General features: G+C 41.7%; 54 protein-coding genes and 1 other annotated feature (2 of these 55 only partly in view). Of the genes, 2 read left to right on the plus strand and 52 right to left on the minus strand.

Annotated features, from left to right (window positions below; translation table 11 throughout):
• The 10 genes from KMHG_RS02130 to KMHG_RS02175 form a co-directional block, all read right to left on the minus strand.
• Nucleotides 1-100, minus strand: partial view of an acyl carrier protein gene (locus KMHG_RS02130; RefSeq protein ID WP_010286472.1) — the 5' portion only. It extends 137 nt beyond the left edge of the window; the window shows 100 of its 237 coding nt (coding positions 1-100); the start codon lies at nt 98-100; the stop codon falls past the left edge of the window.
• 104 nt (nt 101-204) lie between these two features.
• Entirely contained in the window at nt 205-939 is a 735-nt protein-coding gene (gene fabG / locus KMHG_RS02135; RefSeq protein ID WP_010286473.1) for a 3-oxoacyl-[acyl-carrier-protein] reductase, read from the minus strand.
• Entirely contained in the window at nt 932-1,879 is a 948-nt protein-coding gene (gene fabD, locus KMHG_RS02140) for an ACP S-malonyltransferase (RefSeq protein ID WP_010286475.1), read from the minus strand. The genes fabG and fabD overlap by 8 nt, the downstream gene beginning before the upstream one ends.
• Before the next feature lies 1 nt (nt 1,880).
• Nucleotides 1,881-2,867 carry a phosphate acyltransferase PlsX gene (gene plsX, locus KMHG_RS02145; RefSeq protein WP_010286476.1) on the minus strand — a complete coding sequence of 329 codons (987 nt, stop codon included), beginning with the start codon at nt 2,865-2,867 and terminating at the stop codon, nt 1,881-1,883.
• Nucleotides 2,867-3,442: a transcription factor FapR gene (gene fapR / locus KMHG_RS02150; RefSeq protein ID WP_010286477.1), complete on the minus strand. Its 576-nt coding sequence runs from the start codon at nt 3,440-3,442 to the stop codon at nt 2,867-2,869. Before fapR ends, plsX begins: the two co-directional genes overlap by 1 nt.
• A gap of 97 nt (nt 3,443-3,539) precedes the next feature.
• Complete coding sequence (gene recG, locus KMHG_RS02155) at nt 3,540-5,588, minus strand: ATP-dependent DNA helicase RecG (RefSeq protein WP_010286478.1); 2,049 nt, start codon at nt 5,586-5,588, stop codon at nt 3,540-3,542.
• Nucleotides 5,578-6,477: an L-serine ammonia-lyase, iron-sulfur-dependent, subunit alpha gene (gene sdaAA / locus KMHG_RS02160; RefSeq protein ID WP_010286479.1), complete on the minus strand. Its 900-nt coding sequence runs from the start codon at nt 6,475-6,477 to the stop codon at nt 5,578-5,580. The genes recG and sdaAA overlap by 11 nt, the downstream gene beginning before the upstream one ends.
• Nucleotides 6,478-6,488: 11 nt before the next feature.
• Nucleotides 6,489-7,157, minus strand: coding sequence for an L-serine ammonia-lyase, iron-sulfur-dependent subunit beta (sdaAB, locus tag KMHG_RS02165; RefSeq protein ID WP_010286482.1), 669 nt, complete (start codon nt 7,155-7,157; stop codon nt 6,489-6,491).
• A gap of 248 nt (nt 7,158-7,405) precedes the next feature.
• Nucleotides 7,406-9,049, minus strand: a complete 1,644-nt coding sequence (locus tag KMHG_RS02170; RefSeq protein ID WP_010286483.1) for a DAK2 domain-containing protein — start codon at nt 9,047-9,049, stop codon at nt 7,406-7,408.
• Between the two features lie 17 nt (nt 9,050-9,066).
• The gene (locus KMHG_RS02175; protein WP_010286486.1) at nt 9,067-9,441 is read right to left on the minus strand and encodes an Asp23/Gls24 family envelope stress response protein; all 375 of its coding nucleotides are present in this window, start codon (nt 9,439-9,441) and stop codon (nt 9,067-9,069) included.
• Between the two features lie 236 nt (nt 9,442-9,677).
• Between KMHG_RS02175 and rpmB the strand changes: the two genes are divergently transcribed.
• Nucleotides 9,678-9,866, plus strand: a complete 189-nt coding sequence (gene rpmB, locus KMHG_RS02180) for a 50S ribosomal protein L28 (RefSeq protein ID WP_010286489.1) — start codon at nt 9,678-9,680, stop codon at nt 9,864-9,866.
• Nucleotides 9,867-9,965: 99 nt separating this feature from the next.
• Here the strand turns inward: rpmB and KMHG_RS02185 are convergent, their stop codons facing one another.
• The 14 genes from KMHG_RS02185 to KMHG_RS02250 form a co-directional block, all read right to left on the minus strand.
• Complete coding sequence (locus KMHG_RS02185) at nt 9,966-10,616, minus strand: thiamine diphosphokinase (RefSeq protein WP_010286491.1); 651 nt, start codon at nt 10,614-10,616, stop codon at nt 9,966-9,968.
• Nucleotides 10,616-11,278: a ribulose-phosphate 3-epimerase gene (rpe, locus tag KMHG_RS02190; RefSeq protein ID WP_010286493.1), complete on the minus strand. Its 663-nt coding sequence runs from the start codon at nt 11,276-11,278 to the stop codon at nt 10,616-10,618. Before rpe ends, KMHG_RS02185 begins: the two co-directional genes overlap by 1 nt.
• A gap of 4 nt (nt 11,279-11,282) precedes the next feature.
• Entirely contained in the window at nt 11,283-12,164 is an 882-nt protein-coding gene (rsgA, locus tag KMHG_RS02195) for a ribosome small subunit-dependent GTPase A (protein ID WP_010286495.1), read from the minus strand.
• Nucleotides 12,165-12,179: 15 nt separating this feature from the next.
• Complete coding sequence (pknB, locus tag KMHG_RS02200) at nt 12,180-14,180, minus strand: Stk1 family PASTA domain-containing Ser/Thr kinase (protein WP_010286498.1); 2,001 nt, start codon at nt 14,178-14,180, stop codon at nt 12,180-12,182.
• A 3-nt stretch (nt 14,181-14,183) separates the two neighbouring features.
• The gene (locus KMHG_RS02205) at nt 14,184-14,930 is read right to left on the minus strand and encodes a Stp1/IreP family PP2C-type Ser/Thr phosphatase (protein WP_010286500.1); all 747 of its coding nucleotides are present in this window, start codon (nt 14,928-14,930) and stop codon (nt 14,184-14,186) included.
• A 21-nt stretch (nt 14,931-14,951) separates the two neighbouring features.
• The gene (rlmN, locus tag KMHG_RS02210) at nt 14,952-16,064 is read right to left on the minus strand and encodes a dual-specificity RNA methyltransferase RlmN (protein ID WP_010286502.1); all 1,113 of its coding nucleotides are present in this window, start codon (nt 16,062-16,064) and stop codon (nt 14,952-14,954) included.
• Between the two features lie 64 nt (nt 16,065-16,128).
• Nucleotides 16,129-17,487 carry a 16S rRNA (cytosine(967)-C(5))-methyltransferase RsmB gene (gene rsmB / locus KMHG_RS02215; RefSeq protein WP_010286504.1) on the minus strand — a complete coding sequence of 453 codons (1,359 nt, stop codon included), beginning with the start codon at nt 17,485-17,487 and terminating at the stop codon, nt 16,129-16,131.
• Nucleotides 17,484-18,425, minus strand: a complete 942-nt coding sequence (gene fmt / locus KMHG_RS02220) for a methionyl-tRNA formyltransferase (RefSeq protein WP_010286505.1) — start codon at nt 18,423-18,425, stop codon at nt 17,484-17,486. Before fmt ends, rsmB begins: the two co-directional genes overlap by 4 nt.
• Nucleotides 18,426-18,427: 2 nt before the next feature.
• Nucleotides 18,428-18,937 (minus strand): peptide deformylase, encoded by a 510-nt coding sequence (def, locus tag KMHG_RS02225; protein WP_010286506.1) that lies wholly within the window; start codon nt 18,935-18,937, stop codon nt 18,428-18,430.
• A 14-nt stretch (nt 18,938-18,951) separates the two neighbouring features.
• Entirely contained in the window at nt 18,952-21,360 is a 2,409-nt protein-coding gene (priA, locus tag KMHG_RS02230; RefSeq protein ID WP_010286507.1) for a primosomal protein N', read from the minus strand.
• A complete protein-coding gene (gene coaBC, locus KMHG_RS02235; protein WP_010286508.1) occupies nt 21,357-22,559 on the minus strand; it encodes a bifunctional phosphopantothenoylcysteine decarboxylase/phosphopantothenate--cysteine ligase CoaBC in 1,203 nt (400 codons plus the stop codon). Before coaBC ends, priA begins: the two co-directional genes overlap by 4 nt.
• A gap of 91 nt (nt 22,560-22,650) precedes the next feature.
• A complete protein-coding gene (gene rpoZ, locus KMHG_RS02240) occupies nt 22,651-22,875 on the minus strand; it encodes a DNA-directed RNA polymerase subunit omega (protein ID WP_010286509.1) in 225 nt (74 codons plus the stop codon).
• Between the two features lie 3 nt (nt 22,876-22,878).
• Nucleotides 22,879-23,499, minus strand: coding sequence for a guanylate kinase (gmk, locus tag KMHG_RS02245; protein ID WP_010286510.1), 621 nt, complete (start codon nt 23,497-23,499; stop codon nt 22,879-22,881).
• Between the two features lie 50 nt (nt 23,500-23,549).
• Entirely contained in the window at nt 23,550-24,425 is an 876-nt protein-coding gene (locus KMHG_RS02250; RefSeq protein ID WP_010286513.1) for a YicC/YloC family endoribonuclease, read from the minus strand.
• 159 nt (nt 24,426-24,584) lie between these two features.
• On the opposite strand from KMHG_RS02250, the gene KMHG_RS02255 reads away from it, so the two are divergent.
• Nucleotides 24,585-26,270, plus strand: coding sequence for an Rqc2 family fibronectin-binding protein (locus KMHG_RS02255; protein WP_010286518.1), 1,686 nt, complete (start codon nt 24,585-24,587; stop codon nt 26,268-26,270).
• Between the two features lie 217 nt (nt 26,271-26,487).
• Here KMHG_RS02255 and KMHG_RS02260 read toward each other — a convergent pair whose 3' ends face one another.
• The 28 genes from KMHG_RS02260 to rsmH form a co-directional block, all read right to left on the minus strand.
• A complete protein-coding gene (locus tag KMHG_RS02260) occupies nt 26,488-27,390 on the minus strand; it encodes a VOC family protein (protein ID WP_010286520.1) in 903 nt (300 codons plus the stop codon).
• 122 nt (nt 27,391-27,512) lie between these two features.
• Entirely contained in the window at nt 27,513-28,145 is a 633-nt protein-coding gene (pyrE, locus tag KMHG_RS02265) for an orotate phosphoribosyltransferase (protein ID WP_010286521.1), read from the minus strand.
• Between the two features lie 2 nt (nt 28,146-28,147).
• Nucleotides 28,148-28,852: an orotidine-5'-phosphate decarboxylase gene (gene pyrF, locus KMHG_RS02270; RefSeq protein ID WP_010286523.1), complete on the minus strand. Its 705-nt coding sequence runs from the start codon at nt 28,850-28,852 to the stop codon at nt 28,148-28,150.
• A 2-nt stretch (nt 28,853-28,854) separates the two neighbouring features.
• Entirely contained in the window at nt 28,855-29,766 is a 912-nt protein-coding gene (locus KMHG_RS02275; protein ID WP_010286526.1) for a dihydroorotate dehydrogenase, read from the minus strand.
• Entirely contained in the window at nt 29,763-30,530 is a 768-nt protein-coding gene (locus KMHG_RS02280) for a dihydroorotate dehydrogenase electron transfer subunit (RefSeq protein WP_010286527.1), read from the minus strand. The genes KMHG_RS02275 and KMHG_RS02280 overlap by 4 nt, the downstream gene beginning before the upstream one ends.
• Nucleotides 30,530-33,733, minus strand: a complete 3,204-nt coding sequence (gene carB, locus KMHG_RS02285; protein WP_010286528.1) for a carbamoyl-phosphate synthase large subunit — start codon at nt 33,731-33,733, stop codon at nt 30,530-30,532. Before carB ends, KMHG_RS02280 begins: the two co-directional genes overlap by 1 nt.
• On the minus strand, nt 33,726-34,826 hold the full coding sequence (locus tag KMHG_RS02290; protein ID WP_010286529.1) for a carbamoyl phosphate synthase small subunit: 1,101 nt from the start codon (nt 34,824-34,826) through the stop codon (nt 33,726-33,728). The genes carB and KMHG_RS02290 overlap by 8 nt, the downstream gene beginning before the upstream one ends.
• Nucleotides 34,826-36,103, minus strand: a complete 1,278-nt coding sequence (gene pyrC / locus KMHG_RS02295; protein WP_010286530.1) for a dihydroorotase — start codon at nt 36,101-36,103, stop codon at nt 34,826-34,828. The genes KMHG_RS02290 and pyrC overlap by 1 nt, the downstream gene beginning before the upstream one ends.
• The gene (locus tag KMHG_RS02300; RefSeq protein WP_010286534.1) at nt 36,103-36,987 is read right to left on the minus strand and encodes an aspartate carbamoyltransferase catalytic subunit; all 885 of its coding nucleotides are present in this window, start codon (nt 36,985-36,987) and stop codon (nt 36,103-36,105) included. The genes pyrC and KMHG_RS02300 overlap by 1 nt, the downstream gene beginning before the upstream one ends.
• A 169-nt stretch (nt 36,988-37,156) precedes the next feature.
• Nucleotides 37,157-38,521, minus strand: a complete 1,365-nt coding sequence (locus tag KMHG_RS02305; protein WP_010286536.1) for a uracil-xanthine permease family protein — start codon at nt 38,519-38,521, stop codon at nt 37,157-37,159.
• A gap of 32 nt (nt 38,522-38,553) precedes the next feature.
• Nucleotides 38,554-39,093: a bifunctional pyr operon transcriptional regulator/uracil phosphoribosyltransferase PyrR gene (gene pyrR / locus KMHG_RS02310; RefSeq protein ID WP_010286538.1), complete on the minus strand. Its 540-nt coding sequence runs from the start codon at nt 39,091-39,093 to the stop codon at nt 38,554-38,556.
• Between the two features lie 250 nt (nt 39,094-39,343).
• Nucleotides 39,344-40,264: an RluA family pseudouridine synthase gene (locus KMHG_RS02315; protein ID WP_010286540.1), complete on the minus strand. Its 921-nt coding sequence runs from the start codon at nt 40,262-40,264 to the stop codon at nt 39,344-39,346.
• 3 nt (nt 40,265-40,267) lie between these two features.
• The gene (lspA, locus tag KMHG_RS02320) at nt 40,268-40,744 is read right to left on the minus strand and encodes a signal peptidase II (RefSeq protein WP_010286541.1); all 477 of its coding nucleotides are present in this window, start codon (nt 40,742-40,744) and stop codon (nt 40,268-40,270) included.
• An 84-nt stretch (nt 40,745-40,828) separates the two neighbouring features.
• Entirely contained in the window at nt 40,829-41,620 is a 792-nt protein-coding gene (locus KMHG_RS02325) for a methyl-accepting chemotaxis protein (RefSeq protein ID WP_010286545.1), read from the minus strand.
• 277 nt (nt 41,621-41,897) lie between these two features.
• Nucleotides 41,898-44,678, minus strand: a complete 2,781-nt coding sequence (ileS, locus tag KMHG_RS02330) for an isoleucine--tRNA ligase (RefSeq protein ID WP_010286551.1) — start codon at nt 44,676-44,678, stop codon at nt 41,898-41,900.
• Between the two features lie 44 nt (nt 44,679-44,722).
• Nucleotides 44,723-44,945: a binding site (T-box leader), on the minus strand.
• Between the two features lie 46 nt (nt 44,946-44,991).
• Entirely contained in the window at nt 44,992-45,519 is a 528-nt protein-coding gene (locus tag KMHG_RS02335; protein ID WP_010286552.1) for a DivIVA domain-containing protein, read from the minus strand.
• 88 nt (nt 45,520-45,607) lie between these two features.
• On the minus strand, nt 45,608-46,396 hold the full coding sequence (locus KMHG_RS02340; RefSeq protein ID WP_010286553.1) for a YlmH family RNA-binding protein: 789 nt from the start codon (nt 46,394-46,396) through the stop codon (nt 45,608-45,610).
• Between the two features lie 85 nt (nt 46,397-46,481).
• Complete coding sequence (locus KMHG_RS02345) at nt 46,482-46,742, minus strand: YggT family protein (RefSeq protein WP_010286556.1); 261 nt, start codon at nt 46,740-46,742, stop codon at nt 46,482-46,484.
• Between the two features lie 18 nt (nt 46,743-46,760).
• Nucleotides 46,761-47,312 (minus strand): cell division protein SepF, encoded by a 552-nt coding sequence (locus KMHG_RS02350; protein ID WP_010286557.1) that lies wholly within the window; start codon nt 47,310-47,312, stop codon nt 46,761-46,763.
• A gap of 13 nt (nt 47,313-47,325) precedes the next feature.
• On the minus strand, nt 47,326-48,006 hold the full coding sequence (locus KMHG_RS02355) for a YggS family pyridoxal phosphate-dependent enzyme (RefSeq protein ID WP_010286558.1): 681 nt from the start codon (nt 48,004-48,006) through the stop codon (nt 47,326-47,328).
• Between the two features lie 224 nt (nt 48,007-48,230).
• Nucleotides 48,231-49,430 (minus strand): cell division protein FtsZ, encoded by a 1,200-nt coding sequence (gene ftsZ, locus KMHG_RS02360; protein ID WP_010286559.1) that lies wholly within the window; start codon nt 49,428-49,430, stop codon nt 48,231-48,233.
• Nucleotides 49,431-49,482: 52 nt separating this feature from the next.
• Complete coding sequence (ftsA, locus tag KMHG_RS02365) at nt 49,483-50,799, minus strand: cell division protein FtsA (RefSeq protein WP_010286560.1); 1,317 nt, start codon at nt 50,797-50,799, stop codon at nt 49,483-49,485.
• A gap of 205 nt (nt 50,800-51,004) precedes the next feature.
• Complete coding sequence (locus KMHG_RS02370) at nt 51,005-51,802, minus strand: cell division protein FtsQ/DivIB (protein ID WP_010286563.1); 798 nt, start codon at nt 51,800-51,802, stop codon at nt 51,005-51,007.
• 20 nt (nt 51,803-51,822) lie between these two features.
• A complete protein-coding gene (murD, locus tag KMHG_RS02375) occupies nt 51,823-53,178 on the minus strand; it encodes a UDP-N-acetylmuramoyl-L-alanine--D-glutamate ligase (protein WP_010286566.1) in 1,356 nt (451 codons plus the stop codon).
• Nucleotide 53,179: 1 nt separating this feature from the next.
• The gene (mraY, locus tag KMHG_RS02380) at nt 53,180-54,154 is read right to left on the minus strand and encodes a phospho-N-acetylmuramoyl-pentapeptide-transferase (RefSeq protein WP_010286570.1); all 975 of its coding nucleotides are present in this window, start codon (nt 54,152-54,154) and stop codon (nt 53,180-53,182) included.
• 141 nt (nt 54,155-54,295) lie between these two features.
• The gene (locus tag KMHG_RS02385; protein ID WP_010286573.1) at nt 54,296-56,491 is read right to left on the minus strand and encodes a penicillin-binding protein; all 2,196 of its coding nucleotides are present in this window, start codon (nt 56,489-56,491) and stop codon (nt 54,296-54,298) included.
• Nucleotides 56,488-56,886, minus strand: a complete 399-nt coding sequence (ftsL2, locus tag KMHG_RS02390) for a cell division protein FtsL (RefSeq protein ID WP_010286575.1) — start codon at nt 56,884-56,886, stop codon at nt 56,488-56,490. The genes KMHG_RS02385 and ftsL2 overlap by 4 nt, the downstream gene beginning before the upstream one ends.
• A gap of 15 nt (nt 56,887-56,901) precedes the next feature.
• Nucleotides 56,902-57,671: the 3' portion of a 16S rRNA (cytosine(1402)-N(4))-methyltransferase RsmH gene (rsmH, locus tag KMHG_RS02395; RefSeq protein WP_010286576.1), read on the minus strand. The gene runs 169 nt beyond the window's last position; only the last 770 of its 939 coding nucleotides appear in the window; its start codon lies beyond the right edge, outside the window; the stop codon is at nt 56,902-56,904.

Raw genomic sequence — 57,671 nt, forward strand, 5'->3', positions numbered from 1 at the left:
CTAGATCTTCACGGAAAGAAGCTTCTGGTTTTACTTCGCTTTCGTCAACGCCTAAACGGTCAACGATTACTTTAGTTACACGTTCTAAAACTGTAGCCACGATGGACACCTCCTCTCAATGTGTATGAACTGGTATGACCAATTCTTAATTTCTAGCATAGTATAGCATCTTTTACGCAAGAGTAAAAATGATAATCGTCACGTTTACATGACCATACCGCCATCAATATGAAGCACTTGACCTGTCATATATCGACTTGCATCAGACGCTAAAAAGCTTACGACACTCGCAATATCTTCAGGCTGTCCAAGTTTTGCTAGCGGAATTTGTGATAGCATACCTGATTTTGCTTCTTCTGGCATCGCATCTGTCATTTCTGTTTCAATAAAACCTGGTGCGACTGCATTTACTAAAATGTTACGTGCCGCTAGCTCCTTCGCCGACGTTTTCGTCAAACCGATGACACCCGCTTTTGACGCCGTATAGTTTGCTTGTCCTGCATTGCCGACAACGCCAACGACAGAGGCTACATTAATAATGCGACCGCTACGTTGTTTCATCATCGGACGCGTCACCGCTTTCGTGCAAAGGAACACAGATTTCAAATTCGTATCAATGACGTCATCCCAATCTTGCTCTTTCATACGCATGATTAAATTGTCGCGCGTAATCCCTGCATTATTGACGAGAACATCAATCGAACCGAACGTCTCAAGCGTCGTATTAACGAGCGTTTTGACCGCATCTGCATCGCTCACATTCGCCTGTACGACGAGCGCTTTTACGCCAAATGCTTCAATTTCCTTTGCGACTGCTTCTGCACGCGCTTGTGAACCGCTATAGTTCACGACGACGTTAAATCCGTCTTGTGCTAGTTGTAAGGCAATCGCACGGCCAATGCCGCGTGATGCGCCTGTCACGATTGCTGTGTTAGACATGTGCCCACTCCTTTGCGTCTGCTACTAATGCTTGTAATGTCGCGTCATCGTATACGCAGTACGTTGTCGCTTGTCGATCTATTTTTTTGACTAAACCGCTTAATACTTTTCCAGGGCCACATTCGATAAACGTATCGACACCTTGTGCCAACAGTGTACGAATAGACGCTTCAAATTGAACAGGTGCTGACAGTTGCGCAACGAGTAAGTCCGCAATCGCATCAGGCGCTGTTACAGGCTGTGCTGTGACGTTCGCAATAACGGGTACCGTCGCTTGTTGTAACGACACGTTCGCTAACGTTTCACGAAGCTTCTCTGCAGCGGGTTTCATCAATTCACTATGGAATGGACCACTGACATTTAACGGTAATGCGCGACGTGCGCCTGCTGCTTTCGCTCGTTCACACGCTACTTCTACAGCGCGTTTCGTTCCTGAAATCACGATCTGTCCAGGACAGTTTAAATTCGCCATTTGAACGACTTCGCCGAGTTCCTCGCTGACCGATTTCGTTACCTCACCGAGCGTTTGCTCATCAAGTGCTAAAATCGCAGCCATTGAGCCTTCACCTGCGGGCATTGCCTCATTCATGAGCTTGCCACGCGTATGCACAATTTGAACGGCATCTTCAAATGTCATAACACCTGAAGCGACGAGCGCTGCATATTCTCCTAGACTATGACCGATTGTAAAATCTGGTTGAATACCTGCATCTACTAGTTGTTTAGCGACTAGTACACCCGTTGTTAATAATGCTGGTTGCGCATTGTATGTAAGCGTCAATTGCTCTTCTGGACCTTGTAACATGAGCGTCGATAAATCATAACCGAGTAATGCATCTGCTGTTTCGTAAAAGTTTGCATAGTTGCCTTGTAGTAACGCCTCACCCATTCCTACTTTTTGTGAGCCTTGGCCTGGAAATAGAAAAGCGATTTTTGTCATATTAATTCTCCTTTGAAATCGTAGAATCAATCGTTGCGCATACGTTATGTTCAGCCATTTTCTTCGCTTGACGAATCGCGCTAAAGAAAGCATGACCTTTTGATGAACCGTGCGCTTTAATAACAGGCGCCTTCAAGCCGAACAATACCGCACCGCCGTATTCAGAGTAATCCATCTTGTCTTTGATTACTTTTAAATTCGGTTTAATCATCGCTGCAGCAATTTTCGTTTTCGTTGAAGACATCAGTTGCTCTTTTAATAAAGAGAAAATAGAACCTGCTACCCCTTCGATTGTTTTAAGTACCATGTTACCTGTGAAGCCATCTGTAATGACGACGTCAGCCGCATGGTTTAATAATTCGCGTGCTTCTACGTTACCGACAAAATTAATCGGTGCATCTTTTAACAATGCAAACGCATGCTTCGCGAGTTCATTCCCTTTTTTATCTTCTGTACCGATATTTAAAAGACCGACTGTTGGGTTTTCAATGCCGCGTACTTCGCGCGCATAAATGCTACCCATAATCGCATATTGCAATAAGTTTTCTGGTTTTGCATCTGCGTTTGCACCGAGGTCTAACATATCAAAACCTGCACCGTCTAATGTCGGTAATGTCGTTGATAATGCTGGGCGATCAATGCCATCAATACGACGTACGATAAACAGACCAGCTGCCATAAGCGCACCTGTATTACCTGCTGATACGCATGCATCTACTTCACCATTTGCAACCGCTTGCGCCATACGTACCATTGAAGCATCTTTTTTACGACGTACTGAGCGCACTGGCTCATCTGTCCCTTCGATAACTTCCGTACAATGTACGACTTGTAAACGATTATGGTCTTTTAAAAACGGTGCCATTTTTGCTTCATCACCGTATAATACGATTTCTAAATCTGTAAAAGCATCAAGCGCTTCATATACACCTGCAATAATTTCCTTCGGTGCATTGTCGCCACCCATGCCGTCAATTGCAAATTTCATTATTTTTCACCTTTACCTTTCGTACGGTACATTTCAAAATTGCCCGTAAACACTGTTGTACCATTTACTGTTGATGTAACGTTCACGAATGTACGATCTTTTGAATCATCTCGTCCTGTGACAGTTGCCTTCGCAATCACACGATCACCTGCGTGAACAGGACGTGCAAATGATAGTTCTGATTTTACAGTTAACGCTAAATCATCGTCAATGACAGCGACTGCTAATGAATTCGCTTGTGCAAATAAATGATGACCACGTGCAATGCCATTACGTTGGAAAACGTGATCTTCTGTTACATCAAAAATAGACAGTGCTCGTTCATCAAGCTCGATATCAATAATCTCGCCCATGACTTCGTCTAAAGGTAAAGTTTTGACTTCATTTTCAAAGTTATGTGCTGCGACGTCTTTGATGCGTTCGCGTAACTCGGGGATCGATAACTCCATACGGTCTAAACGAATCGTTTGGACGCTAACATTAAATTTAGATGCTAATTGATCATCTGTAATAAATGGGTTATCTTCAATCGTTTGTTTCAACAATTTTTGTCGTTCTTTTTTTGAATACTTCATTGTTCCAATTTGCGCTCCCTTTGTATTAGCACTTGGTACTAATATCAGTATATAAATATAAAAAGGAGAATGCAAGCATAATTTGCACTCTCCAGCATTAATCGATGCGTTCCCCCGCTAAAATACCTGACGATTCAAGCGTTTCACGCAAATTTCTATATGCCTCATCATGCCAAAATTCATCGGTATAAACGAGTTGTGCCGCGTCACGACGCGCTGTTTCAAGCGCGCGGTAGTCATGCACAAGGTCTGCCACTTTAAATTCAGGCACACCACTTTGTTTGCTGCCAAAAAAGTCGCCCGGTCCGCGAAGTTCCAAGTCTTTCTCCGCTAAACGGAAGCCATCGTTCGTTTCCGTCATTGATAACATCCGTTCTTTCCCTTCATCACTTTTAGGATCAGCTACTAATACGCAGTACGATTGGTGCTTGCCACGTCCTACGCGTCCACGCAATTGGTGGAGTTGCGCTAAACCGAAGCGCTCTGCATCGTAAATGACCATAAACGTTGCATTCGGGACGTTTACCCCAACTTCAACGACAGTCGTCGATACGAGCACATTCAATTCACCGTCACTAAATGCACGCATGACCGCATCTTTTTCTTCACCATTTAAGCGACCATGCATTAAACCAACTGTAAATTTACCGGCAAATAACGTTTGCAATTGCGCATGCAAATCAACAGCGTTTTGTACATCTAGTTTATCCGATTCTTCAATTAATGGGCAAATCAAATATGCTTGTCTGCCCGCTTCAAGTTCTTGTTGCATTCGACGAAGCACGAGATTGAATTGCTCCGCCTTCATCCAGTGCGTTTCAATCGGTTTACGACCTGCCGGCATTTCGTCAATAATGGAAACATCCATTTCACCGAACGCTGTAATTGATAACGTACGCGGAATAGGTGTTGCCGTCATAAACAACTGATCGGGACTTTCCCCTTTATCACGCAATACGCGACGTTGGTTGACGCCGAAGCGATGTTGTTCATCGGTAATAACGAGACCGAGTTTAGAAAATATAACGTTCGGTTGGATAAGCGCGTGCGTACCGATTAAAATATCGATCTCACCTGACGCTAAATCCGCAAGAATCTCCCGGCGCGCTTTCGGACGGGTAGAACCCGATAATAATTCGACGCGTACATCCATTTCTTGCAACCACGCACGTAAATTTTCTAAATGTTGCTCTGCTAAAATTTCTGTCGGCGCCATTAACGCACCTTGATAACCAGCTGTCACTGCCGCATACAATGCACTCGCTGCCACGACTGTTTTCCCCGAACCAACATCGCCTTGTAATAAACGATTCATTCGCTGAGGGGTTAGCAAGTCCTTACAAATCTCATTGACGACACGCTTTTGCGCCCCTGTTAAATCATACGGAAGCGAAGCAAAAAATGCGCGTAGTCGTTCAACATCATAATGAATTGCAAGCCCTTGCTCATCTTCTTTTCGTACTTTTCGAATCGCCTGCATTTTCAGTTGGAAAACGAGAAATTCTTCGTAAACGAAACGACGACGTGCTTGCTTCGCATGCGCTGCACTTTTCGGAAAATGAATCCCTTCAAGTGCTTCATGCATAGGCAGTAGTTGATATTGTGTCCGCAACTGTTCAGGAAGCACATCTTTCACCGCTTCCCCACATTCATCGAGTGCTTGACGAATAAAACTACGATATTTTTTTTGATTTAATTTTCCACGTAAACTATACACTGGCTCAAAATCAGCTTGCGTATCTTTCGGTCCGACATTTAACTGTGAACCACTAATCGCCTGACGTCCTTGATCCCACTTACCTGTAACGGTCACGATGACACCAGGTGCGATTTTATTTTTCAAATAAGCTTGATTAAAAAAAGTGACGCGAATCAAATGATTGCCTACGAGCATTCGAAACTGTAGACGAGAGCGTCCTTTCCCTAAAAACATGACGTTTGGTGAACTTTCGACACGTCCTTCTACTGTGACACGTTCATTGTGCGGCGTTTGCGCTAAATCTTTTAAGCGAAAATCTTCATGACGAAATGGAAACGTTAAAAGTAAATCTTCCACTGTCGTGATATGCATTTGCGCTAAATTTTCAGCAGCTGCTTTTCCGACACCTTTTAACGCCGTTACTGGACTCCATAAATCAATTGCCACTGTTTGCTACAGCTCCTCCAAAAATACGTTTTTCTAACCAACGCCCTGTCGGAGTAGCAGCGAGACCTCCTTGTGCTGTTTCACGTAGTGCAGACGGCATCGTTTGACCGATGCGATACATCGCGTCAATTACTTCATCCGTCGGAATACGACTTTCCACACCAGCAAGTGCCATGTCGGCTGCTACCATTGCATTAGCAGCACCCATCGCATTACGTTTTACACAAGGAACTTCTACTAAACCCGCAACAGGGTCACATACTAAGCCTAGCATATTTTTCAATGAAATGGAGAATGCATGTGCAGATTGTTGTGGTGTACCGCCTGCCATTTCGACGATCGATGCTGCTGCCATTGCTGCCGCTGAACCGACCTCTGCTTGACAGCCACCTGCCGCACCTGAAATGGATGCATTATTCGCTACGACGAAACCGAATGCGCCCGCTGTAAATAAGAAACGTACCATCTGTTCATGTGTTGGATTTAATTTATTTTTCACCGAGAATAATACACCTGGTACGACACCAGCAGAACCAGCAGTTGGCGTTGCACAAATCATCCCCATCGCCGCGTTGACTTCGTTTGTTGCAACTGCTTTACTGACCGCATCTAATAAAAAATCACCACTTAATCCTTTTCCTGATTTTAAATAGTTTTGAATTAAAACGGCATCGCCACCTGTTAAGCCAGTCACAGATGTCACACCTTTTAAACCGCGGTCAACAGCTTGTGACATCACTTCTAAATTACGCTCCATTTGCGCAAAAATATCTTCACGGCTACGTTCTGACATCGCCATTTCTTGTTCGATCATAATTTCTGAAATCAATTTATTTTCTTGTTCTGCGCGTTCGACTAATTCGCGAACGTTATGAAATAACACTTCCATCTGCAATCCTCCTAGCTATTTTTAATACGCGATACTTGCATAATATTCGGTAAACGTCCGATTTCATTTAACACATCGTCGCTTAAGTTTTGATCGACCTCAATAACCATTAGCGCCATCGTGCCACGCTCTTTACGTGATACTTCCATATGACCGATGTTAATTTGATGACTCGCTAAACATACCGATACGTGCGCTACAACACCTGCGCGATCGTTATGCACGACAAGAATTGCTGGCATACCACCTGACATGCGTAAACGGAATCCGTTCAATTCTGTAATCTCAATTGAACCCCCACCAATCGAAATACCACACATCGACATTTCATTACCTTCGTCGTCTCCTAAAACGATGCGCGCTGTATTTGGGTGTTCAGATGCACCTGTTTCTGGGATAAATTCAAAGCTTAAACCAACTTTTTCAGCTTCCTCAAATGCCGTTTTAATACGTTCATCATACGTCTCGTAATCGAGTAACCCCCCGATAATGGCGACATCTGTTCCATGCCCCTTATACGTCTCCGCAAATGAACCATATAAATGTATTTTTGCCCAAGTAGGTTGTTTACCAAATAAATCGCGTGCGACGCGACCGATACGTGCTGCACCTGCTGTATGGGACGAAGATGGCCCGATCATCACAGGACCAATAATGTCGAAAACGGATGAAAATTTCATACGTAGTCCCCTCTCTCAAAAAATAATTAATTGTAGTTTCATTTTATCCTATTCACGTCATAAACCCAACATTTAAGCGAGCGTACTTCGGGCGATATTACACGATCTGTCCAAACCATATAAACAATTTAGACTATTTCGTGAGCATTTGGCTATTTAGTGTGTACAATTGCTCTTTTCAAACATACGTCGAAAAAAATAAAAAAATCCGTTTTTCCTCGGAGGAAAAACGGATCTTCTCACTTCTATTATTCAACAGAAATGATGTATGGGTATACAGGTTGTTTACCGTTGTGTACTTCTACTTCAACGTCTTCGAAGTTTGCTTCGATGTAACCTGTTAATTGAGCTAGTTGTTGTTGTGTCGTATTTTGACCGTAAAGCACTGTCACGATTTCAGAATCTTCATCAACTGTTTTGTTAATGGCTACTTCTGCAGCTTCTTCTAACGTTTTAACAGATGCTACGATTTTACCTTCGACCATCGCCATGAAATCATCTGTATGAATTTCAACGCCATCGATTGTTGTATCACGTACAGCTGTTGTAATTTGAGCTGTTTTCACATCTTTAAATGCGCGTGTCATCGTTTCAGCATTTTCTTCAACAGTTACCTCTGGGTTGAATGAAAGGATTGCACTCATACCTTGAGGAATTGTTTTCGTTGGTACAACTGCAGCAGGAATGTCTAATAATTCAACCGCTTGCTCTGCAGCCATAATGATGTTTTTGTTGTTTGGTAAAATTAATACTTTTTCAGCGCCTACTTCTTTAATCGCATTGACGATATCTTCTGTAGATGGGTTCATCGTTTGACCGCCTTCGATGACGTAAGATGCACCGACACTTTCAAGTAATTGTTTTACACCTTCACCTAATGCTACTGTAACGATTGCATATGGTGTTTTCTTCACTTCTTTCGCAACTGCTGGTTTTTCTTCTCCAACGATTGCTGTATGTTGTTGACGCATGTTATCAACTTTTACTTTCACAAGGCTACCGTATTGGTGACCGTATGAAATAACTTCACCTGGTGTTTCAGAGTGAACGTGGATTTTTACAACTTCGTCATCAGAAATCACTAATAGTGAATCACCGAATTTGCTCATATCTTGACGGAATTCATCTTCGTTGAATGGACGTTTGTCTTCTTCGAAACGAACCATGAACTCTGTGCAATAGCCGAAGACGATATCTGATGTATCCATAAAGTCTTGTGCACGGTGGTGCTCAGCGTTTACTAAATCATCTAATGATGATTCAATTTTTGCTGGAAGCTCCTCGCCTTTTAAGCTCGCTACGAAACCTTCGTATACGAATACAAGACCTTGACCACCACTATCGACAACGCCTACTTCTTTTAATACAGGTAAAAGATCTGGTGTTTTGTCTAAAGCGATTTTTGCTGCTGCAAGCACTTCTTCCATAAACACAACGATATCTTCTTCTGTATCAGCCAATTCTATTGCTCTTTCTGCAGCTAGACGTGCGACTGTTAAAATTGTACCTTCAGCTGGTTTCATTACCGCTTTATAGGCTGTTTTCACACCGTGGTCTAATGCATTTGCAAAAGTTTTGACAGATAGTGTTGCTTCTTTTTCTACCGCTTTGCCGAAGCCGCGGAATAATTGTGAAAGGATTACACCTGAGTTACCGCGAGCACCCATTAATAGGCCTTTTGATAACGCTTGTGAAACCGCTCCGATATTTTCTGTGACATTGTTGGCAACTTCTTTAGCGCCTGATGTCATTGAAAGATTCATATTTGTACCTGTATCACCATCTGGTACTGGGAATACATTTAGTGAATCCACATAATCTGCGTTTTGAGATAAATGGTGCGCCCCAAGTTGTACCATTTCCGCAAATTTAATGCCGTCTAATGACTTCATTGATTTAGTTCCTCCTCTTAATCGTTCGCTACACGCACACCTTGCACATACACATTAACTGAGTTAACAGCCATGCCTAATGTCGTATCGAGTGTATATTTTACTTTTGATTGGACTTGATAAGCCACCTCTGAAATTTTCGTACCATAGCTGACGATTACATACATATCAATATGTAAATTTTTATTTTCACCTTCGCCATCTTGACGTACTAATACGCCGCGCGCGAAGTTTTCTTTACGCAAAATATCTGTTAATCCATCGCGGATTTGATGCTTACTTGCCATGCCGACAATCCCGTAACATTCGATTGCAGCTCCACCTGCGATTTGTGCTACGACATCATTAGCGATATCAATATGACCGAATTCATTTGTTAGTTCTACTGACATTGATTTGGCCTCCTGTTCTAAATTAACTTCACTTTATTGTACTATACAAAACCTTATTATAAAAGAATCGTCTTTATTCGTCCATTTTTGCACAAAACATAGTGTAAAGGTTTTTTTCTTGAAAGTCTAGGATTTAGTTATTGCAAAGTCCGAATGTCTATGTTAAATTATTATAGTATGTGAAATATCGAAGTGAAACACACTCTTTCAACTTCTTAAATGAGGAGGAAATCAATATGCCAAAACAATGCGTAATTACTGGACGTAAAAGTCGTTCTGGTAACAACCGTTCACACGCTATGAACGCTTCAAAACGTACTTGGGGTGCTAACTTACAAAAAGTTCGTATCTTAGTAAACGGCAAACCTAAACGCGTTTGGGTTTCTGCTCGTGCACTTAAATCAGGTAAAGTAGAACGCGTATAATAGCGCTCTTAAAACACCTTGCTTCGCGCAAGGTGTTTTTTTGTGCAAAAAAGGTAGTGCAATTTTTATTTGCACTACCTTTTTCTGTATATTCATATATTAATCGTTACTACGAATCATCAATAAAGCACTTTGTGAAAATGTAACTGTCGCATTCGGAGAAATGACTTCATTGCTCGTAAAACGCGTCGTTCCCATCGTGACAAGTTCCGCTGTCGTTTCATAGGCGACACCGCGTAACGTCACATCTGGTACGTCGCTACCGAATGCAAAAAACGATACGTATTGATAACGATCGTCATATGGCAGTTCAGTCGTTCCAGGAAATAAGAAACTTAATTCATTCGTCTTATTCATCATACAGATGTGACAATTTGGTGTTGCTTTTTGTAAGCGGTACACGAGATGTAAATTCGCTGCGTAGTGATCGAGTCGACCGCCCGTTGCACCGATGAGTGTAATGCGGTCTGGTTGCATCTCTAATGCGCGCAAAATCGCAAGCTCTGTGTCGGTCTCATCTTTTTCTGGTGCATGACGCTCGATATTTGGCACAGCGTCCGTTACGCGTGCCCATTCGGCGTCTGATAGTGAATCAAAGTCACCAACAGCCATATGAGGTGTAATTCCATGTTCTAATAAATAAATCGTGCCGTGGTCGGCTCCGATAAAAATGGCGTCGTTAAAAGAAAGGAGGACGTCGCGCGTAGCGACCTCCTCCTGTGGACCTCCTGCGCAAATAATAACGTGCATTAAAGCGCTGCAAGTCCTGCTTCTTTAATTGCTGTAAGCGCTGCTTGACGGTCTTCTTTACCGAAGATTGCAGAGCCAGCGACAAACACCGTTGCGCCTGCTTTGGCACATGGTACGATTGTTTCGGCGTTGACGCCACCGTCGATTTCAATCGCGACATCTAAGTTTTTCGCTTTGATCGTATCTGAAAGTTCTTGAATTTTTGGTACGACAGAATGAATGAATTTTTGACCACCAAATCCAGGGTTTACTGTCATTAGAAGCACCATATCGATATCTTCTAATACGTGTTTGATCGTGTCGATTGGTGTATGTGGATTTAACACGACACCAGGTTTTACGCCGTATGAACGAATCAATTGAATCGTACGATGTAAATGTCGACAAGCTTCTACGTGTACAGTGATGTATGCTGCACCCGCTTTGGCAAATTGTTCGATATATTGATCAGGATTTTCAATCATTAAATGCACGTCTAATGGCACGTTCGTATGTGGACGAATCGCATCCATAGCGATTGCACCGAATGAAATGTTCGGCACGAAATGGCCATCCATGACATCTACGTGAATCAAATCTGCTCCTGCTTTTTCAACATCTTTTACTTCTTCTACTAATTTACCGAAATCGGCTGCTAGAATAGATGGTGCAATTTTAATCATAATGTTAGTACCTCGGCTTTCTATCTGTAATTTCTTGTAGGAATTGTAGATAGTGATCGTAGCGGTATTGCTGCAAGTCACCTGTTTCGAGTGCTGCTTTCACCGCACATTTCGGCTCTTTCACGTGCAGACAACCGCGGAATTTGCAGTCTTCTGACAAACGTGTCAAGTCCGGGAAACAGTACGTTAATTCCTCTTTTTCTATTGTATCAAAATCAAACGAACTAAAACCAGGTGTATCTGCAATTAAACCACCTGCCACTTCAATTAATTCTACGTGACGTGTCGTATGTTTCCCGCGTCCTAGCGCGTCAGAAATAACACCCGTTTTTAAATTTAACATCGGCATTAACGTATTTAATAATGTTGATTTTCCAACACCTGATTGCCCTGCAAGCACTGTCGTTTTTCCTTCTAACAGTGGACGGATTTTTTCAAGAATCGTCGCATCGTCTTTGAACGTTTCGACGACCGTATAGCCGATTGCTTCATAATCCGCTTTATAACGTGCAATGCTTTCACGTTGCGCATCGTTTAATAAATCCATTTTCGTTAAACAAATAAGCGGTTGAATGTGGAACGATTCTAATACGACTAAAAAGCGGTCTAATAAAATCGTGTTGAAATCTGGTTCTACGACAGAAAAGACGAGAATCGCTTGGTCGATATTTGCGATTGGTGGACGAACGAGTTCATTTTTACGTTCTGCCACTTTCGTCAATGTACCGTCATTATCTCCTTCCACTTCATATTCAACAAAATCGCCAACGAGCGGTGTAATGCCACGTTTACGGAAAACGCCGCGCCCTCTCGTTTGAATCAATTTGTCGCCATCTTGGACGTAATAAAAACCACTTAATGCTTTTCGAATTTGGCCTGTTGCCATACTGTTCCTCCTATTTTATAGATCATCATACAAAATTGTTTCGTCATAAATCGTTTCATCGTCACGCGTAATACGATAAATGCCTTCGCTACCTTCTTCAATGACAAGTTTTAAGCGTTTCGTCGTCGTTTCCGTAATCGTAAACGTTTGATAAACGGCCGTTACTTGATGATCTTTATCTTGAATATAAATATTAATTTTTTGTGGCGTACGTGTCGGTGCTTCGATTTCTGTTTCTGGTGCCTCTTCGTCTGCTGACGCCTCATTCATATCGTCATACGGTATTTCAATCGTACGAATGAGCGTTTTTGTCGCTTTCTCTTCAACGCCTTTTGAGACGACGACGGTCACGTCATTGCCTTTTGAAAGCGTCGTCCCTGCTGGTGGATTTTGTGAAAGTACATGCCCTTTTTCAATCGTATCCGAATATTTTTCATCGGTAATTCGAATATTGGAACCTGTCTTTGCCGCATAATCTTGCAACTGCTGCGTTGAATAGCCGAGTAAATTCGCCAGCGCAAACGTTTCAATCCCTTTACTAATCGTTAGCGTCACAGTCGTCTCATTTGGTACGACTGTTTTTCCCGCCTTCGGTGACTGCGTTAAAATTTGATTAACCGGTTGCTCCGAAAATTGCTTTTTAATTTTAACGTCAAACCCTTGCTTCGTTAATAACTTTTTCACTTGGTTTATATCGCGACCAACATAGTCATTCATCGTCACTTCTTCTTTTCCTTCTGAAACGACTAAATCAACTTCTGTATGTTGGTCAACCTTTTTACCAGCGCCTGGCATCGTTACGATGACATTGCCATTTGCGATTGTATCCGAATATTGCATCGAACGTTTCCCAATCGACAGCCCTGCCTCTTGAATGTCATCTAATGCTTTTTCGAGTGCAATGTCTGAAACGTCAGGCACGGTTACTTGCTTCGGTTTAAATAACTGTGGGAATAATACGAGCGTCGCTGAAAATAACAACATGAAGACAGCGAGTATGCCTAGCGTCACGAGCCATTTGTTGTGCTTTTTCTTTTTCGGCGTTTCAACTGGCTTTGGCTCCGGCGTTTTTTCTACTGCCATTACCCGCGTCACTTCTTCATCTGGTGGCGCTGGCACGAAGTCTCGAATCACTGGAATTGCCTTCGTTTTTTCAATATCTTCTGGCACGATAAATTTCGCATCGTGCGCACGTGCATCATCTAGCACCGTTTCTAAATCTTCGCGCATCGCTTCAACTGAATCGTAGCGATAACGTGGATCTTTCGCTGTCGCCTTTAACACGACATTTTCTAAACTTTGTGGAATAGACGGCACGATTTGACGCACGGACGGTGTTTCCGATTGCAAATGTTTAAGCGCAATCGACACAGCAGACTCCCCTGAAAATGGCAGCTGTCCTGTTAGTAATTCGTATAACACGATACCGAGCGCATACATATCTGACTTAACGGTCGCAATACCCCCACGCGCTTGCTCTGGTGATAAATAATGCACCGTCCCAAGTACTGAGTTCGTTTTCGTAAATGATGTCGCCGATAGAGCCATCGCAATACCAAAATCGCTAATTTTCACGTTGCCATCTTCATCCATCAAAATGTTTTGTGGCTTAATGTCACGATGAATAATTTGATTTTGGTGTGCATTCGCAATTGCTGACGTCAGTTGTACCATAATTTTCACCGCGCGCTGTGGCGAAAGTGGCGCGTATTGCTGAATATATTGTTTCAACGTTTGCCCTTTAATATATTCCATCACTAAATAATACATATCATCTTCTTCTCCGACATCGTAAATCGATACGATATTCGGATGCGTTAAGCTCGTAGATGACGACGCTTCTCGTTGAAAACGACGATGCAATTCATCTTCATCTGAAAAGTTGTAGCGTAAAATTTTAATCGCCACATCGCGATCTAAAATAGCATCGTGCGCCAAATAGACGTTCGACATGCCGCCACCACCGATCAGTTTGAGAATTTTATAGCGTCCACCAATACGTTTTCCGATTAGCATACGCTACACCTCCTCTCGCTGTGCTTCTAATAAGATGCAAGAAATGTTATCTTCGCCACCATACAAATTGGCGCGTCGAATCAATTCGCGCCCTTTTGCCGCTAACGTCGTTTGAGTCATCACAACGCTATGTAATTCAGAAGACATTAGCTTATTGCTAAGGCCATCTGAACATATTAATAGATAGGAATAAGGCAACAATTGTACCTGATAGTAGTCTGGTTCAATTGTTGCCTCGGTGCCTAAAGATTTTATGATGTAGTTTTTTTGTGGATGTACTTGCGCTTCTGCTTCGCTAATTTGCCCGGTTTCGACGAGCACGTTCACGTAAGAATGATCGCGTGTAATTTGCGTAATCGAAGCTTTTGATAAAACGTACGCACGACTATCACCAATATGACAAATCATCACATCATCTCCCGCGATGAATGCCGCAATAAGTGTTGTACCCATGCCTTGGCATTCGTCGTGTGTTAATGAATAGTTGTATATGTCTTTGTTGACTTGTTTAATCGTTTGATCAAGCCATGCGCGCTGTGCTGTTGCTGTTTCAAAAGGTTTTTGTATTGCATTAAATGACGCTGCGAATCCGTCAACGGCCATCGTGCTCGCGACATCGCCGGCGTTATGCCCGCCCATGCCATCTGCAACGATTGCTAGTTGCATACCGACTGCATTCGTCAATACGACTGCTCGATCTTCATTGAGCGTTCGCTTCCTACCAATATCACTTTCAACCGTAAATCTCAAGGCACTTCACCTCTTCAACAATTAGTGTGCAGTTTCTTCTTCACGCTCTTGCGCACGTAATTGACCACATGCCGCAGCGATATCTGAACCTTGTTCACGACGAATCGTTACGTTAATACCGCGGTCTTTTAAAGTGCGTTCGAAAGCGAAAATACTACTGCGTGATGTACGTACGTAATCGCGTTCTGGTACGTAGTTGATTGGAATTAAGTTGACGTGACATTTAATATCTTTAATTAAATCCGCTAACTCATTCGCAATGTCTGTAGAATCGTTTTGACCAGACATTAAACCGTACTCGAAGCTGACACGACGGCCAGTTTTTTCTGTATAGTATTTTACCGCTTTTAATAGCTCATCTAATTTGTAAGCTTTTGCGATAGGCATTAATTTTTGACGTGCTTCTTGGTTTGGTGCATGCAGTGATACCGCAAAGTTAATTTGTAGCTCTTCATCTGCAAATTTGTAAATTTTCGGTACGATACCAGATGTTGATACGGTAATGTGACGTGCACCGATGTTTAATGATTGTTTATGGTTAATGATACGTAAAAATTGCATCATGTTGTCGTAGTTATCGAACGGTTCGCCGATACCCATAATCACAACGCTTGATACACGTTCATTTAACTCATCTAATTGGCGTTGTACTTTTACGACTTGCTCAACGATTTCACCTGCTAAAAGGTGACGTTTTAAGCCGCCAAGTGTTGACGCACAGAACGTACAACCGATACGGCAACCGACTTGTGTTGTCACACAAATTGAGTTCCCATAGTTATGACGCATTAATACGGTTTCAATTGAGTAACCGTCTTGTAATTGGAATAAAAACTTAATCGTACCGTCTTTTGATTCTTGTTTTACAAGTGTTGATAACGTGCTAAATGCGAAGCTCGCTTCTAATTTATCACGTAACGCTTTTGAAAGGTTGCTCATATCTTCGAATGTGCCGACGCGTTTCACGTATAACCAATCGAAAATTTGTTTCGCACGGAACGCTTTTTCGCCGTTATCTTTTAACCATTGTTCTAAGTCTTCTGGTAGTAATGAATAAATTGATTCGCGTAATACTGGTTTTTCCTTTTTCACGCGTTTTGTTGTTGTTTCTGGTGTTTGATTTTGTTGTTCCACTGTTGGAATCTCCTTATTACTGTGGCTTAGGGGCCTTTGCCCATTCAGCACTTAGTTATTTCAATTAGCCTTTTTTCACAAATGAAGCGACAAAAAAACCATCGCTGTTGAACTGTTGTGGGAATACTTGCATCATGCCTTCTTCACGTAAACCGACTGCAGCTTCTGGTGCATTTTCAACAGGTGCCAGTTGCATATCAGGATGTTTCGCTAAAAATGCCTCAACTGTTCCATTGTTCTCCATTTTATCAATTGTACACGTACTGTAAACCATTTTGCCTTGAGGTTTTAATAATTCGTACGCTGCATCTAATAAATCAACTTGGATTTTGTGTAATGACGCAAAATCTTCTTCTGTTTTCGTGTACTTAATATCTGGCTTACGACGGATGACGCCTAAACCGCTACAAGGAGCATCGACTAAAATACGGTCAAATGATGCCGCTTCAAATTCATCGGTTGCTTTACGGCCGTCTAATACACTTGTTTTAATAATCGATAAGCCAAGACGATCTGCGTTTTCTTGAATTAATTTAATTTTATGCTTATGAAGGTCTGTCGCAATTAACTCGCCTTCGTTGTTCATTTTTTCAGCGATATGTGTCGTTTTACCACCAGGGGCTGCACACATATCGTAAACACGCATGCCAGGTTGTACATCTAAAGCATATGCTGGTAACATTGAGCTTTCGTCTTGAATCGTAATAATACCGTCTGCGAATGCTTGTGAACGAGCTGGTTGGCCTTCAATGACATGTAAACATTCAGGGACATTTTCGCTACGACGCACTGCATATTTTTCTTCCCATAGTGCTTCTAAACCGCCGCGTGTATCTGCTTTTGTTGCATTCACACGAACTGTTTGAAGTGGTGGGAAGTTGTTTTCGATTAACATATCTTCAGTGACTTCGACACCAAAGCCGTCGATGTAACGGCGCACAAGCCATTCTGGGTGACTCGTTTCAATTGCGATACGTTGTGCTGTATCTTTGATATCCGTCGTTTCACGTAAACCATTACGTAAAATTGAACGCAGGATACCGTTCACTGTCGCTGCGATACCGCCGTGACGTGCGCGGTGTTTTGCGATTTCAACCGCTTCGTTCACAGCTGCGTGATCTGGAATTTTATCTAAATACGCAATTTGGTAAAGTGATAAACGTAATAACCAACGTACCCACGTATCTAATTTCCCACGTACGTAAGGTTCTAAATAATAGTCTAGCGTTAATTTGTATTGAAGCGTACCGTACGTCAGCTCCGTTAATAAGCCACGGTCTTTTGCATCAATGTGATATTTTTCAATCGTTTGGTGTAGCAATAAATTGCTGTAAGCTTGCTTTTCGTCTACTGCCAGCAAAATTGTTAACGCTGCATCGCGCACATTGCCGTCCCAAATAGGGGCTTTCTTCTTTTTACTCATTCAAATCGATCCCCAATCGCTAATTTCGAGCCTACGCCGTTTAAATAGTTTACAGCTGGCATCGCTTTTTTACCTGCAGGTTGTAATTCTAATACATCGACTGCAGTACCTTCACCACATGCTACGGTGAAGAATTTTTTTGCTTTCGCAATGACTGTACCTGGTGCTTCTGTTGTCGTTTCAGCAGACTCACGTACTGCCCATACTTTCACATTGTCACCGTCTAATGTCGTATAAGCGACCGGCCAAGAATTTAAGCCACGTACTTGGTTGAATACTGTACGTGCTGATTTTGACCAATCAATACGTTCTTGCTCACGAGAAATGTTGTGTGCAAATGTTACTTTCGATTCGTCTTGCGCGATACGTTCGTTCGTACCCGCAACAATTGCTGGAATCGTTTCTTTTAAAAGGTCGCGACCGATGATGCTTAATTCATCGAATAATTGACCTGTCGTATGATGGTCTTCAATCGCGATGGCACGTTGTGAAATAATATCACCTGCATCTAATTTTTCCGCCATATACATAATTGTAACGCCTGTTTCCGCTTCACCATCAAGTACTGCTTGATGGATTGGTGCGCCACCACGATATTTCGGTAATAATGACGCGTGCACATTCACGCAACCAAGTTTTGGCGTATCAAGTAATGATTTCGGTAAAATTTGACCGAATGCTGCTGTCACGACTAAATCTGGTTGTAAGTCGATAATTTGTTGTAGTTCTTCGGAGCCGCGTAATTTTTCAGGCTGAATAACTGGTAAACCAAGTTCAAGTGCTGCTACTTTTACTGGAGGTGGTGTTAACACACGTTTACGACCTACTGGACGGTCTGGTTGTGTCACAACGGCTAGTACGTCATAGCCTTCCTCTACTAACATTTGAAGTACTGGGACTGAGAATGCCGGTGTCCCCATAAATACGATTGACGTCAATGTTATTCCTCCTCTTCCTCAAACATTTCTGCCATTTCTTCTGGTGTATACATTTTTTCCGCTTTCGTCGTAAACAATACGCCGTGTAAGTGGTCGATTTCGTGTTGAATGACGCGTGCATCATAGCCGTACGCTTCTAATTTGTAATGTTTGCCATTACGGTCATCGAATTCAACACGTACGCCGTTTGAACGTTCTACATCGCCGAATTGTTCAGGAATGCTTAAGCAACCTTCTAAATCAACGTTCGTATCATCAGAGTATTGCACGATTTCTGGATTGATTAATTCAAGCATTTCTTCTTCATCTTCCGTATCAATGTTTAATAACACGATGCATGCTTGAATTGATTCGTTTACTTGTGGTGCAGCGATGCCGACGCCTTCGCTATCAACCATTGTTTCATACATATCGTCTAACAATTTGTGCAGTTTCGCATCAAATTTTGTAACGGGTTTTGCTTCTGCTAACAATACGTCAGCTGGTTCTGTGACTACTTTTAAAATCGTCATGAAAATCCTCTTTTCTATATCGACGACGGATCAAGATCAACGAATAGCTGAACGCCATCTTTTATCCAGTCCGTGCGGTACATTTTAATTAATTGTTTCAATGCCTCAGTCAAATTAGGCTCTACTTTATATTTTATCAAACATTGATAACGATATCTATTTTGGATTCGCGCAATTGATGCCGGCGTCGGTCCAATTAAGCCAACTTGTGGCGATAAATTTGCTTGAATGAAACGCATCGCTTTATGCGCATAGTCTGCTGCCTTCATCGCATTTTCGTGACTAATTTGAATAAGCACGACGAAAAAGTACGGTGGATAGCTAAAACGACGACGCATTTTCATCTCACGTTCATAAAATGGTTCGTAATGTTGGTCTTTTGCAAGGGCAATCGCATAATGTTCTGGCGTGTACGTTTGAATGACGACTTGTCCAGGTAATTCGTGACGTCCTGCACGTCCACTTACTTGCGTCAGCAATTGGAACGTTCGCTCTGATGCACGGAAATCCGGCAAATTCAGTGACGTATCAGCACTCATGACCCCGACGAGCGTAATGTTCGGGAAATCGAGCCCTTTCGCAATCATTTGCGTGCCGAGTAAAATGTCTGCTTCCCCGCGTCCGAATGCGTCTAAAATTTGCTCATGCGCACCCTTTTGACGCGTCGTATCGACATCCATACGTAACACGCGCGCCTCTGGAAATACTTTATGCAATTCTTCTTCGATTTTTTGCGTTCCTGTACCGAAAAAGCGAATATGTTCACTTTCACAGCTTGGGCACTTTTCAGGCATCGGTTCTTCATAGCCACAATAGTGACATTTCAGCGAATGACTAAATTTATGGTACGTCATCGAAATATCACAGTTTTTACATTGTACGACCGTCCCACAATCACGACAAAGCACGAAAGATGAGAAACCGCGTCGATTTAAAAACAAGACGATTTGCTCATTGCGTGCTAGTCGTTCACGAATACCATCAGCGAGCGCACGTGAAAACATCGAGCGATTACCCGTATGTAGTTCTTCACGCATATCGACGATTTCGACCGTTGGAAGCGCTTGTGTCTTCGCACGTTCTGTCAATGTGAGCAACGTATAACGTCCTTTTTGTGCACGTGCCGATGATTCAAGAGAAGGTGTTGCGCTACCTAAAATAACCGGACAATTGTAAAACTGACTGCGCCAAATTGCGGCATCACGCGCATGATAACGTGGTGTATCTTCTTGCTTATACGTAGACTCATGTTCTTCATCTAAAATGATGAGTCCAACGTTCGTAAACGGTGCAAAGATAGCAGAACGCGCACCGACGACCACGCTCACTTCCCCACGCTGTACTTTGCGCCATTCATCGTATTTTTCACCCATTGATAAGCCGCTATGCATGACCGCTACCGCATCGCCAAAGCGCGCGCGGAATCGTTCAGTCATTTGTGGCGTTAACGAAATTTCTGGTACGAGCACAATTGCTTGTTTACCTTCTTGCATGACGTGTTGAATCGCTTGTAAATACACTTCAGTTTTCCCACTACCGGTAATCCCTTGCAATAAAAACGTTTCAGCACGATGCGCGTCATAAGCCTCATTGATTTTTGCAAGCGCTGTTTGTTGTTCATCTGTGAGCGTCAGTGCCGACGTATGCGCGACGTCTTTCGTAAACGGGTCGCGATACGTTTCTTCATAGATAAACGATGCGGCCCCTTTTTCAACAACTGCTTTCAGTACAGCTTCTGATACATCGATTAACGCACATAGTTCACTCGGCACAAATTGTTCACCTGCATGTTCTGACATCCATTGGACGGCATGCAATTGTTTTTTCGCACGCAAGCCCATTTGTTCCGCAAGATTTTGTAAGAAAAATTTATCGTCATGAATTTTAATTTTACGAACGGTTTTCGTTTTACCTTGTTGTTTCACAACGGTTACAACTTCGACTTGACCGTCGCGTAACGCATGTTTTAATGGCGTTAATAGTCCTTGCTGTTCAAATAACTTGTAGTTCGCTTTTTCACGTTTGCCAAATAGCGCTTGTAAGTCTGGCGTTAATTGCTCGACAGGTACTTTTAATAACACACGCTTTTCATACTTCGCACGCAAAGCATTCGGCAACATTATTTGCAGCGCATCAATTTCATAACATAACGTTTTTTGCGTCAACCACTTCGCCATCTCTAGCATTTCCGCCGTTAACACAGGCGCTAAATCTAGCAGTTCTGCGATATTTTTCAGCTTACCTGCTGGCACATCTGTCGTATCGCTAAAACCGACAATAAAGCCGATCACATTGCGCGGGCCAAACGGAACTTTGACACGACTGCCTGCCTCGACTAAATGTTGTAAACTTTCTGGTACCCCATAATCAAACGGACGGTCTACCGGATAGGCAGAGACGTCAACAATGACTTTTGCGATCATTTGGCAACACCTGAACGTTCGACGATCACGTCTAGCAATTGTTTTGCAAGCGTCGTTTTCGTCATCGATGGGAAACTTTGTTGGAAATCATGACCGTAAAGCGTTACGGTATTTTTGTCTGCACCGAAACCACGGTCTGATTTTGAAACGTCGTTAGCAATAATATAATCTGCATTTTTACGTTGCAGTTTGCCGAGCGCGTACGTTTCAACATCGTTCGTTTCTGCAGCAAATCCGACGAGCAACTGATGTTGTTTTTGTTGGCCGAGTGTCGCTAAAATATCCGGTGTACGCACTAGTTCAATTACTGCATCACCGTCTTGTTTTTTCACTTTTTGTGCCGCAGCATATTTCGGACGATAATCCGCAACTGCTGCCGCTTTAATGACGATTGCTGCCTCGTCGTATTCTTTCATAATGGCTTCTAGCATTTGCTGTGCACTTTCAATTGCTACGACTTTCATGCCGTGTGGATCTGCGAGTGAAACCGGTCCATGCACGAGCGTCACATCTGCGCCTAAATCGCGTGCTGCTTCGGCCATCGCATAGCCCATTTTGCCACTTGAGAAATTTGATAAATAACGGACAGGATCAATTCGCTCTAATGTCGGTCCTGCCGAAACGATCACTTTTTTACCTGCGAGTGGTTTTTGCTGTGGCTCAAAAAACTTACTCATGATTGACACAATTTTTTCAGGTTCTTCTAAACGACCTTTACCGACGTAGCCACATGCTAAATAACCGGCAGACGGCTCGATAAAGCGAATTCCATCTGCATACAATCGGTCGATATTGCGTAGCACCGCTGGATGATCATACATATGAACGTTCATCGCTGGTGCAACCCATACAGGTGCTGTCGTTGCAAGCAGCGTCGTTGTTACCATATCGTCTGCAATACCGTTTGCTAATTTACCGATCACATTGGCAGTTGCTGGTGCAACGAGTACGAGGTCTGCCCAGTCTGCTAAATCGATGTGCGCGATGACGCTTGAATCTTTTTCATCGAACGTATCGTAAAACACGTCATTTTTAGACATTACTTGAAAACTTAATGGATTGACGAACTGACGCGCAGATTCCGTCATGATCACTTTCACAGTAGCGCCTGCTTGTGTCAGTTTACTCACAAGGGCGACCGCTTTATAAACGGCGATACCGCCACATACACATAGTAGAATTTTTTTATTCAGTAGCATACAAATTCCTCCCCAATAAAATAGAAAGCCCCCAAGAACCAACCTGGGAGCTTCTTCGATTCTTCATCGAGTAATGTTGTTGATGGCGAAATTAAACTTCGTCTTCGTATACTTTTGATTCGTCTTGTTTTTCTTTTAATAAAACGCCAGCTGCAACTTCTTCAAGTGCTTTACCTACGTTTTTCACTGATCGATAATCAGAAAGAAGCTCAGGTGAGCCATCTTGCATTGCGCGTGCGCGTTTAGAAGCAAGGCTTACTAAAGAATATTTTGAATCAATTTTTGTTTTTAATACGTCAACTGATGGATAGATCATCGGTTATTTTTCCCCTTTCAACATAGCTAAATATTGTTTTTCTACACGTTCACGACGGCAGTGTTCAGCTAAGATAATAGCGTTGATGCGTTCACATGCAAGCTCTACTTCATCATTTTCAACGACATAATCGTATAGATTCATCATTTCAAGCTCAGCATTTGCAGCAGCAATACGGTTTTGGATGACTTCTTCCGTCTCCGTACCACGACCAACTAGGCGCGCTTGTAATTCTGATAAACTAGGCGGTGCAAGGAAGATAAATAAAGCATGTGGTGCTTTTTCACGAATTTGTGTCGCACCTTGTACTTCGATTTCTAAGAAAACGTCACGACCTGCATCTAACGTTTGGTTTACATAGTCAATAGGTGTGCCATAGTAGTTGCCTACATATTCAGCGTACTCTAATAACTTACCTTCTTCGATTAGTTGTTCAAAGTCTTCTTTTTCTTTAAAGAAGTAATCCACTCCATCTACTTCACCTTCACGCGGCTTACGCGTTGTCATTGAAATAGAGTATTCATAGTTCGTATCCGGTTGTGAGAATAACGCCTTACGGACAGTCCCTTTACCAACACCAGATGGACCAGATAGGACAATTAATAATCCACGTTCTTTTATCATTTGTTCTCCCTCATCGTTCCAAATTAATTATTTTACATGTTCTTCAGTGATTATTCAATATTTTGCACTTGTTCTCTCATTTTTTCAAGAACTGATTTCATTTGCACCACTGCCACAAATGCATCTGACGATTGGTTTTTAGAGCCGATCGTGTTCGTTTCACGATGAATCTCTTGCAGAAGGAAATCCAGCTTACGCCCAATTGATATTTCTTCTGCAAGCGTTTCATCCAATTGTTTTAAATGACTATTTAAGCGATCTAGCTCTTCTGCTATATCGATTTTTTCCGCAAATACCGCAACTTCTGTCAATACGCGTTCGTCGACGATCGCACTTTCTGTCACTTCTTTGATTCGTAATAAAAGCTTATCGCGATATTTCGAAACAGCTTCACCAGATACTTGGCGAATGATTTCGATTTGCGCAATGAGCTCTCGTTTAAAGCCTCGCATGACTTCTTCCAATACAGCACCTTCACGTTCACGCATTAAAATTAGTTGATCTAATGCTTGTGACACGGCTTCTTTCACTGCACGAATAATTTCATCATGTGGCAATTCCTTCGCCTCGACTGTCAGCGCACCGTCTAATGCGAGCAACTCGGACATATCCCATTCCGTTTTCAACGGAACTTGTGCCGCCAGCGACTGACGCGCCTCCTTGTAGGCATTTACAAGTGGCCAATTAATGACCATTGCCTGCTCATGCTGTTGATTTTCATTCACAAAGACAGAGATATCAATCTTACCACGAGAAAGCTTTGATTGAATGAGCTTTTTCGCCGCTAGTTCAGCTTCCATCCACTCTTTTGGAAATCGACTCGCAATTTCTAAAAAGCGATGATTCACCGAACGTATTTCAACCGTTAGTTGAAAATGCTCCGTCTGTGTGACACCCCTACCAAATCCAGTCATGCTACGAACCAAGGTCAGTCACATCCTTCTTTGCATAATAGTATAAGTATAGCATAGCAAAAGTTATTTTTCTTTGTCGATTTTAAAAATTCATCCAATTGATTAAAAGACACATCTTCTCCTTTAAATGTTAAAATAAAAGGACGTTAGAAATGAAAGAGGTTTTCGAATATGGCATATGATGGCTTATTTACTGTCGCAATGACAAAAGAACTGCAACCGCTCGTAACAGGGCGTATCGCACGTGTCCACCAACCGAATTCACAAGAAATCGTTTGTACAATTCGTTCAAATGGACAAAACCAAAAACTACTGTTTTCAATTCACCCATCTTACGCTCGCGTACATATTACAGAGCAAGCAATTGAAAACCCACCTGAACCACCGATGTTTTGTACGTTACTACGTAAACACGTCGAAGGTGGCTTTATCGAATCGATCGAACAAATCGGCGCTGACCGTGTCATCGTATTAACGATTACGGCAACGAACGAAATTGGCGACCGGACGACGCGTAAACTATACGCTGAAATTATGGGACGCCATAGTAATCTCGTGCTCGTCGATGAAAACGAAAAAATCATTGATAGCTTAAAACATTTACCACCAAGCATCAACAGCTATCGTACGGTGATGCCTGGTTTCGAATACGTTGCACCGCCAAAGCAAGATAAAGAAAATCCATTAAACATTTCCATTAATGAATTAGACGGTTTCTTCGGCATACCACGCGATGCGCAAGAAATCGTGCAACACTTTATCGGCTTTAGCCCGCTACATGCGAAAGAATTTGTCCACCGCGTCGCAACAAATGAGCAACCGATGGCAGATGCTTTCCAACCATTTATCGCTGAATTTAAACAAGGTGGTACGACACCAACTTATATTGAAGAAGGCAATAAAGTATTTTTCTCACCAATCGATTTAACACATATCGATGCGAAAAAAATGACGTATCCATCGCTTAGTACATTGCTAGACCGCGTATTTTTCGCACGTGCTGAACGCGACCGCGTGAAACAACAAGCTGGCGACTTAGAACGTTGGATTCATTCAGAACTAAGCAAATTAAAATTAAAACTGAAAAAACTTGATAAAGATTTAAAACGTGCACAAAATTTAGATCAATATCAATTGTACGGCGAACTATTAATGTCGAATTTATACGCATTTGAAAAAGGTCCGAAAGAAGTAACATTGACGAATTATTACACGAATGAGCCTGTAACGATTCCAATTAGCGAACGTAAAACGCCGATTGAAAATGCACAAAGCTACTATGCAAAATATAACAAATATAAAAACGCGCTCATTATGGTGCAAGAACAAATCGACAAAACGACTGCTGACATCGAATATTTCGAAATCGTTATGCAACAAGTCGAACAAGCAGCGCCTGCTGATATCGAAGAAATTCGTGAAGAATTAGCAGAGCAAGGCTATTTAAAAATGAAAAAATCAAAACGTCGTAAAAAATCGACGAAGCCACAACCTGAACAGTACTTGTCTTCAACAGGCACACGTATTTCAGTCGGTAAAAACAATAAACAAAACGACTACTTAACGTTCAAAATTGCACAACGACACGAAATTTGGATGCATACAAAAGATATTCCAGGCTCACACGTCGTTATTCATACCGATACACCAGATGAACCGACAATTCGTGAAGCAGCGAACTTAGCCGCTTACTTCAGTAAAGCGCGTGAATCCGGTTCGGTTCCTGTCGACTATACGCAAGCGAAACATGTGAAAAAACCGAATGGTTCAAAACCAGGTTTTGTCATTTACTTCGAGCAAAAAACGATTTTCATCGACCCAGATGAAGCACAAATTATGAACTTAACGAAACTATAACGCGAAAAACACCCACAACTTGTTCGCCCAAGTCATGGGTGTTTTTTCATAGACAAAGAAATGACGCGACATCTCCCTTTCCCTAAAATCGCCACCATCTCCAATTGTCATTTTTCCCCAAAATCACACGATCAAACATTTAAGAAATACGATTGATTCGTAAAAAACTACCAATAAAAAAGGCGTTGCATCATATCGTGCAACGCCTTTTATCTATTTAATAAGCAAATACGAGTCGATTGCCACTTGGATCTGTCACGACGATTGCGTGCTCTAAATCTTGGAAAGCGACTTGTTGCTTCACATGAAATTTGAAATCATCAAATGCTTCTTTTGATGATAATAAGAAGCGCACCTCTTTTAAACCGCTATGACGGTCGATTGGTCTTGCTGGTTTATCGCCTGACCATGTGTTTCCAGCTACATGGTGGTGATACCCGCCGGCGCCGACGAAAAAGACGTCATCGTACACTTCTTGTTTTTCAAATCCGAGTACTTCGTTGTAAAACGCTAATGTGTCTTCAAATTGGTCCACACGTAAATGCACGTGCCCTACCGTCGTACCAGCTGGCAATTTACCGTCCGTATCAAAGTCTGCTAACGGCGCTAACGCTTTGAAATCTAATGGATTGCTACCACCTGGGTATTGATCCCACTGCTCGCGCGGACGATCCGCATAAATTTCAATGCCGTTCCCTTCAATATCTGATAAGTAAAATGCTTCGCTATATCCATGATCGCTCGCACTGTCTAATTTAGCAATCGGAATAATACGCTCAAAATGCGGAAAGCGATTTTCTTGTTCTAACGGACTGTCTACCGTTTCTTTGTTGCGTAATATGTCAAAAAATTTCGTTGCAAATGCCGCACGATCTGGTAGCAAAAACGCTGTATGAAATAAACCTGTGCTAATCGCTGGTTGCATTTTTTCTGCTACTTTTTGTAGTTCTAATAATACCGGCTCGCCTTCACCTGCTGAAAACGTCGTATATTGTTGTTTTTTCTCTACAATCGATAAGCCAACTACCTTTTCATAAAAAGCAGTTTGACGCTCTAAATCGATCACCTTTATGACGACACGCTCAATCGAAAGGTGATCATCTATATTAAATGTTGTCATCCTAATCCCTCACTCAAATTCCTAGTTAACAACTAAGTTTTATCATATTTTAGCAACTTCTGCAAGTTTTCGTCAAAAAAAGGGATGTACGATTGTACCGCACATCCCTTGTTGAACAATGCTTATTTTAAGTTACCTGCTTTTAAATCTTCATACCAAGTTAATAAGCCTGGGATATCTGACTCTTCAATCGCACCTGTTTCTTTCGCCGCTTCAATTAATGCCTCGAAATTTGACAGGCTGTAGTAAGGTACACCCGCTTTTTCAAAGTTTTCGATTGCTTTCGGTAAAAGATATGAGTAGACAGATACGACGCCTAAAACGTCTGCTCCTTCACGTTTTAACGCTTCAACCGCGTTAATTGATGAACCGCCTGTTGACACGATATCTTCGATGACAACTGTTTTTGCGCCTTCTGCAAATTTACCTTCTGTTTGTTTACCGCGACCGTGATCTTTCGGTTTTGAACGAACGTATACCATCGCAAGGTCTAAAATGTCTGCTACCCATGCTGCATGTGGAATACCTGCTGTTGCTGTACCCGCTACAAGCTCTGTACCTGGGAATTTCTCGTTAATTAAATCAGCTAAACCTTGTGCAATGATTTTACGTACTTTCGGAAATGAAATCGTTAAGCGTGTATCGCAATAAATTGGTGATTTAATGCCTGAAGCCCATGTGAATAAATCGTTCGGGCTTAGTTCTACAGCTCCTACTTCTAACATACCTTTTGCTACTTCGTGTTGAATTGCCATCATTAATCCTCCCATAATTGTGTAACTGTTTGATAAGCGTTGCGTGCATCGTCTGCTTGTGTAATCGCGCGACCGACAACAATTTGCGTTGAGCCTTCTTGACGTGCGACTTGTGGTGTTGCGACACGTTTTTGGTCGTGCGTTTCACCACCTGCTAAACGAATGCCTGGTGTTACTTTTAAAAATGCTTTGCCACATGCTTCTTCAATCATCTTCGCTTCGTGTACCGAACAAACGACACCATCTAAGCCAGCTTGTTTTGCAAGACGTGCAAAATGCGTTACTGAATCTTGGATTGCACCAGGGATTTGTTGCTCGTCGTTCATTTGGGCTTGCGATGTAGATGTAAGCTGTGTGACAGCAATTAATGCTGGACGTTCTTTACCTGCTGGTGTACCTTCTTTTAAGCCTTCTAGCGCGGCTTCCATCATCCGAAGACCACCTGCTGCGTGTACGTTGACCAAATCGATATCAAGCTTCGCTAAGCCTTTCATTGCAGATTTCACGGTATTTGGAATATCGTGCAGTTTTAAGTCTAAGAAAATGTCATGACCCATCGCTTTAATGTCACGAATAATTGACGGTCCATTTTGAAGATACAGCTCCATGCCGACCTTCACAAATAATGACTCATCAAATTGTGACAAGAAAGCTGTCACATCTTCAGGTGTTGGAAAATCTAATGCAATAATTGGCTTTGTGTTCATCGTTATCGATGGCTCCTTCCGATTAAGTCTTGTACGTTCGCTACGCCAAGTTCGTCTAATTTTTGTGGTAATGCGTCGATAATGTTCGGACATACGAACGGTTCTACGAAGTTCGCTGTGCCGACCGCTACTGCTGTCGCACCTGCTGATAAAAAGTCAATAACGTCATCAACATTGGCGACGCCGCCCATTCCGATAATCGGAATGTTGACTGCTTTATACACTTCATATACCATGCGAATCGCTACTGGTTTAATACCAGGACCTGATAAACCACCCGTGCCGTTCGCAATGACTGGTTTACCTGTACGTTGGTCTAAGCGCATACCGACTAATGTATTGATCATCGTAATCGCATCTGCACCACCGCGTTCAACAGCTTTCGCCATATCGACGATGTTCGTTACGTTCGGTGATAATTTGACATATACAGGTACGCTTGACGCCGCTTTGACAGCACGAACGAGTGCTTCTGCAACGTCTGGATCTGTACCGAATTGAATCCCGCCGCATTTTACGTTTGGACATGAAATGTTCAGCTCTAACGCGTAAACGTTCGGTGCTTGGCTAATTTCACGTGCGACTTGTACGTAATCTTCCGTTTCAGAACCGGCGACGTTCGCAATAATCGGCACATCGTATTTCTCTAGCCAAGGCAGTTCATGCGCAAGCACATGTTCTAGCCCTGGATTTTGAAGACCGATGGCATTAAGCATACCGGCCGCTGTTTCAGCAACACGTGGTGTCGGATTGCCACGACGTTGTTCAGCTGTTGTTGCTTTGATCATAATGGCACCTAGCTTTGATAAATCATAAAGCTGTGCATATTCTTGGCCGAAGCCAAAGCAGCCTGACGCTGGCATAATTGGGTTTTTAAGCGTTACGCCTGGTAGCGCTGTTTCTAAGCGGTTCACAGTGTCACGACTCCTTTCGGGAATACTGGGCCATCTGAGCATACTTTTTTGTAGCCGCCATCTGTCGTATCGCAAATGCATGCATAACATGCACCGATACCGCAGCCCATACGTTCTTCGAATGATAAGAAGCCTTTTTCATTCGGGAACGTTTGTTCAATTGCACGTAACATCGGTGTTGGACCGCATGTGTAGAACGTGTTGAATGCTGGTTGTTTGTCGTTAATCAGTGTTGTAACAAAACCTTGATGACCACTCGTGCCATCTTCTGTCACGATATATGTTTCGCCTAATGCGTTAAATTGTTCTTCATAGAACACGTCTTTCGATGAACGGAAGCCTAATACGTGAATCGTTTTGACGCCGCGTTCGTTCAGACGTTTTGATAATTCATGCAATGGAGGAACCCCGATGCCACCGCCAATTAATAGCGCTGTTTCACCAGGTGCTGTTTCCTCGACAGGGAAGCCGTTGCCTAGTGGGCCTAGCACATCGACTTCATCTCCTGCTTTCTTTTTAGAAAGAACGTCCGTACCACGTCCACCAGCACGATATAACATCGTAAACTGTTTGTTGTCGTGATCAATATTTGCAATCGAAATCGGACGACGTAAACTTGGCTCGTAGCTATCTGCTACGCGTAAATGTACGAATTGTCCGGGTTGTTGCATCTGGTCAGTAAGCTGGCCTTCAAGCGTAATCTCGAAAATTTGATCCGCGACTTGCTGTTGGCGCACTACTTTCATTTTTTCTTGTTGAATCATTACATGTGCACCTCTACTTGTGGTTTTGGCATTGGCATTGCTGTAAATGTCATTGACTCGATAACTTTTAAAATCGCATCTGCAGTGTCTAATGATGTTAAGCAAGCAACACCGTTTTCAACTGCTTCACGGCGGATACGGAAACCGTCACGTGCTGGTTGTTGACCTTTTGTTAACGTATTGATGATCAGTTGTGCTTCACCTTTTTGGATAATGTCTAATAACGTTGGACCGTTTGAGCCGATTTTATCAACGACTGTTGATTGAATACCTGCTGCTTCTAACGCTTTCGCTGTACCTGGTGTAGCAAAGATTGAGTAGCCGATTTCAACAAAGCGTTTTGCAAGTGCAGTCGCTTCTGCTTTATCTTTATCTGCTACTGTCATTAATACTGAACCATGGTCTTCAATTTTCGTACCTGCTGCAACGAAACCTTTGTAAAGTGCTTTTTCAAGCGTTTCATCTTTACCCATAACTTCACCAGTTGATTTCATTTCAGGTCCGAGCGTTGTATCAACACGACGTAATTTCGCGAAGCTGAATACTGGTACTTTGACGTAAACACCATCTTGTACTGGTGCTAAGCCTGTTGGATAGCCTTGTTCAACGATTGACGTACCAAGAATCGCTTTTGTTGCTACGTTCGCCATTGGGATGTTCGTAATTTTACTTAAGAACGGTACTGTACGTGATGCACGTGGGTTTACTTCGATCACATATACTTCATCTTGAGAGATGACGTATTGGATGTTCATTAACCCTTTAATGCCTAAGCCTAGTGCTAAACGTGTTGTGTAATCAACTAATGTGTCGATATGTTTTTGTGATAAGTTTTGTGGTGGATATACCGCAATTGAGTCACCTGAGTGAACACCTGCACGTTCGATATGTTCCATAATCCCTGGGATACATACGTTTGTGCCATCGCAAATCGCATCAACTTCGATTTCTTTACCTGTTAAGTAACGGTCGATTAATACTGGGTGTTCTGGAGATGCTTCTACTGCCGTTTCCATGTAGTGTTTAATTTCATCTGTACTGTAGACGATTTGCATCGCGCGTCCGCCAAGTACGTATGATGGACGTACAAGCACTGGGTAACCGATCGATTCAGCAATTTTCACTGCATCTTCTGTGTTTGTTGCTGTTTTACCTAGTGGTTGTGGAATGCCTAGTTCATGTAATGCTTCTTCGAAACGGTCACGAGATTCTGCACGGTCGATTGAGTCTAATGATGTACCTAAAATTTTCACGCCGCGTGCTTCTAATTTATCCGCTAAGTTAATCGCTGTTTGACCACCGAATTGAACGACAACGCCTTTCGGTTGTTCAAGGTCGATAATGTGCATCACATCTTCGATTGTTAGTGGTTCGAAGTATAATTTATCTGAGATTGAGAAGTCAGTTGATACTGTTTCTGGGTTTGAGTTGACAATGATTGCTTCGTAACCAGCTTCTTGGATTGCCCATACTGAGTGTACGGTTGCGTAGTCAAACTCAACACCTTGACCGATACGGATCGGACCAGAACCTAGTACGATGACTGATTCGCGATCTGTTTTAATTGATTCGTTTTCTTCTTCGTATGTGCCGTAGAAGTATGGTGTTTCTGATTCGAATTCAGCTGCACACGTATCAACCATTTTGTACACTGGAATGATGCCGTGTTCTTTACGGAAGTCGTATACTTCATCTGCTTTCATACCCCAAAGTTTTGCGATTGTTTCATCGGCGAAACCGATTTTCTTCGCATAACGTAATGTTTCAACGTCTTTTACGTTGTCGCGTAAAACTTGTTCTTGATCGATGATGTTTTTGAATTTATTTAAGAAGAATAAGTCGATTTTTGACCATTCGTGAATTTCTTCGATTGTCACACCACGACGTAGTGCTTCACCTAAGAAGAATAAACGTTCATCACCCGCTTTTGTCACACGTTTTTTAATCCATTCATCTGAAAGGTCTTCTGCATGTTTCATTTCGATATGTTTATGACCTGTTTCAAGTGAACGAACAGCTTTTAACATCGCTTCTTCGAAGTTACGGCCGATTGCCATGACTTCACCAGTTGCTTTCATTTGTGTACCAAGGTTACGTTTTGCACCTTCGAATTTATCGAATGGCCAACGTGGAATTTTCGCAACGATGTAGTCAAGTGCTGGCTCGAAGCAAGCGTATGTTTTACCTGTTACTGGGTTGATCATTTCATCAAGTGTTAAACCGACTGCGATTTTCGCTGCAAGCTTCGCAATTGGATAACCAGTTGCTTTAGAAGCAAGTGCTGATGAACGAGATACACGTGGGTTTACTTCGATGATGTAGTAGTTAAAGCTATTTGGATCAAGTGCAAGTTGTACGTTACAACCGCCTTCGATACCTAGTGCACGAATGATTTTTAATGATACGTTACGTAGCATATGGTATTCGCGGTCAGATAATGTTTGAGAAGGGGCAACAACGATTGAGTCACCTGTGTGAATGCCGACTGGGTCAACGTTTTCCATGTTACATACAACGATAGCGTTATCTTTAGAGTCACGCATTACTTCGTATTCAATCTCTTTGTAACCAGCGATCGATTTTTCGATTAAACATTGTGTTACAGGAGAGTATTTTAAACCTGATGCAACGATTTCGTGTAAGTCTTGTTCATTTTCACAAATACCGCCGCCTGTACCACCTAGTGTGAATGCAGGGCGTACAATGATTGGATAACCAATTTTCGCAACGAATGCTTCTGCTTCTTCTACTGTGTGAACGATTTCTGATTCTGGTGTTGGTACGTCTAATTCGTACATTAAATTACGGAAAAGATCGCGGTCTTCCGCTTGGTTAATCGCATCTAATTTTGTCCCTAAAATTTCAACGTTTAACTCATCTAAAATACCTGAGTTGTGTAACTCGATTGCCATATTCAGACCAGTTTGACCACCAAGTGTTGGTAAAATCGCATCTGGACGTTCTTTGCGGATAATACGTGATACGAACTCAAGGCTAATTGGCTCGATATATACTTTGTCAGCAATTTGTGTATCTGTCATAATTGTCGCCGGGTTTGAGTTAATTAAGATTACGCGGTAGCCTTCCTCTTTTAATGAAAGGCAGGCTTGTGTACCTGCGTAGTCGAATTCTGCGGCTTGACCGATGACGATCGGACCAGAACCGATTACTAAAATGGATTTGATATCTTGACGTTTAGGCATGTTGTTGTTGCTCCTCTCTAGTATTGTTCATTAACTCAATAAATTCATCGAATAAGTGGTTTGGATCTTCTGGACCTGGAGATGCTTCTGGGTGATATTGAACTGTGAATGCGTTCGCTGTTTTGTGGCGTAGGCCTTCACATGTACCATCGTTTAGTGCGACGTGTGTCACTTCTAAATCTGTATCTTCTAATGAGTCCATATCAACGGCATAACCGTGGTTTTGAGATGTTAATTCTGTACGTCCTGTGCGTAAGTCTTTTACTGGGTGGTTCGCACCGCGGTGACCGAATTTTAATTTAAATGTTTTCGCACCACTTGCAAGTGCAAACAGTTGGTGTCCTAAGCAAATACCGAATAATGGCACTTTTCCGATTAAACCTTTGACAGTTTCAATCGCTTCTGGTACATCGAGTGGATCCCCAGGTCCGTTTGATAACATAATACCGTCTGGGTGATATGCTAATACTTCTTCTGCAGTTGTGTTGTACGGTACAACGACAACGTCACAGTCACGTTTGTTTAATTCGCGCAAGATACCGTGTTTCATCCCAAAGTCCATTAACACGACGCGGTTACCGCGACCTGGAGATGGGTATGCGCTTTTTGTTGATACTTGTTCTACTTGGTTTGTTGGGAATGTTGTGCCTTGTAAGCGCGCGACAACTTCATCAACATTTACGTCTTCGTTTGTTGCTGTTAAGTAACCTTTTACAGAACCTTCGTTACGGATTAAGCGTGTTAGCTTACGTGTATCGATGCCTTCAATACCTGGAATATCCTTCATTTTGAAGTATGCATCTACTGTGCCTTCATTACGGAAGTTTGATGGTGTTTTTGCTAGTTCATGTACGACGAAACCTTTAATCGCTGGTGAAATCGTTTCGAAATCATCGCGGTTCATCCCGTAGTTACCGATTAGTGGATATGTCATCGTTACGATTTGTCCACAGAATGAAGGATCTGATAATGTTTCTTGGTAACCTGTCATCCCTGTTGTGAATACGACTTCACCGTCAGAGCCTTTTTCGCTACCGAATGCTTGTCCTTCAAATACTACCCCTGTTTCTAAAATGAGTTTTCTTGTTGTCATTATGCTTCCTCCCATACAATCTCGCCGTTATAAATCGTTTTTTGTGGCCAGCCGTAAGCTTTCCAACCATTAAACGGTGTATTTTTACCCTTTGATTCAAAGTTTTCTACATCAACTGCTTGTTCGCTTTCTAAGTCGATGAGTACGATGTCTGCTGATTCACCGACATTTAACGTACCGTATGGCAGTTTGAATAATTGTGCCGGTTTAACTGTCATCCAATCGATTAATTGACGCAACGTCCATTTACCAGTTTTTACGAATTGTGTATACAGTAGTGGGAACGCTGTTTCAAAACCGACGATGCCGAATGGCGCGCCGACCATACCACAACATTTTTCTTCATGTGTATGTGGTGCATGGTCCGTTGCGATGCAGTCGATTGTGCCATCTAATAAACCTTCATGTAATGCTTCCCAGTCCTCTTTTGCGCGAAGTGGTGGGTTCATTTTCCAGTTTGCATCATCTGACGGAATGTCCATTTCTTCTAAAATTAAATGGTGTGGACAAACTTCCGCCGTCACGTTGATACCTGCTTTTTTCGCATCGCGTACGGCGCGAACAGATTCCTTCGTCGATACGTGGCATACGTGGTAATGTGCTCCCGCTGCTTCTGCAAGGAGCACGTCGCGTGCGATTTGTACCGATTCACAAATTGATGGAATCCCTGGTAAACCAAGTTGTACGTTACGCGTACCTTCGTGCATGACACCGTCGTAAATAAGTGAATTATCTTCGCAGTGTGCGACAACAGTTACCCCTAACTCTGCCGCATCTTTCATTTGCTCATACATCGTAGAAGCGAGTTGTACGCCAACACCGTCATCTGAGAAAGCGACAGCGCCATTTTCTTTTAATGCTTTCATATTTGTACGTTTGTCGCCTGATTGTGCGACTGTTAGTGAGCCATACGGTAGGACGCGGACTTTTGCGCTCTTTTCAATTAAGCTGTTGATTAATTGTAAGTTTTCGACTGAGTCTGGTACAGGCTTCGTATTTGGCATTGCGCAAATTGTTGTGAAGCCACCTTTTGCGGCTGAAGCTGTACCTGTTTCAATTGTTTCTTTATGTTCAAACCCTGGTTCGCGAAGATGAACGTGGACGTCGACAAAACCTGGTGATGCGATGCAGCCTTTACCGTCGATTGTTTCGTCGGCTGAGCTGTTTACTTTTGATGCAACTTCAGCGATTTTACCGTCATTGTCGATTAAAATTTCCCCTGCTGATAAGTTACCTGCTTCATCTACTAGTTGGATATTCGTAATTAATTTTGTCATTATCCTTTTCTCCCCTTTAAGATTGTTTCAACGATCGCCATGCGAACGAAAACCCCATTGCGCACTTGCTCAAAAATTCTTGAACGCTCGCACTCTACTAAGCTTGAGTCGATTTCAACACCGCGGTTGATTGGCGCTGGGTGCATAATGATCGCCCCTTGCTTCATTTGCTGTTCGCGCTCGACTGTCAAACCGTATTGTGCGTGGTAACCTTCTTTTGTGAATCCATCGTATGCTGCATCGCGCTCATGTTGGACGCGCAGTAGCATGACGACATCACTCATATGTAGTAACTCATCCCAATCGTGATGTGCTTCTGTATACTCTCCCTCCCACTCTGGTGGACAAACGAAATTGACGTTTGCACCTAAGCGACGAAGTGCTGTTGCATTGGACTTTGCAACGCGGCTGTGAGATACATCCCCCACGATTGTAACATTTAATCCTTCAAATTTGCCGAACTCTTTGAAAATTGTGAATAAATCGAGTAAACACTGGGAAGGATGCTGCCCTGCACCGTCTCCCGCATTAATAATGGATACGTTGAGGCCACTTAATAATTCGTCGTAGTAGTTATCTACTTTGTGACGAATGACTACTGCGTCCATGCCGATCATCTCTAACGTTTTCACTGTGTCATACAATGTTTCGCCTTTTAATGTACTTGAAAAGCCTGCGTCGAACGGAATGACCGTTGCACCGACTTTGCGTTCTGCTGTTTCAAAGCTCGTTTTCGTACGCGTACTCGGTTCGAAAAAGAGATTTGCAACTAAATAGTCTTGATCTAGTTGTGATGCTTCTCCCGCTTCAAATGCTTGTGCTCGATTTAAAATTGCGTAGATTTCTTCGTTAGATACTTCTTCAATTGACAGTAAGTTTTTCATTATGTTAGCCTCCAGCTTTATTCTCGCTCTCCGTCGATATGTTAATAAAAAAGCCTCCTTAGTTAATTTAAGGAGGCGGAGGAAAGATATTACAGTTTTTCGTTATAGAAACGTACGCTGTATTTCTCACCCTTCTGTGCCTCTCGGGCAACCTTTAAAAGGTAATGCATTATTCTTTATTTAATTGTTCACGCTCGCGTTTTTCATCTGCAAGTAATTCTACATCCGGTTGTGCTTTCCCTGGTAAGATAATGTTTAGCAGTACACCGATAATCGCTGCTAGTGCCATCCCTTCGATTGCAAAGTCATAATCTTTAATACCGAATGCATCTTGCCAAAGAATTTTCGCACCGCCAATGCCTAAGATTAAAATGACTGAGGCAATGACTAAGTTACGTTTATGATCGAAATCAATTTTGTTTTCAACTAACATGCGTAAGCCGCTTGAAGCGATGATCCCGAACAGTAAGATCGATACGCCACCGAGTACAGCTGGTGGAATCGTGCTAACGAGTGCCATCAGCTTACCTGAAAATGATAATAGTACTGCGAACACTGCCGCACCGCCGATTACCCAGACGCTGAACACACGTGTTAGTACGAGTACGCCGATGTTTTCACCGTACGTCGTTTTCGGTGGACCACCGATTAGTGAAGAAATTAATGTACCGAAGCCATCGCCTAATAATGAGCGATTTAATCCTGGGTTTTTAATAAAGTTGCGACCAACAACTTTACCGAGTACTAATTGGTGTCCGATATGTTCTGAAATCGTCACGATGACGATTGGTACCATCGCAAGGATGATCGTTGATGTGATTTTAAAATCGTAATCTACACCTGGAATTAAGAAGTCTGGCATTGCAATCCAAGACGCTTCTTTCACCGCTGTGAAGTCGATGAAATGTGTACCTGCGATGCTATCTGAAATGACTGCCGCAATGTAGCCGACGACTAAGCCGATTAAAATCGGCATCGTGCTAATGACACCTTTACAAAAGTTGTTGACGATAATCGCCGCTGCTAATGTAATGAGCGCGATAACAAAGTAAGAAACGCGGTAAACATCTTTGCCGTCTACTGTTTCATACATCGCCATGTTAACCGCTGTGCCCGCTAAGCCTAAACCGATGACCATAATAACTGGTGCTACGACGATCGGCGGTAAAATGCGTAAAATCCATTTATAACCTGTTTTCCAAATAAGCAATGAAACGATTCCGTATACGATACCGACTGCCATAGCACCGATCATTGCCCCACCTGGACCGCCAGCTGCTTGTGTTGCAACAGCGATTGGCGCGATGAAGGCGAATGATGAGCCTAAGTAAGCAGGTACTTGGAATCTCGTAATTAATAAGAAGAATAATGTTGCGATACCACTTGTCAGTAAAGCAATTGCTGGTGATAAATGCGTTAATGTTGGTACTAAAATTGTTGAACCAAGCATTGCAAACATATGTTGTAAGCTAAGTGTAATTAGCTGACCACCAGTCGGTTTTTCGTTAATATCTAATACAGCGTTCTTTGACATAATCTTGTTTGTTCCCCCGTTTAGCTTTTTACTTATTCGTAAATTGCTACTAAATCTTCATCGTCTACTTCAACCATATGGACGACTACACGTTCGTTTCGAGCTGTTGGAATGTTTTTCCCAACGAAGTCAGCGCGAATCGGTAGTTCACGATGGCCTCTATCGACTAGTACAGCTAGTTGAATTTGTGATGGACGTCCGATGTCCATAACCGCATCCATTGCTGCGCGAACTGTGCGACCTGTATATAATACATCATCGACAAGTACGACTGTTTGATTCGTTACATCTACGCTGATGTCGACTTGTTGAACAGTCGCCTCACCGCTAGCTGTTTTAGCAGAAAGATCATCACGGTATAGTGAGATGTCTAATTCACCTGAGCGAATTTCTTTCTTCTCAATCGTGTTGATTTTTTGCGACAGGCGTTGCGCTAAGTATGCGCCACGTGTTTTGATGCCTACAAGGATGACGTTGTCGATCCCCTCATTGCGCTCAATAATTTCGTGTGCGATACGTGTGAGTGCACGGTTCATCGCTGCTTCATCTAAAATGTCGGCTTTCTTTGTCAACTGAAACTGCCTCCTTTCATGAGTGCGTTTAACAATTTGTTAAACAAAAAACCTCTTGAGCAAATTGCCCAAGAGGTTGTATAGGTATACTGATAGATATGTCAAATAGTACTGCATTCTCGACGCAGTAATCCCACATTCTTCGCATCCCTTCTCAGCCTCTCTGGACTGTCTTTAAAAGGTGAATATTAAGATTTTCACTGACACAAGTATAGTCCCATAAGACTTAAAGTGTCAACCTTATAATACATTAAACTTCATATTCGCTGCTTAAACGAGCTAATAACGCTTCAAATTCAGCAGGAATCGGTGCAGAAAACTCTAAATATTGTTTTGTACGAGGATGTTCAAATCCTAAAATGCCTGCATGTAATGCTTGACCACCGATATCCATTGTTTTCTTCGGTCCGTATTTTGGATCACCGACTAATGGATAACCGATATAGTTCATATGCACGCGAATTTGGTGTGTACGGCCTGTTTCAAGACGACATTGTACAAGTGTGTAGTCTGTACCGAAACGACCGATTACTTGGAAGTGTGTCACTGCGTGTTTACCGTTATCGACAACACCCATTTTTTGACGGTCTTTTTGATCGCGACCGATTGGTGCATCAATTGTACCTTTATCATGTGGAATATGGCCGTGTACAAGCGCTGTATAGCGACGTGTCACTGTTTTATCTACAAGTTGTTGTACTAATCCTTCGTGCGCTAAATCATTTTTCGCAACCATTAAAAGACCTGACGTATCTTTATCAATACGGTGAACGATACCAGGACGCATAATACCGTTAATACCTGATAAATCTGTGCAGTGGTGCATTAAGCCGTTTACAAGTGTGCCTGACGCATGACCTGGTGCTGGGTGCACGACCATGCCTTTCGGTTTGTTTACGACTAATACATCTTCATCTTCGTAAACGATTTCTAAGTTTAAATCTTCCGCTAAAATTTCAAGCGGTTCTGGGTCTGGCGCATTCACTTCAATACGGTCCCCATCTTGTACTTTATATTTTACTTTTACTGTTTCGCCATTTACTAATAAGTGGCCATCTTCAATTAATCCTTTAACTTGCGTACGTGACCAAGTATCTTGCATAGCAGCAAGTGCCTTGTCAATACGCTCTCCAGCGATTTCTGTTGTTACTTTAAAGTTTTCTGTCGTCATGTATTATTTCTTCACCTTTCCTGCTTTTCCTTCAAAGAATAGTACGTACACAATCATTAAAATGACGCCAAATGTCAACGATACATCTGCAATATTAAAGATTGGGAAATCATAATCGATTACCGGAATCCAAAAGCTTGCAAAATCGACTACTTCACCACGTGTAAGACGATCGATAAAGTTCCCGATAGCCCCACCTAGTAATAGCATTAAGCTCGTTGAAAATAACGGTCTACCTTTACTTTCTTTATGAAAGAAATAAATAATTGCCACAATGACTACAAGTGTAATAATCGTAAATAAACCCAACTTCCCTTGCATCATTCCCCAGGCTGCGCCTTGGTTACGATGTGAATAAAGTGAGAAGATCGGATCCCAAATGACAATTTCTTGTCCTTGTGTCATATTTTTCACGACGCCCCATTTTGTCAACTGATCTAAAATGATGACAACGAGCGCGATTAAATAATATTTATACACAACAGTTCCCCCGTTTACCATTTATCGTACTTACCTTAACATAATTGTATCCGAACGATAATTTTATCATAATTCTGCAAAAGATTACAGTTCATTCTGCTTGAGGGCGTTCACCAAGTCTTTAATTTGGATGATGAAAGCAATCATATCATTGGCGTTATACGCTTTATTTTCTGCAAAATCATTTAGCTCTTTAATGTGTGCCATCGATGTGCTAGAAGACTCAACAATTTGCGTTAATTGTTGTTGGAACGTTACGACTTCTCTTAACGTTTTCGTCGTTGCCCCATGAATGCCTTGCATATTTTTAGCGAGCAATCGTTCTGATTGTTCGATTTGATCGAAATAGCTTTTCGTATCGTCTGACATTTGCTGCGTTTCTTCGATGGTATCTTGTTCTTTGGCGATATTATGGACAACGCTTTCCATGCTCTGCATAATCTCGGCGACTTTTGCGTCGATTTGTACGAGCGCTTTTTTACTTTGCTCTGCTAACTTACGGACTTCACTTGCCACGACAGCAAAGCCTTTACCGTGTTCACCAGCACGCGCCGCTTCAATCGAGGCATTGAGCGCCAATAAATTCGTTTGATCCGCAATGTCACCAATTAATTTCGCAAAGTTTTCGATTTCTTTCGTTTCATGTTGCACGCCGATAATAGATTGGCTAATATTTTCAAATGTCGTGCGTACATTTCCAATCTGGTCGTACAATTCATTCATTTTTTCACTACCATCTGCAATAAGGGTAAAATCATATGTGGTACTTGCGAAAAATAAAACGAGTACAGGATTATCATGTAACTGGCTCGTGATTTGTTGAACGGCTGTTTCTGTCTGCTTACTCATTACAATTGCTGATCGAATAAAATTCATAAAAATCTTACATACAAATGAATATTTCTGTCACTTAGTCCTAGCTATTTTACTACATCACCTCTATAAATAGATATATTAAACTATAAAATGTTGTGTCAAATTCATTACGGTATTAAAAAAAAGAGGCTGGGACGAAACATTTCATTTTCCTTTTTTAGCGTTCGCAACAAAAAACCGGAACCGCGCCACAGCGCGATTCCGGTTTTTTTATGCTCATTTGAGATCGTGTTTTTACACTTATGTCCCAGCCTCTTTATTAATGGAAAAGAAGTAATTATTTAGTTTCTAAATCAACGTCTGCGAAGTTTTCTTCTACAACTGTTGCACAACGTTCACATAAACCTGGGTGTGCTTCGTGTGTACCGACAGTTTTGTCGATTGTCCAGCAACGATCACATTTTTCGCCTTCTGCTTTTGCAACGGCTACAGCAACTGTTTCAGTTTTTACGCAGTCGTCTGTCGCATTTGCAAGATCGTCTAATACGAATTCAGAAACGATCATTAATTGTGCGAAGTCGATTGATTCATCAGCAAGTACTGCTTTTGTTACGTCATCAGCGTAAACTGTTGCGCGTGCTTCTAATGATTTACCGATTAATTTTGCAGTACGTGATTCTTCTAATGATTTTAATACGACGTCACGTACAGCCATAATTTTCGCCCATTTTTCAGTTAATGCTGCGAAGTTTTCTTTTTCAACAGCGTCTGGCATATCTGTTAATTGTACAGACTCAGCAGTTGTATCTGCCATGTAACCATACATTTCATCCGCAGTGTGAGGGATGATTGGTGCAAGTAATTTTACTAATGCATCTAACGTATCGTGCATCACTGATTGCATTGCGCGACGTGCGTGGCTGTTTGGTGCTTCTACGTATACAACGTCTTTCGCGATATCTAAGTAGAATGAGCTTAATTCAGTTGCGATGAAGTTGTTGACTGCTTTGTAAACTGTTGCGAATTCATATTTATCGTATGCAGCGCGTACAGTTTTGATTAATTTTTGAAGTTCCATGTACATGTATTGGTCTACTTCACGTAAATCTTCGTATTGAACGTAATCTGTTTCAACGTTGAAGTCGTGTAAGTTACCGTGTACGAATTTTAATGTGTTACGTACTTTACGGTACATTTCAGATACTTGTTTTAACATATCCATTGAGATACGAACGTCTGCTGTATAGTCTACTGACGCAACCCACATGCGAAGAATATCTGCACCGTATTGTTGCATGATTTTCGCTGGTGCGATGATGTTACCTAGAGACTTAGACATTTTACGGCCATCGCCATCTAAAACGAAACCGTGTGATAATAAACCTTTATATGGTGCGTGACCGCTCATCGCTACTGAAGTGATTAGAGATGAGTTGAACCAACCACGGTATTGGTCAGAACCTTCTAAGTAAAGGTCTGCTGGGTAGTTCATGCCGCGTTCTGCTAATACACCTTGGTGAGATGAACCAGAGTCGAACCATACGTCCATAATGTCGTTTTCTTTTGTGAATTCGCCATTTGGAGAACCTGGGTGTGTAAAGCCTTCAGGTAATAATTCTTTCGCTGTTTTTTGGAACCAGATGTTAGAACCGTGTTCACGGAATAAATCTTGTACGTGTGCGATTGTTTCTTCTGTAATGATTTCTTCGCCGTTTTCAGCGTAGAATACAGGAATTGGCACACCCCAAGCACGTTGACGAGAGATACACCAGTCGCCACGGTCACGAATCATGTTGAATAGACGTGTTTCGCCCCATTCAGGTGTGAAGTTCGTGTCACGGATCGCTTGTAATAATTCTGGACGGAATTTATCGATTGATGCGAACCATTGTGGTGTTGCACGGAAAATAACTGGTTTTTTCGTACGCCAGTCATGTGGGTATGAGTGTTCGAAGAATGTTAGGCTAAGTAGTGCGCCAAGTTCTTCTAATTTTTCACAGATTGGTTTGTTTGCTTTGTCGTAGAATTGACCAGCAAATTCGCCAGCAGCATCTGTTAAAATACCGCGGTTATCAACAACTGAAAGGATTTCTAAGCCGTAACGTTTACCGACTTGATAGTCATCCTCACCATGGCCAGGTGCTGTATGAACGCAACCAGTACCGGCTTCAAGTGTTACGTGATCACCAAGCATGACAAGTGATGTACGGTCGAATAATGGGTGTTTTGCTGTGATGTTTTCAAGTTCTGCACCGCCCACTTCACGGTCGATTTGTACATCTTCCCAACCGATTTTTTCAGCAACTGTGTTTAATAATTCTTTCGCTACAACGAATTTACGGTCTGCTACTTTTACAACAACGTATTGGAATTCTGGGTTTACAGAAATACCAAGGTTTGCTGGTAATGTCCAAGGAGTTGTTGTCCAAATTACGATTTCTTCGTCGTTGTTTAATACACCTTTACCGTCTGCTACTTTGAAAGCAACATAGATTGAAGGTGATTTAATATCTTTATATTCGATTTCTGCTTCTGCAAGTGCAGATTCAGAAGATGGAGACCAATATACTGGTTTTAAACCTTTGTAGATGTAGCCTTTTTTCGCCATTTCGCCGAATACACCGATTTGACGTGCTTCAAAAGCAGGACGTAATGTAATGTATGGATTTTCCCAATCACCGCGTACGCCGATGCGTTTGAATTGTTCGCGTTGGTTGCTCACTTGTTCTAACGCATATTCTTTACAAAGTTCGCGGAATTCTGCGATCGACATTTTTTTACGATCGTGGCCTTTGTTTGTTAATGCTTGTTCGATTGGTAAACCGTGTGTATCCCAACCTGGCACGTATGGTACGTGGTAACCAGTCATTGAACGGTGACGGTTGATCATATCTTTTAATACTTTGTTTAACGCGTGACCCATATGGATATCACCGTTTGCGTATGGAGGGCCATCATGTAAGATGAATGCCGGACGATCTTTTGTGCGTTCTAACACTTTTGCGTTGATGTCCATTTCTGCCCATTTCTCTTGCATTTTTGGTTCCATATTTGGTAAGTTCCCACGCATTGGGAAATCTGTTTTCGGCATTAATAACGTTTTTTTGTACTCAGCCATTGTAATTCCTCCTCATTTATCCATAAAAAAACTCCTCATCCCGAAAAAGGGACGAGGAGAAGTTAACTCGCGGTACCACCCTAATTGCATAGTTATCCTATGCCACTTAAGAACACCTTAACGCGGTGGCAACGAGACGGCTTACTTGTTCGTTCAGCAATCTAGCTCAAGAGTGATGTTCAACTTAGGCTGTTCGTTCGAGCTTTCACCATCCTCGAATCGCTATACTACAGCTTATAAGTTTACTGTCTCTGTCAGTGCTTTTCATTCATATGTTGCAATTATAGAAAATTGCGCGTGTATCGTCAAGCAGTTATTCTTCTTCTGGTAACTCGATTGCTACAGGCGTATCCATTTCCATATCTGGCACTTTAATTTCATATTCCATTAAATGGTCCCAATCGTCTGACTCGATTAAATCAAGCTGTGCTTCAACGATCATTTTGAAACGGTTGCGGAATACTTTTGAGTGCTTTTTCAACTCTTCAATTTCAAGTGCGACTGTACGCGCTTTCGTTAATGCTTCGTTGACGATACGGTCTGCATTTTTCTCCGCTTCTTTCACGATTAATTTCGCTTCTTTTTGAGAGTTGCGACGTACTTCTTCCGCAGCCTCTTGTGCAACGATAATCGATTTTTGAAGTGTATCTTCTAATGAACTGTAGTGGCTTAATTGATCATGTGCTGATGCTAGTCGTTCTTCTAGCTCACTTTTTTCTTTTAATACAAGTTCCATATCTTTCATAACTTGTTCCATAAATTCATTTACTTGATCCTCATTGTAACCACGGAATGAACGATCAAATTCTTTGTTATGTATATCAAGTGGTGATAACGGCATATAATCTCTCCTTTATATCAATGTTCAACTTACTTGTCATTATACAGTTCTTTTACTTGAACTTCATCTTTTTCATCAAAAATGCGCCTTATTTCCGTTCCATTTTACCAATTTTTAGTCGAAGTTTCTCTTTCTTCGTGCGTCCTTCTATCGACATTACCCATAAACGGCCAACACCACGAATCGAAATTAAATCGGACTCATGCAGTTCAAATGCAGTTTGCTCACGAACCGCGTAGTTCACTTTCACTTTGCCCGCTTCGATATACATCGCCGCTTTTTGGCGCGAAATTGCCGGGTAACTAGAAGCAATCACTGCATCTAATCGTAACGATGAAGCGGTAATCATCGACTCTTGCCACATGTCTACAGCTGGCAATAGCGTTTCCATGTCTGTGACAGATTGCACAACAACTTTACTTTTTGCGATCGACGTTAAATTTGCACGAACGTAATCAGCGACTTCTTTTGCAACGACAAATTGCACGACATCGACGCCTACTCTTATATCTCCAAATTTAGCGCGGTCTAACCCTAGACTCAGTAAAGCACCTAATACGTCTGGATGTTTCAACTGTACAAACTTCGATGGATAGCGTACGCTTAGTACCTCTAGTTCGTAATCTTCAAATGTCGGTGTTAAATAAGATGGATACAATAATACGCGCTGTCTTTCTGGCGCATCAAATCCGCCATGAAACCCAATTTGAATATCATCATGCTGTCCAATAAGTGATTTGACGATCATCACTTGACGAGGGTCCAAAAAAGGTGTTGTCTTCGGCGCATAGAAATCTTCTACTTGGTGTTTCCATTCTAATACTTGTTCAATAAATTCGCGCTCTTCTGGTCTGAAATGTTGTAAAATGTGATCCATAGTCAATCCTTTCTGACGCCTCTAAATAACAAGAGGAATCGCGTTTTTTCACGATTCCTCTCTGTTTATGAAGCGCTTTTATGTTTTATAATACAAAGCTTAATACGTTAAATAGACCGATTTGAATAAATTTTAATGCAAGTAATGCAACAATCGGTGAAATATCGATCATACCGATTGATGGAATAAACTTACGGAAAATCGATAAATACGGTTCAACGATTTTTTCTAAAATGCGTCCAAATTTTGATTCTTGTAAGCCAGGCAACCAACTCATTAAAATGTAAATAATGATCGCGAATGAATACACTTGGAATGCATAAGCAATAATTAATCCTAAATTCATACGTGTCCTTTACTCTCCTTAGTACTGATCTTCCTCGTAATAATACTCAGAAATCGCACCATCTATTTCGACATTGTCTGGTGTACATAAGAAAATGTCGATACCAATCTTTTTAATCTCACCATTTAATGCATATACTGTACCGCTTAAGAAATCGATAATACGCTTACCATTTTCTTTATCGATACGTTGTAAATTAACGACCGCTGACTTTTTGTTGCGAATGCATTCAGCAATATCTTGTGCTTCTGAATACATGCGTGGCTCAAATAAATTCACTTTCGTTGTGCGGTTCATGCTCACGACATTATTTGGCTTTTTCTCAACGACTTGCATTTGCGCCACTTGTTGTGGTGGCATATTTGATGCAACTTGCTGTGTTTTACGCGGTGCTTGTTGCACTTTACGTGGCGTTGCCATTTGCTGTGGTGCCATTTGCTGTGGTGCTTGTTGCATGTGTTGCACAGGCTGTTGTGGCTGTTGAGGACGTTTTTTAGGCGCTTGTGCGACTTCTTCTTCGTATTCCTCTTCTTCTTTTAAGTAGAAAAAATCTTTAATGAAATTTTTCATATACGGTCTCCTCCTATCCGTCGAGTCCAACAAGCGCTGTACCGATACGAACATATGTAGAGCCTTCTTCTACGGCGATTGCCACATCTTGTGACATCCCCATCGATAATTCTGTGCAAGGCGCGTGGTCGTATTGTCGTTGAGCAATCGTTTGTTGGAGCTCTTTTAATCCTTTAAATGTATTACGAATTACTGTTTCATCTTCTGTGTTAGGGGCCATCGTCATTAATCCAACGACGCGAATATGTGAAAATGTTGATAGTTGCTCAATAAATGGTATCACTTCTGCAACTGTTAAACCGTGTTTCGAATCTTCACCAGATACATTGACTTGTACGAAGCAATTGATGATTTTTTTCGCACGTTTATCAATTTCTTCTGCTAAACTTAAGCGATCTAATGAATGAATATAATCGATGTGATCCAATACTTTGCGTACTTTACGTGTTTGCATAGAACCGATATAGTGCCATACAGCACCTTCTGTAATCGTTTCTTGCTTTTCAAGTAGCGGTTCTGGACGGTTTTCACCTAAATGTTGAAGGCCAGCTGCAAGCGCCTCTTGAGCACGTTCTGTCGTTACTTGTTTTGTAACGGCTACAATTGTTACTTCTTTAGGATCGCGACCTACTTTTTTACAAGCTTCATCGATTTGTTGTTGTATACGTTGTAAATTATCAATAATTTTTGTCATTATTAATCCCAGCTTTTCAAATTACTTGTCAATCATTTTGTTTTTATTTTAACAAGCATACGCTTATTAATCAACGAATTCCCGCAATCGAAAACGATTTCGATGCATAGTTGTCCTATTCCCGCTAGAAACGTTTAAAAACATTCTATGAAATGACGATAATCGCCAAAACGCTATAAAAAAAAGTGAGCCGCGACGTGCGACTCACTTATAATAACTTACGATTATCGACGGTTGCGACGGTTACGTAAGAATGTTGGAATGTCTAATTCATCTTGTTGTGGTTGTTGCTCATATTGTGGTTGAGCAGGTTGTTGTGGTGCTTGTTGTTCGTATTGAGGTTGCACCGGTTGTTGCACTTGTTGTTGTGGTGCTTGTTGATGCTGTTGTGGTGCTTGTTGCACTGGACGAGCTGGTTGAGACGGACGTTGCATACCAGGTTGTTGTGGTTGGTAAGCATTGTGCGAATCAGAGAAGTCCGTTGCGATAACTGTTACGACGATTTCATCTTTTAAGTTGTCGTTAATTACGGCACCGAAAATGATGTTTTCGTCGTCATCTGGTGCTGCTGCGCTTGAGATGATATCAGCTGCTTCTTGAACTTCGAATAAGCTTAAGCTTGAGCCACCAGTAATGTTTAATAGTACGCCTTTAGCGCCGGCAATTGATGTTTCAAGTAATGGACTTGAAATGGCTTTTTTCGCCGCTTCTTCAGCACGTTTTTCACCTGTTGCAATACCGATACCCATTAATGCTGAACCTTTGTTAGACATGATTGTTTTCACATCGGCAAAGTCAAGGTTGATTAAACCAGGGACAGCGATTAAGTCAGAGATACCTTGTACACCTTGGCGTAATACGTTATCCGCTTCACGGAACGCTTCAAGCATTGGTGTGTTTTTATCAACGATTTCAAGAAGACGATCATTTGGAATTACGATTAACGTATCTACTGCTTCTTTCATTGTTGCTGTACCAGCTAACGCTTGAGATTGACGTTTACGGCCTTCGAAAGAGAACGGACGAGTGACAACACCAACTGTTAATGCGCCAAGATCGCGAGCGATTTGAGCGATAACAGGTGCTGCACCAGTACCAGTACCGCCACCCATACCTGCAGTAACGAATACCATATCCGCGCCTTGTAATGTTTCTTCGATTTGTTCTTTGCTTTCTTCAGCAGCTTTTTTACCAACTTCAGGGTTTGCACCGGCACCAAGACCACGCGTTAATTTATCCCCAATTTGTAATTTAATATCTGCTTGTGATGTTAGTAATGCTTGTGCATCAGTGTTTACAGCGATGAATTCAACGCCTTGTACGCCGTGTTCAATCATACGGTTGACCGCGTTGTTACCGCCGCCACCAACACCAATAACTTTGATTACTGCTAGTGGGTTTTCGTTCTGTTCGAAACCAATCATCTCTATTCCTCCTATTTCGTTCTGTCACTCTCTATATCATTACGACGATTTTTTAGTCTAAAATGCTTTTAAACAGTCTTTTTACTTTGTCTGTAATTTTTTCTTTCGGTTCTTCCTCAACATATTCCTCGCGTAGCGTAGGTTGTTGTGGTGCAGCGTAATCCATTTGATCGTCATGATCAAGTGTTTGTTGCATCATCGGATCAATCGATTGCGTATCGTGTTTACGATAGAACTGATCGTCTTCGTATGCATAACGGATTAAGTTGACTGCTGATGTGAATTCCGGATCGCGTACCCCAATGTATTGAGGCGCTGCAATACGTACACGTGTTTTCAGACAGTCGCGTGCCAATTGAGCAATACCTTCTAACTTCGCAACACCGCCTGTTAAAACGACGCCACCAGGAAGACCTGTTAAGTTTTGACGATAAAACTCATCTAAAACTAGATCGAATAGCTCTTCAAGGCGCATGCTAATGATTTCAGCAATATAACGTTGGCTAAATTGCTCTTTCGTATCGGCACCGATTACAGGCACGTCAAACACTTCATTATCAGACGCTTCATGGAAGTAAGCATGTCCGTATTCTAATTTGATTTTTTCTGCTTGTTCAGTAGATGTGCGCAATACGACAGATAAATCTTTTGTAATGTTGTCGCCACCTACTGGAATAACAGCTGCATGGATTAATTGTTCATCTTTAAAGACACCAATCGTCGTCGTTTCCCCACCGATATCAATCAATGTTGTACCACGATTTTTTTCATCTTTTGTAAGAGCAAAAGCACCTGTCGCTAAAGGCTGTAAGTAAATTTCTTGAATTTCTAATCCTGCTTTTTCAACGCAACGTAAAACATTGTGTAATACTGTTTTAGAAGTTGTAATCATCGTTGCATCTACTTCTAATCGAATACCTAGCATGCCACGTGGATCTTTAATTTCTGACACGCTATCAACTGTGTAATAGCGTGGTACAAGATTGATTTGCTCACGCTCTGGTGAAAGAGACATCATCTGAGCAGCATCTAATACGCGATCTACATCATCAGACGTAATTTCACGATTATCATCACTCTTCACGACTGCTACGACACCTTTCGTATCTTGTAGCATAACGTGATTCGCTGGAATACCTAAAATGACCTTATGTATCGACATACCGATCATTCGTTCAGCTTGTACAACTGCACGTTTTATCGATTGTACGGTTGCATCGATATCGACGATGCTCCCTTTACGAATACCTGTAGATTTAGCATTCCCTACACCAATAATATGTACGGCCTCATCACTAACTTTACCGATAATACATTTTACTGACGTAGAACCTATATCAAGCGATACATATACTTCTGGTTCACCCATTGCGGCACCTCCTTTTACTTTATCTGTTATTCTATAGTTTATTGCAAAACATTTTCATTGTCTAAAGATATTGTGAAAACAATTTCGTTCCTTACGAAATTCGCTATACCTTTTCCCTTGTTTCTATGCCTAGAAACACTGTATATAACGTATTATTTCATATTTTCTCGCATATTACACGCACGAGAAGAAATTTTTCACAAAATCATTTTTTTTCATATTCTTTGAAGAAATCTCCAACTTCGAGTATTAAAGCACCCTTTTTCTTATTCTCTTTTTTCAGCTGTTCAATCATCGTCGGATAATACTGTAATTTTTCTGCTAAATTCTTTAAATCACCTTGGACAATATAGCCATCAGTCATATAAAGCCTTACGCCATCAGTATAATCTTGTGACATATTTGGTGTGACTTCAGAAATAGAATGAAGGAGTTCTTCATCTAGTTTCGCCAATTCGACGACCGTTTTTTCTCGAAGTTCCGCTGACTTAAAGCTCGTCATAATCGGCATATCAATTTCAGTAGCTTCTTTGTTCATCGGTAAAATGGCACCATTTTCGAGCACATACTCTAAACGATCTGTATCATTTCGAACGTAAGCAACAGGTTTGTATTCTTTGACACGTATGTGAATGTCACTCGGCCATTTTCGACTGACCGTAACCGATTGAACGGTCTTTTCCTGTTTCAGTCGTGTGATAACTTCTTCATTGCGATAGCCCCAAAGCGATTCATTCACATGAAGCCCTGATTTTTGCTCATAATAGGTAGACGGCTGTAACGCTGCACCCTTTACCGTAATCTTTTCAATATGACTAATTGGCAATTGTAAGTAAAGAAGTGCGAGCAAGCAGATGCCTAACATGCCCATAATAAGCATGTACTTTTTCGTTTGCTTATTCATCGGTTTTGGCGGACGCTTTTGTTTCTTCGGTTTTTTAGACGGAGATTTTTTCTCTTGCGCCGCTTCTTGCAACTTAGAAAATTCGATAATTTTCTCCATGCTCTCACTTCTTTCTTAAATTATTGCTGAAGTGCTTGGACAGCTTTCACGAAGCGTTCACCGCGTACTTCAAAGCGTGGGTATTGATCCCAACTTGCACACGCTGGTGATAGCAATACGATGTCCCCTTCACGAGAGACCGCATATGCTTTTTCTACCGCGTCTTCAATAACTTCTGCTTTGACAATCGTTTCAACGCCACAGTCTTTTGCAAATTCAGCGAAGCGATCAGCCGTTTCACCTGATACGACAACAGCGTGAACATTTGGCATAAATTCACGTAAATCTTCGAATGAATGGCCACGATCTAAACCACCAGCAAGCAATACGATTGGTTGTTTAAACGCTGATAATGCACTACGTGTTGCCAATGTATTCGTCGCTTTTGAATCGTTGTAAAATTTACGACCGTTCAATTCTGTGACGAATTGTGTACGGTGCTCTACACCTGCAAATGTCGCTAATACGTGTTCCATTGCATCTTGTGGTGTATCAAGTAATTTCGCTGCTGCGATCGCACACATAACGTTTTCAACATTATGTTTACCTGGAAGTGCAATGATGCTACGTTTCATAAACGCTTCGCCATTCCAGTAAATATTTTCCTCATCACAGCTAATCCCTTGTTCTAAAATGTGTGTTGATGAGAACGGGATTTTTTGTGCTTTTGATTGTGCTGCATGACTTGTTACGATTTCTTGATCTGCATTGTAAATTAAGAAATCTTGCTCATCTTGGTTACGTGTTACATTGAATTTTGCTTTCGCATATTCTTCCATTGTGCCATGGTAATCAATATGTGCTTCAAACAAGTTTGTCCAAATCGCAATACGCGGTTTGAACGCTTGCGTACCCATTAGTTGGAATGAAGATAGCTCTGTAACGATGACGTTATCAGCTGTTGCTTCTGCTGCAACGCCACATGCTACTGTACCGATATTACCGGCAATTAAAGGTTGTTTTTTACCTTCGTTTAAAATGTTAAATAACAATGTTGTTGTCGTCGTTTTACCATTTGAACCTGTAATACCAATCATCGGTGCTTCGCTAATTAAGTACGCTAATTCCACCTCGGTCCATACCGGAATACCACGTTTTAACGCATCTTTAACGATGATGTTTGAATATGGAATCCCTGGATTTTTGACAACGACTTCGAAGCCTTCATCAAGTAAATCTTCTGGGTGACGGCCACAAATAACATGCATTCCTTGTTCTAGTAAACGTTTTGCCGCGTCATTTTCTTCAAATGGTTTTGAATCATTGACCGTTACAAACGCGCCTAATTTATGGAGTAGTTCCGCTGCTGCCACACCACTTTTTGCTAAACCTAACACTAATACTTTTTTATGTTCGAACATTGTTATTTTTTTCATCCTATAAAACCTCCGCAACCACTGCAATCACTGCTACGATGACTCCGACGCCCCAAAATGTTAGCACAACGCGCCATTCTGACCAGCCAGATAATTCGAAGTGGTGATGAATTGGCGTCATTTTAAATACACGTTTCCCTGTTTTTTTGAATACGGCTACTTGAATCATTACTGAAGCTGTTTCAACAACGAATACTAAACCGATAATTAATAATAATAATTCTTGGTGCGTTAAAATTGATAGTACGGCTAATGCGCCACCAAGTGCTAACGAACCTGTATCACCCATGAATACTTTCGCTGGGTTTTTGTTGAATACTAGGAAACCTAGTAATGCGCCTGTTACTGCGAATGCAAATACGGCTAAATCGTATTGTTCTTGAACAAGTGCGATAATTGCGTATGCTAAGAACGCAACTGAACCTGTACCTGATACTAAACCATCTAGACCATCTGTTAAGTTTACTGCATTAGAGAAACCTACTAACCAGAAGATCATAAATAATACGTACACCCATCCTAAATGTAAATCATAGTTTGTGAATGGAATGTGTAACTCGTTTTCAAAACCACCAGCATTGGCAATTAAGAAGTACGCCACAACTGAGATGACGATTTGTAATAATAATTTTTGTAAAGAAGTTAAACCTAGATTACGTTTAAAGAACACTTTAAGACCGTCATCTAAGAATCCAACAATACCGAAACCTACTAAAACGATTAATAATGTAACTGATTCAGTTGAAATTAATCCCTTTCCTGCTCCAATAATCAATGTTGTTAAAATAATGGCAATCAAGAAGATCATACCACCCATTGTAGGGGTACCGGCTTTTTTCATATGAGATTTTGGCCCTTCTTCACGAATACTTTGACCGAATTTCAAGCGGTGTAACGCTGGAATTAACATCGGTGAAAGAATGACAGAAATGGCAAATGCGACGATTAACGTCAAGAACACTGTTGATGCTGACATGTTTTATACTACTCCTTTAAACTTTTAAATACGTTATCTATCATAGTAGTTTCACTTTAAAATGAAAAGTCTTTTTCAAGAAAACCACTTTACAATTCAATCACAAATATGACAGCATACATGCTGCCATATCGTGATCATTTATTTATTGGGTGTATCCCATTCTGGCTTCTTCAATGTAAGGACGAGTGGCTTCGTGCCATCTAGCACCGTTCCTTTCGGTAATGACTGACTTTCGACGAAGCCATTCCCTTTAATTGTGAACGTCTGTCCTGTCATTGATTGGTACGTTAATACATCACGTAACGACCATCCTTTTAACGATGGTAATGTTACTTTGTCGCCATCTGTTTTTAAGAATAAGTGATTGCCTTCAAGAATCAATTTGCCTGCTTGTGGGTATTGATCGACAATCGTCGTTCCCCCATCGCCAATATAAACCGCTTCTAATTGTTGGTTTTCAACTTCTTCTTTTGCTTCTGCTACTGTAAAACCTTCGTAATCACTGACAGATATATCATCTGCACGATCGATTGTATCCGGCTCAACGTTTAAATATTTTAAACTTTTACCCATTACATCATTAAATACTTCTGATGTTGGATCTGAACCAGCTTGTTCGTCCGTTAACTTCGGTTTTTTCACAGCGATATACATCACAAGTTGTGGATCTTCTGCTGGTGCACTACCGAGGAATGAATATAGGAATTCATTTTTACCCCATGAGTAGCCCCCACCGTTTTTCGGTACTTGTGCTGTACCCGTTTTCCCTGTCACCGTATAATCATCGCTTGCGAATTTTTTCGCCGTTCCGTGTTCAGCTGTCACAGTCGTGGCAAGCGTTTCGCGCACTTGCTTCGCCGTCTCTGCTGAAATTGGCTCGCCTTTTACAGTTGGCTCATGATGCTCAAGTACTTTACCTGTATTTGAATCGACAATTTTATCAATGACGTACGGTTGCATCATTTTCCCATCGTTTGCGATAGCACTATACGCTTGAATTAATTGAATCGGTGTTACAGTAGAACCTTGACCGTATGCAGTTGTCACACGGTTGATCGGATATTGATTCAACAATTTACCAGGCGTCTCACCCGGCAAATCAATACCTGTTTTCGAACCGAACCCAAACGACTTTAATGAATCCATAAAGTTGTCAGGACCGATGCTCTTTAACAAGTTCGCCATACCGACGTTTGATGAGCGTTGAATCCCTTCTAAATACGTAATACGTCCCCATCCGCTTTGATTACTATCGCGAATCGTTTTATCATACACTTTGTATTGACCAGACATATACGTCGCATTCGGGTTCCAAACGCCACGTTCAATCGCTGTTGCTAGCGTGAACGTCTTCATCGTCGACCCTGGCTCAATCGTTTGTTCCGTTAATAAATTCGTCCAGCTATTCTCAAGTCCTTGTCGCGTTCGTAAATTGAACGTCGGACGTTGAGACATTGCAACGATACGTCCTGTCTTCGGATCAGCGACAATCGCCATCATCGTTTCAGGATTGTATTTTTTATCGACTTTTGACATCGCTTCTTCTAAAAAGCTTTGAATCGTTTTATCAAGCGTCAAATAAATGTTTTGTCCATCTTTTGCTGCTTTAATATTAGATTCTTTCATTGGCAATAAGCCACCCCAGAAATCGCTTTGATATTCTAGTTTGCCGTTTTCACCTGACAATTCTTCATCATAAATTTTCTCAATACCCATTTCACCGAACACACGACGTTTATATAAGCCGCTTTCTTCGTCTTTATACTCTTCTTCCTTAACGATACCGATTAAGTTCGATGCGAATAATCCGTTCGGATAAAAACGAACGAGTTGTGATTCAAAATTAACGCCTGGTAATTTTTCGGCTTCAATTTCTTTCTTCACGCTATTTTTCAAATTTCGACCAGCTTGACCGAATTCAACTTGATAGCGTTTATTTTTTTGGGCTTTCACAATTAACGTGCGAATTTCAGACTGTTTTAAATCAATATATTTCGATAACACAGCGGCCGTTTTATCGACATCTACTACGTGGTACGGCTTGCTCATATTTTTCGAGATTTCAGGTGTAATAATCGCATACACTTTATAACGCTGTTCATCTTCAGCAATGACTGAGCCTTTACTATCTAAAATCTTCCCACGTGTCGCTGTAATAATTTCTTGTTTCGTATGCTTTTCAGCTACGCTAGATGCTACATTTCGACCTTCTGCAGAACCTGTTGTTTGAATCAAAACGATCCGTAAGAACATCCATAGAAAAAGGAGCCCAAAAATGCCTAGCATTAAAAAGGCTCCCCAACGTTTTCCAAATAAGTTTTTACGCTTTGTCATTGTCCTGACACGACCTTCACATTCGATTCATTCGATGTTAGGCCTAGCTTTTTCGCCTTTTTCATAATACGCTCTGGCGTTGATAAGCTGCTCACTTCATTAGACAATTCATTATTTTCAAGTTCGACTGTCGTTAATTTCTTTTGCGTTTGCTCAATTTGTACAGTTTTCTCTTGAATGGATGATAGAGTGTTTAAATTTATCACTGCAAATACCGCGACGATACTCATCATCACGACAAAGCTCAATTTTTCAAACTTTGTCCATCTAAAAATAGATCTTTTACGTGCAGGGCGAGATTGCTTTTTCGGCTGTTGCTGAGGATTAGGATTAGACGCTGGTTGCTCAATATACGGTTGTTGTATGTAATCCTGTTTCGGTTTTGCTAATGCCATCTAAACGACTCCTTTCTACGCTTTCGTTCTTTCGATGATGCGTAGTTTTGCTGAACGTGAACGATTGTTCTCAGCTAACTCTTCATCACTCGGTAAAATTGGCTTACGTGTTACCAATTTAAAATCTGGCTTTAAATGTTCTGGAATGATTGGTAAGCCTGGTGGTAAATCAGGTAGTGAAGATTTTTCTTTAAAGATCGTTTTGCATAAGCGGTCTTCTAAAGAGTGGAACGTAATAACGCTCACACGTCCTCCGATACCAATTAATGATAGTGCCTGTTGTAATGAATCTTCTGCTGCACCTAATTCGTCGTTTACTGCAATACGAATCGCTTGGAATACGCGTTTCGCAGGGTGTCCGCCTTTACGACGTGCTGCGGCTGGAATGCCCTCTTTAATCAGCTCAACAAGTTCACCTGTCGTTTCGACTGGTTTCTTCGCACGTGCTTCTTCGATTTTACGCGCGATTTGTTTCGAGAATTTTTCTTCGCCGTAGCGATAAAAAATACGAACAAGGTCGCTGTAATCCCATTCATTCACAACGTGGAAAGCTGTAAGTGGTGCTGTTTGATCCATACGCATATCTAATGGTGCATCCTGATGATAGCTAAAGCCGCGTTCTGCTACGTCTAATTGTGGTGAAGATACACCTAAGTCGTACAAAATCCCATCGACTGTTGTAATGCCTAATGCGTTTAACTCTTGCTCAATGTAGCGGAAGTTTGAGTGCACGAACGTTACGCGGTCTAAATATGGTGCTAAACGCTCTTTTGCATTGTCGATTG

The organism is Kurthia massiliensis (genome assembly GCF_000285555.1).
GTDB classification, from domain to species: Bacteria; Bacillota; Bacilli; order Bacillales_A; family Planococcaceae; genus Kurthia; species Kurthia massiliensis.

Excerpts from the sequence above, each read along its gene's own strand:
- fabG (WP_010286473.1), bottom strand. The coding sequence starts at position 939 with ATGTCTAACACAGCAATCGTGACAGGCGCATCACGCGGCATTGGCCGT.
- fabD (WP_010286475.1), bottom strand. The coding sequence starts at position 1,879 with ATGACAAAAATCGCTTTTCTATTTCCAGGCCAAGGCTCACAAAAAGTA.
- plsX (WP_010286476.1), bottom strand. The coding sequence starts at position 2,867 with ATGAAATTTGCAATTGACGGCATGGGTGGCGACAATGCACCGAAGGAA.
- fapR (WP_010286477.1), bottom strand. The coding sequence starts at position 3,442 with ATGAAGTATTCAAAAAAAGAACGACAAAAATTGTTGAAACAAACGATT.
- sdaAA (WP_010286479.1), bottom strand. The coding sequence starts at position 6,477 with ATGGAAGTGTTATTTCATAACGTTCGCGAATTAGTCGAACGCGCAGAA.
- sdaAB (WP_010286482.1), bottom strand. The coding sequence starts at position 7,157 with ATGAAATTTTCATCCGTTTTCGACATTATTGGTCCTGTGATGATCGGG.
- KMHG_RS02170 (WP_010286483.1), bottom strand. The coding sequence starts at position 9,049 with ATGAAGTCATTAGACGGCATTAAATTTGCGGAAATGGTACAACTTGGG.
- KMHG_RS02175 (WP_010286486.1), bottom strand. The coding sequence starts at position 9,441 with ATGTCAGTAGAACTAACAAATGAATTCGGTCATATTGATATCGCTAAT.
- rpmB (WP_010286489.1), top strand. The coding sequence starts at position 9,678 with ATGCCAAAACAATGCGTAATTACTGGACGTAAAAGTCGTTCTGGTAAC.
- KMHG_RS02185 (WP_010286491.1), bottom strand. The coding sequence starts at position 10,616 with ATGCACGTTATTATTTGCGCAGGAGGTCCACAGGAGGAGGTCGCTACG.
- rpe (WP_010286493.1), bottom strand. The coding sequence starts at position 11,278 with ATGATTAAAATTGCACCATCTATTCTAGCAGCCGATTTCGGTAAATTA.
- rsgA (WP_010286495.1), bottom strand. The coding sequence starts at position 12,164 with ATGGCAACAGGCCAAATTCGAAAAGCATTAAGTGGTTTTTATTACGTC.
- pknB (WP_010286498.1), bottom strand. The coding sequence starts at position 14,180 with ATGCTAATCGGAAAACGTATTGGTGGACGCTATAAAATTCTCAAACTG.
- rsmB (WP_010286504.1), bottom strand. The coding sequence starts at position 17,487 with ATGAGTAAAAAGAAGAAAGCCCCTATTTGGGACGGCAATGTGCGCGAT.
- def (WP_010286506.1), bottom strand. The coding sequence starts at position 18,937 with ATGACGATTTTAAAAGTAGTCACAGAACCAGCTGACGTATTGTTAGCA.
- priA (WP_010286507.1), bottom strand. The coding sequence starts at position 21,360 with ATGATCGCAAAAGTCATTGTTGACGTCTCTGCCTATCCGGTAGACCGT.
- coaBC (WP_010286508.1), bottom strand. The coding sequence starts at position 22,559 with ATGCTACTGAATAAAAAAATTCTACTATGTGTATGTGGCGGTATCGCC.
- rpoZ (WP_010286509.1), bottom strand. The coding sequence starts at position 22,875 with ATGATCTATCCATCAGTTGACGTATTAAAAACAAAAATTGATTCAAAA.
- gmk (WP_010286510.1), bottom strand. The coding sequence starts at position 23,499 with ATGATAAAAGAACGTGGATTATTAATTGTCCTATCTGGTCCATCTGGT.
- KMHG_RS02255 (WP_010286518.1), top strand. The coding sequence starts at position 24,585 with ATGGCATATGATGGCTTATTTACTGTCGCAATGACAAAAGAACTGCAA.
- KMHG_RS02260 (WP_010286520.1), bottom strand. The coding sequence starts at position 27,390 with ATGACAACATTTAATATAGATGATCACCTTTCGATTGAGCGTGTCGTC.
- pyrE (WP_010286521.1), bottom strand. The coding sequence starts at position 28,145 with ATGGCAATTCAACACGAAGTAGCAAAAGGTATGTTAGAAGTAGGAGCT.
- pyrF (WP_010286523.1), bottom strand. The coding sequence starts at position 28,852 with ATGAACACAAAGCCAATTATTGCATTAGATTTTCCAACACCTGAAGAT.
- KMHG_RS02280 (WP_010286527.1), bottom strand. The coding sequence starts at position 30,530 with ATGATTCAACAAGAAAAAATGAAAGTAGTGCGCCAACAGCAAGTCGCG.
- carB (WP_010286528.1), bottom strand. The coding sequence starts at position 33,733 with ATGCCTAAACGTCAAGATATCAAATCCATTTTAGTAATCGGTTCTGGT.
- KMHG_RS02290 (WP_010286529.1), bottom strand. The coding sequence starts at position 34,826 with ATGACAACAAGAAAACTCATTTTAGAAACAGGGGTAGTATTTGAAGGA.
- pyrC (WP_010286530.1), bottom strand. The coding sequence starts at position 36,103 with ATGACAAAATTAATTACGAATATCCAACTAGTAGATGAAGCAGGTAAC.
- KMHG_RS02300 (WP_010286534.1), bottom strand. The coding sequence starts at position 36,987 with ATGAAAAACTTACTGTCAATTGAAGAAGTATCTAACGAAGAAATCTAC.
- KMHG_RS02305 (WP_010286536.1), bottom strand. The coding sequence starts at position 38,521 with ATGTCAAAGAACGCTGTATTAGATATTAACGAAAAACCGACTGGTGGT.
- KMHG_RS02315 (WP_010286540.1), bottom strand. The coding sequence starts at position 40,264 with ATGACGACAGAAAACTTTAAAGTAACAACAGAAATCGCTGGAGAGCGT.
- KMHG_RS02325 (WP_010286545.1), bottom strand. The coding sequence starts at position 41,620 with ATGAATTTTATTCGATCAGCAATTGTAATGAGTAAGCAGACAGAAACA.
- ileS (WP_010286551.1), bottom strand. The coding sequence starts at position 44,678 with ATGGCTGAGTACAAAAAAACGTTATTAATGCCGAAAACAGATTTCCCA.
- KMHG_RS02335 (WP_010286552.1), bottom strand. The coding sequence starts at position 45,519 with ATGCCGTTATCACCACTTGATATACATAACAAAGAATTTGATCGTTCA.
- KMHG_RS02340 (WP_010286553.1), bottom strand. The coding sequence starts at position 46,396 with ATGGATCACATTTTACAACATTTCAGACCAGAAGAGCGCGAATTTATT.
- KMHG_RS02345 (WP_010286556.1), bottom strand. The coding sequence starts at position 46,742 with ATGAATTTAGGATTAATTATTGCTTATGCATTCCAAGTGTATTCATTC.
- KMHG_RS02350 (WP_010286557.1), bottom strand. The coding sequence starts at position 47,312 with ATGAAAAATTTCATTAAAGATTTTTTCTACTTAAAAGAAGAAGAGGAA.
- KMHG_RS02355 (WP_010286558.1), bottom strand. The coding sequence starts at position 48,006 with ATGACAAAAATTATTGATAATTTACAACGTATACAACAACAAATCGAT.
- ftsZ (WP_010286559.1), bottom strand. The coding sequence starts at position 49,430 with ATGATTGGTTTCGAACAGAACGAAAACCCACTAGCAGTAATCAAAGTT.
- ftsA (WP_010286560.1), bottom strand. The coding sequence starts at position 50,799 with ATGGGTGAACCAGAAGTATATGTATCGCTTGATATAGGTTCTACGTCA.
- KMHG_RS02370 (WP_010286563.1), bottom strand. The coding sequence starts at position 51,802 with ATGGAGAAAATTATCGAATTTTCTAAGTTGCAAGAAGCGGCGCAAGAG.
- murD (WP_010286566.1), bottom strand. The coding sequence starts at position 53,178 with ATGAAAAAAATAACAATGTTCGAACATAAAAAAGTATTAGTGTTAGGT.
- mraY (WP_010286570.1), bottom strand. The coding sequence starts at position 54,154 with ATGTCAGCATCAACAGTGTTCTTGACGTTAATCGTCGCATTTGCCATT.
- KMHG_RS02385 (WP_010286573.1), bottom strand. The coding sequence starts at position 56,491 with ATGACAAAGCGTAAAAACTTATTTGGAAAACGTTGGGGAGCCTTTTTA.
- ftsL2 (WP_010286575.1), bottom strand. The coding sequence starts at position 56,886 with ATGGCATTAGCAAAACCGAAACAGGATTACATACAACAACCGTATATT.